The organism is Gilliamella sp. HK2, assembly GCF_001690265.1.
GTDB lineage: Bacteria > Pseudomonadota > Gammaproteobacteria > Enterobacterales > Orbaceae > Gilliamella > Gilliamella apicola_C.
This window is the reverse complement of sequence record NZ_LZGV01000018.1, coordinates 1-57,671: the sequence shown is the minus strand read 5'-3', so window position 1 is coordinate 57,671 and position 57,671 is coordinate 1. Positions and strand designations below refer to the sequence as shown.

The window sequence follows — 57,671 nt, the reverse complement described above, 5'->3', positions numbered from 1 at the left end:
TGCCCGTGTCACGTTTCACCATCGCTCGGATGTGCTGACAATGCGTTGTAACATCCGAAAACCCATCTAATGTAATAAAGGCCTCATCAATCGAATAAGGCTCTACATCTGCCGTGTAGTCTCGCACGGTATTAAATACACGTCGACTCATATCACCATACAGCTCGTAATTAGAGCTTAACAACGTCACTTGCTTACGAATAGCCGGTAGAATCTTAAAGGCTGGTATCCCCATTGGCACCAAGGGTTTTAACTCATTCGAACGGGCTATCACACAGCCATCATTATTGGATAAAATACCAATTGGTTTGCCTTCAAGCTTGGGATTAAATACCCGCTCACAAGACGCATAAAAATTATTACAATCCACTAACCCAATCACGAATGACCACGCCCACGTAATGAATGGATGGTATGAATCACTATACCCCAAATATGCAATTCTTTACCGGCTAAAGCAATAGGCGGGTACTGCTCATTCCCTGACAATAGATAATATTGTCCTTGGATCAAGCCTAAACACTTACAAGTTAACTCACCATCAATGGCCGCAATGACCACATCATCAACCTGTGGGGTTAAAGAACGATCAACAATCAGTAGATCACCACTAAAAATACCGTAATCCACCATTGAATCACCCATTGCTTTAATGTAATAGGTCGCGCTAGGGTGTTTGACTAAATGCTCAGTTAAATCGAGTTTAGCCTCTAAATAATCATCCGCCGGCGAGGGGAAACCTGCTCTAACAGGCGTATCCACCAGCGGTAAATGATTTATTGAAGAAGTATCAACACGGCCAAGCACAATACAACCGGATTTGTGCAAGAAAACGCTCCTAAAAACAAAAGTAAAGAATATCACCACTGTTATTTTAATTATCGTGGTAAAAAACGAATATGGATAAATATACAGTATAAACTGCGAATTTCAATAGATTTTAGTGTAAAAAAATAGAAATAGTACACAAAATAAGTTAAAGGAATCGAGCTTCGCTAACACATCAATGCACTACTTTTCGTTAATGAAATCAATCATCCTTTGCAGTGGGTGGACTTAATATCATCGCCAATTCTCTTTGTTTTTCACTCAAAACATAAAGCAATAACTCACTTTGAATGGGATGTTGCGTATTTAAGGCCGCGTGAGTGATATCTACACACTCCTTGATAAGTAAAACTGAACGAATAACCTCAACATTAGGCATAATGAAAGCTCATAGTTTTCTTTTTGTTATAACAAACTATGACGTGATATAAAAATCGTTTAAACAGATCAATAAAAATACGATTGATCTGTTTTATCGATCGAAATAAAAAAAGGAGCTCTAAAAGCTCCACTGCGAATGAATTATTTATTATTTATTTTATCTAGCGCTTCTTGTTCCCATTTATCAAGTAAATCAGCCCATTCTTGCATCATTTCACGGCGAGGCTCAATATATTGAGCATGATTATAAGTGGCTCTGACCTTGTTAGTGTCAGAATGGGATAACTGAGCTTCGATAAAATCTTTATCATATTTAAGATCATTTAATGCAGTTGAAATAGTGTGCCTGATTCCGTGAGTACATAATCGTCGTTTAAACCCAATGTTTTTTAATGCTTGATTGAGTGTATTCTCACTCATGGCCTCAAGAGGGTTTGTTCGATTAGCGATTAAATATCGTTGTCCTCTCATGTGATAAGACAGGAGTTCCTTCACAATTTCCAACGCTTGACGTGATAAAGGCACAATATAATCAGGAACCCGATTATCCACCTTTTCAATAACTTGTTGTAACTGTTTGACATCCGATGCCGGAATACGCCACAGCGCATTTTTTAAATCAAATTGCCAGGCTTCAGAAAAACGAAGCTCACCTGTTCTGACTCCCGTTAGTAATAATAGTCGTAATCCCAAGACAGTTAAACGACTGCCTTGATAGGTTGACAACTTAACAAGTAATTCAGGGATTTCGCTAACGTCGATAAACGGGTAGCGATTGTTACGGCGATAAGGTAAGGATGCAATATCCAAATCGGCTGCTGGATTAATTTCTAATCCTTCAGTGACAACGGCATAACGAAAAATTTCATCAAGCCAACTTCTTATTTTTTCGGCGACAGATAATGCACCTCGTTTTTCTACCTTACGAATAATGCACAATAAATCGTTTCTTGTGACTTTATGTATGGATTTATCTTTTAAGACTGGAAAAATGTCATTGGTAAACGCACGACGAATTTGAATTTCGGTGCTGCCACGTCCGTTATTCTTTTTATCTTTAGATGGTTTTGCGTTTAATTTCTTCATTTTAAACTCAAGCCAATGCTGTGCAAATTGAGCAAAAGTGCATTTTGGCTCTTCATCAAGCACTTCATCTACGGGATCAATAGTAGGATTTTCTTTTAAGCGAGGATCGATGCCGCTTAACAATTTAAAGTTGGCTTGCTCACACAAATAGCGGGCTTGCTTAATATCCACAGTAGGATAGGTGCCAAACGACATTCGGGTCTGTTTACCATTCCAAGAAAAACGAAATAGCCAATATTTAGAACCATTGGGATGAATATTTAGAAATAACTCATTGCCGTCTTTAAGAGTGTATTCCTTTGCTTTAGATTTTGATGCATTAATTTTATAGTCAGTGAGTACAGCCATGATAAATTCCTTATGTTATTGATGAACGTAAGGATAGCTAGTCAATATTTAGACGAACTGTTCAAAAAATACATTATCACAATAACATAATTTTTGGACTAGTCAAAAAAACTCATTCCGTTTTTGGACTGATTTTTGGACTAAATTCTCTTGGATGACTCTGGATTATTCTGTTCTATACTGGAAAGTAAAACCGTTAAATCACTTGCAAACTCTAAGCTTTGCGGACTTTAACGGACTGTACTGGATGTTATATTGGAGCGGGAAACGAGGTTCGAACTCGCGACCCCGACCTTGGCAAGGTCGTGCTCTACCAACTGAGCTATTCCCGCATAAGAAGTGTTTGTTTAATGGTGCCCGGGGCGAGACTTGAACTCGCACGGCCAAAAAGGCCGAGGGATTTTAAATCCCTTGTGTCTACCGATTTCACCACCCGGGCTCAAAACAGGTTACTTAAGAGTAACTGCGTTTTGAATGCTGTGCATTTTACCCATCTGAAATTTGGCGTCAACAAAAATATTAAAATTATTGTCTAACTGCTCAATGTTTGTCATGTTTTGTGGCTTTATTGTTCTATTTCACTAAAAATTAGAAAAGTATGGTTGTTTGTTTAGCGATAAAAGCTAATAGTGTAAAAAAACAAATGCAATTTAAACACTAAAATTTAAACACTAAAAGAAGAACCGCAACCACAAGTTGTTGTTGCATTAGGATTATCAACCACAAAACGAGAACCTTGTAATCCTTCAACATAATCAATGGTGCCACCAACTAAATATTGTAAACTCATGGGATCGATAACTAACGATACACCATTTTTTTCGATAGCTAGGTCATCTTCATTCACTTTTTCATCAAAGGTAAAACCGTACTGAAACCCACTACATCCACCACCAGTTATATATACGCGTAATTTTAGATTTGGGTTTTCTTCTTCTGTGACGAGTGATTTAACTTTATTAGCTGCCGCATCGGTAAAGTTAATCGGTAAAGCATCGCTCATATTCTTCTCCTAATATATTGATCTTTGTATTATATACTGTTGCCAAATAAAAATACAAAATAGAAAACTTCTATTAAATAAATTTTTAATAGCTAACTTGAATTTATTTTGATTTTATGAATAAATACAGCAAATTTTTATAGAGAGATTATTCCGGTTATGCTAAACACATTTAAATCAGAAAAGCTTTATCATCAAGCATTATCCGTTATGCCTGGCGGCGTGAATTCCCCTGTTCGTGCTTTTAATGGTGTGGGTGGCACCCCCTTATTTATTGAGCGAGCAAACGGCGCATACATTTATGATGTGGACGATAAGGCCTATATCGATTATGTAGGTTCTTGGGGGCCAATGATCCTTGGGCATAACGATCCCGATGTTGCCAATGCAGTAATTAATGCAGTGCGTAACGGTTTAAGTTATGGAGCACCGACCGAAATAGAAACCAAAGTTGCTAATTTAGTGACACAATTAATGCCTTCAATTGAAATGGTGCGGATGGTGAATTCAGGCACTGAAGCAACCATGAGTGCTATTCGTGTAGCGCGTGGTTTTACTGGCCGAGATAAGATTATTAAGTTTGAAGGTTGTTATCATGGTCATGCTGATTATTTGTTAGTTAAAGCGGGCTCTGGTGCTCTGACTTTCGGTCATCCAACCTCTCCAGGTGTGCCTAATGATTTTGTTAAACATACATTAGTTTGTGATTATAACAATTTAGAATCAGTCAAAAAACAATTTGAACAATATCCCAATGATATCGCCGCTATTATCATTGAGCCTGTTGCAGGTAACATGAACTGTATCCCAGCCAAAAAAGAATTTTTACATGGATTACGTGCACTTTGTGATGAATATGGCGCTTTATTAATTATTGATGAAGTGATGACAGGTTTTAGAGTCGCACTGGGTGGTGCTCAAGATTATTATGATGTTGTTCCTGATTTAACTTGTTTAGGAAAAATTATTGGTGGTGGTATGCCTGTTGGAGCATTTGGTGGTCGTGCTGATATTATGAGGCAATTAGCACCAACTGGGCCAATATACCAAGCAGGCACCCTTTCTGGTAATCCTGTTGCGATGGCGGCAGGATACACTACATTAACTAAATTAATGGAAGTTGGCATCTATCAAGAGTTAGCAGAAAAAACCGCACAGCTCGCTAACGGTTTATTATCAGTAGCCCAAAAGCATAACGTACCGTTAGTCGTAAATTATGCTGGTGCAATGTTTGGTTTATTTTTTACAACTGCTTCTGAAGTAAGCTGTTATCAAGATGTCATGCAATGCGATGTTGAATTATTCAAAAAATTCTATCATCATATGCTAACTGAAGGTGTTTACTTTGCACCATCAGCTTTCGAAGCGGGTTTTATGTCACTTAAGCACACAGACAAAGAGATCAATCACACCATTGATGCAGCAAGTCGTTTTTTTAGTAAATTAATTTAAAAGTATGACACTGTTTTATATACCCAAAGAGAACATTAAACGATTAAAATAGGTAATAATTATATGGTTAATCCACTTAAAGAAGGCGTAAAAGCACCTCAATTTTCGTTACCTGACCAAGATGGAGAGCAAATAAGCTTAAAAGATTTTAAAGGTCAACGAGTTTTAATTTATTTTTATCCTAAAGCGATGACGCCAGGTTGCACAGTGCAAGCTTGTAATTTGCGCGATTGTTCTGATGAGTTAAAAAACTATAATGTGGCGGTTCTGGGTATCAGTACCGATAAGCCAGAAAAGTTATCTCGATTTGTTGAAAAGGAATTGTTAAATTTTACGTTGCTATCTGATGAAAACCATGAAGTTGCCCAAGCATTTGGTACTTGGGGCGAAAAAGAGTTTATGGGTAAAACCTATGATGGAATTCATCGCATTAGCTTTTTAATAAGTAAAGATGGAATAATCGAGAAAGTATTTGATGATTTTAAGACGACTAACCACCATGAAGTGGTTTTAGATTATCTTAAAAATCACAGCAAATAACTTTGGTTAAAAGCAGATTAATAACTAATCTGCTTTTAATTCACTATTGGCATTATTCAATTCATCCAGTTTTGGCCAAGCATTGATGATTGCTTTAACCAATGTTGCCAAAGGTATTGCAAAAAATATTCCCCAAAAGCCCCACAAGCCACCAAACACAATCACCGCCAAAATAATAACGAGTGGATGTAAGTTAAGCTTTTCGGAAAATAAACAAGGAACTAATAAGTTACCATCTAATGCTTGAATCAAAATATAGAAGCATAGCAAATAGCTAAATTCAGTAGTCAATCCCCATTGGAACAGCGCAATTAATACAACAGGAATACTTGAAATAATAATACCAACATAAGGCACTAATACAGATAATCCAACAAGTACAGCTAATAATAGTCCATAATCTAAACCAAAGTACCAAAAAGGAATATAAACACACACGGTCAATATAATAATATGCAAAACATTACCAACAATATAATTGGATATTTGCATATCCATTTCCGCTGCAACTTGGTTTAAAATTGTACGATTTTTAGGTAGAATTTTTGAGCAATACCCCCAAATTTTGGCTTTGTCTTTTAATAAAAAAAACATCATTATTGGCACTAATACCGCATTAATCGTAATCGAAACTAGTCCAAATAAGGACACAATAGAAAATTGTAATAACGAATTACCAGTTTGCACAACTTTGTTAGTAACACCTTGGATAATCGAATCAAATAAACCAACATCGATTAATTCTGGATAGTGCTCTGGCAATGTAGTAATGAAATTGTTAGCAAAATTTAGCATGTTCGGAATATTAGTGATTAAGCTAATACTTTGCTGCCAAATTAATGGTAATAGAATCATAAAGCCAACTAAAACAATCATTAAAAAAAGCAACAATACCATCACAACAGCCAGCGTTCTTGGTATGTTTTTTTTATGCAAAAAGTTAATTGGTCTATCAAGTAAATATGACAGTACAATAGCAATCAAAACAGGCAGAAGAATTTTATTAAAAAAATAGATGATAATAAATAAGCCAACAATCACAGCCATTAACGACACGACATGCGGATCGCTAAAACGTTTTTTATACCAATCTATAAACATTTTTAACATCAAACTCTCCTTTTGCTAAATTTTGGGAATAATAAACTTAAGTTAATTATTTTTTAAAACCACCTAATATACCACGGGTGATCTGTTTACCGATTTGATTGACGACTTGCCTAGTTGTACTTTTGACTATTTTCTGAGCCACACCATCATGTTGCCCACCTTTTGGACCTTGCTTGCCAAAAAGAAGTGTACTAAAAAAATCAATCAACCCACCATGATTTTGTTTATTGCTTACCTCTTCTGTTTTGGTCTCGTTACTATTTGTATTTTGGCTAGACAGGCTATCTAACGAAAATCCATTTTTCAATAATTCATAAGCAGATTGACGATCCAGCATTTGCGCATATTTATTATAAAGATGAGATTGATGAACAATTAATGATAACTTATCTGGCGCCATTGCCCCCATTTTTGAACCTGGGGCAATAATATAGCCACGTTCAACTATGCTTGGACGACCTTTTTCGTCTAGAAATGAAATAAGCGCTTCACCAACACCTAATTCCATTATTGCTTTTTCCGTATCAAAACTTGGATTGGCACGCATGGTTTGAGCAGCTATTTTAACGGCTTTTTGGTCTTTCGGTGTAAATGCACGTAAAGCATGTTGTACACGATTGCCTAATTGCCCCAAGATTGTGTCAGGAATATCACTCGGGTTCTGAGAAGCAAAATAAATTCCGACTCCTTTAGATCGAATTAAGCGCACAACTTGTTCTATTTTTTCTAGTAATGCTGGTGAAATATCATTGAAAAGTAAATGTGCTTCATCAAAAAAGAAGACAAGTTTTGGTTTATCAAGATCCCCTACTTCTGGCAAATGCTCAAAAAGCGCTGACAATAACCATAATAAAAAGACAGAATATAATTTGGGTGAGCTATATAATTTTTCAGCCGATAAAATATTAATAATGCCACGACCTTGAGCGTTAACTTGTATTAAATCTTGAATATCTAGCATTGGTTCGCCAAGAAAAAACTCAGCGCCTTGTTGTTCTAGTGTTAATAAGCTACGTTGGATTGCTCCAATTGATGATAGCGAAATATTGCCATATTGCGTAGTAAATTGTTTAGCATTATCACCTACAAATTGAATTAATGCTCGAAGATCTTTAAAATCAATTAATAATAGTCCGTTATCATCAGCAATTTTAAATATCAGTTGTAACACACCTGATTGAACATTATTTAAGTCGAGTAATCGACCAAGTAGAATCGGCCCTATATCTGACACGGTACTACGAACGGGAATGCCCTTTTCAGCAAACACATCCCATAATTCAATTGGTGATGCGTCTGGTTGCCAATTATCAACCTCAATGCTGGCTAAACGAGCCTGTAGTTTTTCAGATAGTATGCCCTTTTCGCCAATCCCCGTTAAATCACCTTTAACATCAGCAAGAAAAACTGGCACACCTATTTTTGAAAAACCTTCAGCCATTTTTTGTAATGTTACTGTTTTACCCGTGCCTGTTGCACCAGTAATTAAACCATGACGATTAGCCAATGCAGCAATAACAGATAAATCTTTGCCATGGCTTTTGGCAATTACAATCGACTCACTCATGCGGTACCCCTTTAGTAACTTTATGATTAAATTTGTGATTTAATTTATAATTCAAACTGTTTTATTATAAATAACAAAACAATGTAGCCATTTGTGCAATTTTTCTATTAATCCAACCAATAATATTGTATTCTGAATTAGCAATAGCTGCTATTGTTATTATTCTATCCAACCTATTATAAGGAGGCATTATGTTTCCAGAATACCGAGAAATCATTTCTAAATTAAAAAATACTGATTTACGTTTTCAAAAATTATTCGATCAACATAATGAGTTAGATCAAAAAATTAAAAATATTGAGTCTGGCATTATTGTCAATACGGCCGAAACTATAGAGGCATTAAAAAAGCAAAAACTTAAAATTAAAGACGAAATTTATGAAATTTTAAGAAAAGCGTCTGATACTCATTTAAACTTATAATTGAGCACAGTTCATCACGAATTGAAAAAATAGACTTTTATTACATTAAAAGATTAAATAAAAACCCCAATTGTTTGGGGGTTTTTTATTATATGTAAACTTAATTCATTGCACTAATTATTTAGCTTGTAATTGCTGCTGTGTCTTTTTTTGTTTTCGGCTTTTAATTAACATTATTAAATTTTTATGTGGTGTTTTCATAGATTATTTCCTTTTAATTATAATTATAGGGCTAATAAAGTAGTTTTTAATACGATTTTATTATATGAGTTTTAAAATCGCTAAGCGATGTTAACATCGCCTAGCTGTTTCTAACAATTAGAACCACTGACCAAAACGTTTGATATAAATACGTTTCATCAATTGTGCAACACAGCAATAGCTAAACAAGGTTGCTAAAAGCCATGGAAAGTATGACCACGGTAATGGCTGTAACCCAATTAATCCACCCAATGGAGAAAACGGGATATAAATACCCACAGCCATAATTAGCAATGTCATCACAATCACAGGAAATGCAGCTGTGCTTTGCACAAATGGAATTTTTTGTGTTCTCAGCATGTGCACAACCAAAGTTTGTGACAACAACCCTTCAATAAACCAGCCTGAATGAAATAGTGATTGCGCTTCAACACTGTTAGCACTAAAAACAAACCACATTAGTGCATAGGTTGTAATATCAAAAATAGATGATGTTGGTCCAATCCAAATCATAAAACGTTTAATATTTAGCGCATCCCATTTACGCGGTTTTTGTAAAAACTCATCATCCATTTTGTCCCATGGTAATGAGAGTTGTGAAATATCATACAGCAAGTTTTGAATTAGTAAATGTATTGCTAGCATAGGTAAAAATGGTAAAAACGCACTAGCAACTAATACTGAAAAAATATTGCCAAAATTCGAGCTCGCTGTCATGTTTAAATACTTCATGATATTGCCGAAGGTTTCACGTCCACATATTACACCTTCTTCTAATACCATTAAGCTTTTTTCAAGCAGGATGATATCTGCGGATTCTTTGGCAATATCCGTTGCGGTATCAACCGAAATGCCAACATCCGCATCACGTAATGCTGGTGCATCATTAATACCATCACCTAAAAAGCCAACGGTATGTCCGTTTTCTTGCAATAATCGAATAATTCTTGATTTTTGCAATGGCGTTAATTTAGCAAAAATAGTATGTTGCTCGATTTGTATTTTCAGTTCCGCATCGTCCATTTTTTCAACTTCAGTGCCTAGCAACGGAACACCTGGCTCTAAACCGACTTCGCGACACACTTTAATGGTGATAATTTCGTTATCGCCTGTTAAAACCTTAACTCCCACACCATGTTCACTTAATGCCGAAATGGCTTCAAGTGCACTTTCTTTTGGTGGATCTAAAAAGGTTAAAAAACCACGAATTGCTAATGCGGTTTCGTCTTGTACTGTGTATTGCGCTTTTGTATCGCTAGCGGGAATATCCTTAACACCCACAGCTAAAACTCTAAACCCCTCTTTGTTATAATCATGAGCTAAGGCAATTAACGCTTGTTTGCGGTTATCATCTAATGGTAAATATTCACCATTTTCATAAACATAACTGGCTATAGATAACATTTCTTCAACTGCGCCTTTACAAATCATTAAATGGTTATCACCACCATTTTGTACAACAACTGATAAACGGCGACGCACAAAATCAAACGGTAATTCATCAATTTTTTTATATAAACCGACCCCAACCCTTTTCATATTGGTCTTTTCTTCAGTAAAACGAATGATCGCTTTGTCCATCAAGTTTTTCATACCGCTTTGATAATAGCTGTTAAGCCAAGCAAGTTCTAAAACCGATGAATCAACTTGACCATTGATATCAAGATGATGTTCTAAAATGATTTTATCTTGTGTTAAAGTGCCAGTTTTATCGGTACATAAAATATCCATTGCGCCAAAATTTTGAATGGCATTTAACCGTTTAACAACCACTTTGCGCTTTGCCATGCCAACGGCACCTTTTGCTAGATTGGCACTCACAATCATTGGTAACATTTCAGGCGTTAAGCCAACAGCTACAGCTAAAGCAAAAAGTGCAGCATCACCCCAATCATTTTTTGAAAAACCATTAATAAAAAAGACGATTGGCACCATAATTAACATAAATCGAATAAGTAACCAGCTAACACTATTAACCCCTCGATCAAACGAGGTTTCAGCACGAGATCCTACAATCGATTTTGCTAATGATCCAAAATGTGTATCAGCACCAGTCGCAACGACAATAGCCGTCGCAGTGCCACTTACGACATTAGTTCCCATAAAACAGATGTTATTTACATCAAGTAAATTATCTTTACTAATATTGGATGCTTCAATATTATCAGTTGTTTTTTGCGTAACAGCACCTAATGTATCGTACTTTTCAACAGGAATTGATTCACCCGTTAAAACAGCTTGGCTAACAAATAAATCTCGCGACTCAATCAATCGAATATCTGCTGGGATCATGTCACCAGCAGATAAATAAACAATATCACCGGGAACAATTTCACTTAATGGAATTTCAATGCGTTCTGGGCTTATATCTTTATGCGCACGGCGCAACACGGTCGCTGTTGTGCGAATCATTGACTTTAACGCTTCAGCAGCTTTGTTTGATCTAAATTCTTGCCAAAAACGTAATAATCCACTTAGTGACACCATTGTTAGAATAATAATAATCCCTGTTAAATCCGTTTCTTCGCCATTTTGCAAAGGCAACCAGAAATCAGTCACAAAACTAACAGAGGCCAACGCTAATAATACAAATATAAATGGGTTATTAAATGCCATTAATAATTGCACTAAAATTGAGGGAGCTTTTTCTCGTGCGACTTCATTTTTACCATATTTTTCAATTCTTGATTTTGCATTTTCTTGCGTTAAACCTGAAAGGCTCGATTGAAATTTAGATAAAATACTATCGAGGCTACTTTGAGCTTCATTGATAGCTTTGATATCTACACTATTTTGTGTTTTATGTTGTGATGTATTTTTTGTCATCTTACGTACCTATATTCATAATTTTGGCAAAAGCATGCCAACTCATTGTTACCAAGTAACGATAAGTAATTGAATTTTTTGATAAGCTAAAATTTAGTGCATAACAAAATTAGCCCATAAGCTATTTTTGCAGCTAACTTGCGCTGCTAATTTGTACAGCCAATGCTGAGCATTAAATTAGCCAATAGAATTAATTAAGAATTTAGATACAACTCGGTGGTTCTAAGTGTTTTTCTGAAAGGTGTAAAACACGCAGTATTAAGCCTTGCGCGCATTGATGTTTTGAATTTGTGTGATAGCGTGTAAAAAAATGCATATCGTTCACCGTTACCGTTTTATCAATTTCGGTTTGTGAACTGAAAAAATGATGATTCAGACAGGTTCATTAACCGATAATGATGTGTTTAAATTTATCGCCCCTCATTTTGGGGTGATCCGATTGAGTGTCCATATTTCTCCTGTAAATTGAACTCTACACTTTGTATTTCAACTTTTCTTTACTCTTATTTTTAACTTATGTAATAGCTAAAAAGAAAGAAAAGCTTAAAAGGCGGGGGAATTTATACGCCTTTAGCAAACAGATGTCAACCCATAAAATAGCAAAAGGACGGCATTTACTAAAAAACAACACTTATGGGCTTTTTTATTTACATTATGATATAGAATCGATACCGCTCTTATCCAATATAAGTTACAATCACACTACGATAAATTAACGAGAATATGTTAAATGAACCCTTCTGAATTACTTTATGCTAACTGGTTCAATTTGGTAATTATCTTTGTTCTGTCTTTGGTTGCATTTATCTACAAAAAACGAACTAAAAATGAAAATTTTGATAATATCATTAAGTATGCCGATATTTTAGAAAAAGTACCTCACTCAAAATATCAAATGGATTATTTAAATAACATCAAAAAGAAACTTATTTGGGAAAAAGTCTGCTTTTATAAATCAGGCAGTATCAACAAAGAAAATATTGCTATTTCATTAATTAATGCTGATGCCCATAATCTAATTAAACTCACCCAATTAGATTTATTAACGCAATATTTTAAAATCGAAAAAACACACATTACACCACTTAAACCATATTTAATTACAGAAGTGTTATTTAGTGGCATTGCCTTTGTGTTGGCATTTATTATACTGCTGGCTAACATTATTACTATGCTAAGCTCACCTTGGGTAATTGATATCATTATTGCTACTTTGACAGTCTTTATCATTGTGACCGCGCTGTTTCTTTTTGCTGTAGATCCCATAAAACGATTCAAAACCTACCTTTTTATTCTAAAAGACAACGCTTTTTTACAAAGAGCAAACGATGAGCTGGCGAAAATAATTGAAGATAAAAATTTCTAATTAAATGATTAATAACACTTTTATTATCAACTTGATAAACATTTCTATCCCTTTTTCTATTTTTATAAAATAATTAACCCAATTGCTAGCACTTTTTATATTTAAGGTAAATAATCGAAAAAAGACAAAGGCTAATAAGCAATAATACCGGTTCGACAAAAAACGATGCTTATTAACTAAAAAATGCCTGTGACATAGCGCCAAGTAAACTTGTTAAAAAACAACAAAAAGCAGTCAGAAAAGCCATTGATTTTATTGAAGTTTTTTCAAACACTCTTTTTGCTAATTATTTATAACATTTTGTTTTTTAACAATGAAAATAGGGTGAATGGATATTTTTTAGAAATATAAAAACTACGCTAACTCTCTTTTTCTTCTTGGTTCCAATAGATTTTTCGTCCAAATCCCAATAAATTACTGGTCATCTTTACACGTTGTAACTGTAATGACCAAATTGGTGCTTTTATTATTCTAGCAAACGGAAATGCTTGATAATATTGTGCATAAGCGTGCTTGGCCTGTTCTTTTTGTAATTGTATTGCTTGAGCTTGAAATTGGATGCCTTGAATTTGGGCAACCGTTTTAGGTGTCACACTAATTGTGCCTGCAACTTGTGGGCAAGTTAACATGGCTTTAGCATGTTCAGTTTTTAATTCGGAAAGGAGATACAAGCACATTACACGTTCATCAAAGACATAAAAGGCATTACATGCCCATGGTTTGTTGTCTGGCAAGATGACGTGAAGCGATAATACATGATGCTTTTTGATGAATTTAATAATTCTAGGATCCGTTTGCATATTTTCTGGACTCGATTGACGTTATTCAGGTTTAACGTTAAGGTGCAGATCTTCACCCCAACGAGGTAGCGATGGAACGTCCATGCCAAACAAATCAAGCGCCCTAGCTACACTGTGGGTGATCATGTCATCAATACTACTAATATGCTGATAAAGTGCTGGCACGGGTGGAAATATCACGCCCCCCATTAATGTGACTAATTCCATATTTTTAATATGCCCCAAATGAAGTGGTGTTTCTCTAATCATTAAGACTAACCGACGTCGCTCTTTTAATACGACATCAGCAGCACGAGTCAGTAAATTATCTGACAAGCTATTAGCAATCGCCGATAATGAACGCATTGAGCAAGGAGCAACTAGCATGCCGATTGTTTTATAAGAGCCACTAGCAATTGCAGCACCAATATTGTTAATGGAATGCACTTTATCTGCAAGTGCTTCAATTTGTTTTATATTCATGTTAGGAACTTCGTATGCACTTGTTATTTGTGCTGCTTTAGAAATAACAAGATGAGTTTCGATGTCCATTGGTTTTAATAGCTCTAACGCTTTTATTCCATAAGCAATTCCTGTTGCACCACTAATGCCAATTATTATTCGACGCGTTGTCATGTCTATTCCTGTATTAATATCCAATTGCGATAAAATCATTAATTTAAACAGTCAACTTATAACATTATACTGCTCATAACAAGCGATATTAAAGCCAGCTATCAAGGAAGTGACTATACCCTATATATGCGTAGCGAATCAAGTAGACAGCAGGTTATTCTTAGCTTTATTGATACATTGATAATAAATAAATTAAGAAGCGGAGGTTAAGTTATTAAGCGGTTATTGATGGCTACCAACATCAGATTTTGGCAGCCATTTTTAGTGATTTATTCTTTAGCCATGGGTTCATTAACAACTTTGGTTTGTTGGTTACCTTGAATAGCCTCGATTTTTTTTGCATATTTTGTTACATCATCTTTATTCGATAATAAACTATAAGTTAAGGTAAATTCTGCACTTTGTCCTGGCTCAAGTTGTCGAACACGTTTTTGTTCACGCTCAATAGTTACAGGATAAGCAAAGCTAGTACCTGGCTCTAAACCGGTGACATAACCTTGCTTCAGTGTGTCGGTGTTTTTCCACAACGAAAGGACAGGCAACTGTTTAATATTATAAGCAATACCAGCGGCTTTATCGCCAGCTTTGTTAGTTACCATTACTTGAGTTTGACCGTTGCTATCAGCGAAAGGATACACATTAAATACCATTTCATCAAAGCCTTTTGTTGGTCCTAAATAAGTTTGCCATGTGTTTAAACCATTTTTAGCATAATCGTTAAATGGTGAGATTTCTTTTACTGGCGCAACAAACTGTGCGCCTTCTTCAAGAATTGGCGTACCAAAATTGCTATGGTAGATAATTTGGTAATCGCGTGCATAATCACTTTTATTAGTCACCACATCATGCACGGTAAACTCCCTACTTCCTGGTACATAGCTAAGTGATGCCCACGTTTCTAGGTGACTTTTTTTGAACGTATTTTCTTTGATTAAACCTTTCACTGTAATAGTGTATGGTGCTTTATCAGCAATATCCACCATTAATTTAGATACCGGCGTGTTTTGTGCACGACCATGGAGTGTATACATCATACCATCAGCTTGCGTCGCATGACCTGTCCACTCAAAACCACAGCGCACCATCATTTCGTTAAAACCATCTAGCCAACCTATGCCTCCACGACTTTCTAAATTGATATATTTGGGGTGAACAATTTCATTTACTGGCGAATCCCAGCCCATACGAACACCATCACCAACAACCGACAAAATACCTAATCCTCGAGTTGGGCTTAATTTAATCGTGAAGTTATCACTAGAAATAGTTAAAACTTCAGTACCATCTTGTTTACCACCTTTAAGCACGGTATTTTCAATAGTAAACGTTTTACCTTTTACACCTAAAGCTTGACTTGAAATCGACCAATTCCCTTTAGCAAGGCCGTTTTCATTATCAGTCAATACAAATTCTTTCGCATTGGCATGATAACTAGCCAAACTAAGTAGCACTGCTAATGAAACAATTTTGATTTTCATGGTAAGACCTCATCGTTAATAAGTTAATACTGAATCGTTTCAGTCAATATGACATAAAAACCGAAGAAGCAATAAAAGAAAATGGCAAAAATGAGAGGTCATTCACACTTTTTTAGCATCAAATAAATCAACCTATAAACGTAATTTATTGACTTAAAATCAGTGTGAAATGTTTAGAATATCAGTTTTTAGGCCTAATTTGCCCAACCTTCCAGTGTTTTCGGCACACTGAATGGTATTCGCTATCACCCAGATGAATGGAATTGCCAAATTTAACAATTTGACCATCTTGCCCTTCTAATAAAATCATGGTGGCTTTTTTTCCACACCAGCATACGGTTTTAAGCTCTCTAAAATTGTCGGCAATTTCAAGTAGCGTTTTAGATCCTTCAAACAGATGCCCCATATAATCGGTTTTAATACCAAAGAACATAATTGGGACGCTATATTCATCACACACATCAGAGAGCTTCCAGATGGTGTTGCGCGATAAAAACTGACTTTCATCAATCAATATGCAGGCATATTGATTTTGTTTGATATGCTCAATGATGGCATCAACAGTTGTGTCATCAAGCAGTAATGCTTTTTTGCGTAATCCTAAGCGAGAGACAATTTCGACAGCCGAATCACGTGTATCAACCGATGACTTAAGTAGTAATGTTTGCATATTATTACTTAAGTAGTTGTGATCAATTTGTAGTAGTTCGGTAGATTTTCCGGCATTCATTACGCCATATATATAATAGATCTTAGACAAAATAACGCTCTCAAAATAAAAACAATGAATAAAAATAATGAATAAAAGCTGTGATGTAGGTAATAAAAAAGGTAAGTTAAATAACCTACCTTTTTTAACTTTAAGAAATAATTATTTTGCTTTACCTTGGTTTGCAACAGCCGCTTGTTTTGCAGCGATTTCATCAGCATTACCGAGATAATAGTGTTTAATGACTTTCATATTGTCATCAAATTCATACACTAACGGCACCCCAGTTGGGATGTTAAGCTCAATGATATCATCATCACTGATGTTGTCTAAATGTTTTACTAGTGCACGCAGTGAATTACCGTGAGCGGCAATAATAACACGCTCACCTTTAGCTACGCGTGGCGCAATTGTTGATTCCCAATAAGGAAGTACACGTTTAATAGTCAATGCTAAACTTTCCGTTAATGGTAATTCTGCTTCAGGTAAGTTGCTGTAGCGTGAATCATGTCCAGGAAAACGTTCATCTGATTTTTCAAGTGCAGGAGGGGTAATAGCAAAACCACGACGCCATAATTTTACTTGCTCATCGCCATATTTTGCTGCGGTTTCTGCTTTGTTTAAACCTTGTAATGCACCATAATGGCGTTCATTTAATTTCCAACTTTTTTCAACGGGTAACCATGCTTGATCAACTTCGTCTAGAACGTGCCATAATGTGTGAATAGCGCGTTTTAATACTGAAGTGTAAGCATAATCAAATGTGAAACCTTCTTTTTTTAGTAATTTACCCGCTTCAGCAGCTTCTTTATTGCCTTTATCAGATAAATCAACGTCAGTCCAACCACAAAAACGGTTCTCTTGGTTCCAAACACTTTCTCCATGTCGAATTAACACTAATTTTTTTACAGCCATGAGTATAACTCCTTTATTACGTATAATTAAATTTTAAGTGTATTTGGTTTATAGGCAGGTGGTATATGCAACCATGCCTGCCTATTTGTTTTGAATTAAAATGCTTAATTCAAAACATTTATTTTTTTGGTAAGTATTTTAACGGATCAACTGATTGCGCTTTATATCGAATTTCAAAGTGTAACCTAACTGACGAAGTGCCCGTAGCCCCCATTGTAGCAATTTGTTCACCTGCACGCACCGCTTGCTGTTCTTTTACTAATATAGATTGATTGTGCGCATACGCTGTTAAGTAATCATCATTATGTTTAATAATAATTAAATTACCATAACCAGGTAATGAATTGCCCGAATACACAACACGCCCATCAGCCGCTGCCATGACTTTAGCCCCAACTGAGCTTGATATATCAATACCTTTACTTATATTTGAGAATTTTTCAACAATCTTACCCCGTGCTGGCCATTGCCATGAAATATTAGCCACATTCACTTTTGAGGTACGGGTTGGTATAATGTCAGAAGAACTATCTAACGGCTCAGTGATAGTTTCCGTTTTTTCGATTGTCGTTGGTTGTTGATTTTTATCTGTTGTAGTAATCGAAGTCGTTGTTGTTTTAGTGATCGTTGGTCTGGTTTTGGCTTGCCCCATTGCGATAGTAGTATTATTGCTATTAACTTTATTCGATGTTGCTGGGTGTGTAGTGGTTTTTTGGGTTACGACAACAGTGCCACCACTAACATCTAGCACTTGCCCAACATTAACGGCAAAGGGTTCTTTGATATTATTTTTAGCCGCTAGTGAACGGTAATCGTTACCTGTTACCCACGCAATATAAAACAATGTATCCCCACGTTTTACAGTATAAGTATCGCCTTGATATCCACCTTTAGGTATTTCGTCATAATTACGGTTATAAACAATACGCTCGTTGCTAATTACCGTATCATTACTGTTAGCACTTATAGAATGAGTGTCGTTAGCGGTATTTGTATTGGACGTTGTCGTTTGTCTTGATGAAGGTGTAGAAGAGGCTCTACCACCCGTTGAAATATTCGCAGGTGGTTTGGTGTAAACAGAAGACGTTGATGATCCACCTGCTCCCGAAATATCTTCAATTTCGGCTTGCTCGGTTTGAGTACAAGCAACCGCTAACAAACTTAAGCAACTTAATGTCAGTATTTTTTTCAAAGCAACACCTTTCATTCTAGAATTTCATTTTTAGTTATTTTATGCAAAATACTATTTTCAGCACATATGGGGATATTTGCACATTTTAACGTTTTTATAGTAAAAAGCTATTATATTGATTACTTATTAAGTAAATCAATAATTTTATTTAGTTCTTTATGATTTTAGCTAATATTTAGCTTGTCAGCATATCATTTTCATAAAAATAACGATGCATACTCAAATCAATTGAACCTGATACTATTCACTTTTAATTTAGGTTAACCACTTTATCAACTAAGACTGCACACGCAAATTGTTGCCATAAGCAAATTCTAGTCATAAGCAAGTTATTTTAAGTTATATTCGCTAACTAATTTACTCAGACTAGTCGAATTTATTTTGAAAGTAATGAGTATATACAATAAAATGAGGGTTCGTACAGTATCTTTACCATCTTTCTATAAAAATTTAATGTGATTAAAAATAATGACTTTATATATTGTTGCTACCCCCATCGGAAATTTAGATGATATTACGTTTAGAGCGATCGATACACTTAAAAGCGTCGATCTGATTGCGGCTGAAGATACGCGTCATAGTGGCTTACTTTTACAACATTTGGGAATTAAAGCGAAGCTGTTTGCTTTGCATGATCATAATGAACAAGAAAAATCCAATATACTTATCGAGAAACTCAAATCAGGGTTATCCATTGCGTTGATTTCTGATGCAGGTACACCATTAATTAACGATCCAGGATATCATTTGGTTAAAGCATGTCACGAAAATGGCATTAAAGTCGTACCAATTCCTGGCGCTTGCGCTGCGATAACAGCTCTATGTGCTTCAGGATTACCGTCAGATAAGTTTATTTATGAAGGTTTTTTACCCGCTAAAACTAAAGCACGCCAAGATTACCTTACCCATTTATTAGACGAACCACGCACAATCATCTTTTATGAATCGACTCATCGCTTATTAGACACGCTTAATGATATGCAAACTATTTGGGGTGCTGATAAGCCAATTATTTTGGCTAAAGAGCTAACCAAAACGTGGGAAACTATTGTCAGTTTTAAGGTTAATGAGTTGATAAATTGGTTAAATGAAGATCCTGCCCGCCAAAAAGGTGAATTTGTGTTAATCGTGCAAGGCCATACAAAATCAGAGGAAGATATTGATCCAAAGGCGATTGGTACTCTTAAACTATTGCAAAAAGAACTGCCATTAAAAAAAGCAGCAGCTATTACCGCTGAAATATATGGACTTAAAAAGAATCAACTTTACCAAATCGGTTTGAATACAGAACAATAACTAAATGACTAAGTGGGTGGGTTATGGCCAGTATACAGCAAATATTAACTTGGTAATAAACTAAGCTTGGTAATAAACTAAGCTTGGTAATAAACAATAAATAGTAACTGTTAATTTGTTTAATTCCTCGTGGATTTATCGCTAAGAACATTGGCATAAATAGCACAATTTAGTATATAATCTCCCCTTATTTTTAAGACATTTATGATAAAAGGTAACAAACAATATGGGATTTAAATGTGGTATCGTCGGACTACCTAATGTGGGTAAGTCAACGCTTTTTAACGCACTAACTAAAGCTGGCATTGAAGCGGCTAACTTTCCGTTTTGTACTATCGAGCCAAACACTGGGGTTGTGCCGATGCCCGATCCACGTTTAGATGAACTGGCAAAAATTGTAAAACCACAACGTACATTGCCAACTACTATGGAATTTGTTGATATTGCAGGTTTAGTTAAAGGTGCGTCGAAAGGTGAAGGTTTAGGTAATCAATTTTTAGCTAATATTCGTGAAACTGAAGCCATTGGCCATGTTGTACGTTGTTTTGAAAATGATAATATCATTCACGTCGCTGGCAAGATCGATCCGGCTGAAGATATCGAGATTATTAATACTGAACTTGCCCTATCCGATCTTGAAGCTTGCGAACGTGCAATAACGCGCCTACAAAAACGTGCCAAAGGTGGCGATAAAGAGGCCAAATTTGAATTAGAAATCCTTGAAAAATGCTTACCACATTTAGAGCAAGGTAAAAAATTGTTGCAACTTGATTTAAGTAAAGAAGAGCTTGATGCAATTAAATACCTAAGCTTTTTAACCCTAAAACCAACCATGTATATCGCTAATGTGAATGAAGATGGTTTTGAAAACAATCCTTATTTAGATAAAGTCAAAGCCATTGCTGAACAAGAAAAGGCCATAGTTGTACCTGTATGTGCCGCAATTGAAGCCGAGCTTGCTGAGCTTGATGATGCTGATCGTGACGAATTTATGCAAGATTTAGGGTTAACAGAACCTGGTCTAAACCGCGTGATTCGTGCAGGATATAGTTTGCTTAATTTACAAACGTACTTTACAGCAGGTGTTAAGGAGGTTCGAGCATGGACAATTTCAGTTGGCGATACAGCGCCACAAGCAGCAGGTAAAATTCATACTGATTTTGAAAAAGGGTTTATTCGCGCTCAAACTATCGCTTTTGAAGATTTTATTAAATACGGCGGTGAACAAGGTGCAAAAGAAGCAGGCAAAATGCGCGCTGAGGGTAAAGATTATGTCGTGCAAGATGGCGATATTATGAACTTCTTATTTAATGTATAGCTAATGATTTGACGTCGCCTTTTGGCGACGTTGTTATATTAGCAATCATAAAGATCAATTCAATCTTGATAAAAAAGTGATTTTTACTAAAACAGATACATTTCCTGAAATTTCTTAGCAAGATCAAATAATAGCTTCATAAACATAAGGAAGGCACACTTTTATGTTACTCACATTTCAACAAGCCAAACAGCAAATGCTTCAACGCGCATCAGCCATAAAATCACTCAATTGCGAAAAAGTTTCTTTGTTAGATGCATTAGGACGTATCACTGCAAAGCCGGTAATGTCGCCGATTAATGTGCCAAGCTTTAATAACTCAGCGATGGATGGGTATGCCGTTAGATTATCCGATGTTAATCAATCTAAATTATTACCTATAGCGGGCATTATTTTAGCTGGCGATGATATAAGTAATCTTAATTGGCCACAAGGTACTTGTTTACGTATTATGACTGGAGCACCCGTACCTAATGATGCTGATGCCGTAGTGATGCAAGAACAGACCGAAAAATCGGAGCTAGGTATCACTTTTTTAAATGAGGTAAAAGTTGGCGATAATATCCGCCGTATGGGCGAAGATATAAAAAAAGACACTGCCGTTGTGAGTAAAGGAGAAAAATTAACCATCCCTATACTATCAACCCTTGCGACATTAGGCATTAGTGAAGTTTTGGTTTTTAAAAAACTGAAAGTAGCTATCTTATCAACAGGTAATGAATTAACGCCAATTGGTGAGCCTTTAGCTGGTAATAGTGCTATTTATGATAGTAACCGTTTCACGCTAAAATTATTATTAACTGAGCTTAACTGTGACATTGTCGATCTTGGTATCATTTCTGATGACCCTGCTCAAATCAAACAAGCGTTGATAGCCGCATCGAACCAAGCTGATTTAGTCATCACCAGCGGTGGCGTTTCTGTGGGCGATGCAGATTATACTAAAGTGGCTTTAGAAGCGCTTGGCAAAATCAGCTTTTGGAAAATTGCGATGAAACCTGGCAAGCCTTTTGCCTTTGGCAACATTGGCGAGGCGCTATTTTGTGGTTTGCCCGGCAATCCAGTTTCAACCTTAGTGACTTTTTATCAATTAGTACAACCACTAATTTTAGCGCTTTCAGGGGTTGAAGCACCAGCCATTGATTTAACCTTTAAAGTAAGCACTGCAACCAATCTTAAAAAGAGCCTTGGTAGAGTAGACTTTCAACGTGGTATGTTACAAATAAATGCACAAGGTGAGTTAGAAGTTAGCACAACAGGTCAGCAAGGATCGCATATGACACAATCATTTAAGCAAGCTAATTGTTTTATTGTGCTTGAACAGGATCGTGGTAATGTCAGCAAAGGGGAGCAGGTAACGGTTGAGCTGTTTAATCGTTTACTAAAGTAAGCGTGGTTTAAATACCCATTTGCATTATTTACCATAATAGTCATGCACATTTATTATGTGTATGATTTAGTTGTGTAAATAGGTGGTATGTAACATTATGAACATATCGTTATATTGGTTTATTACTATATAACGGTATAACCCGCTGGCAGATAATAAGTTGAGATATAATTAAAATAGTGCAACTAATATCGCGCCTACGGCAATCATAGCAACCCCTACACCAGCTAATAGCGAAACCTTTTCACCGAATAAAATAGCAGCAAATACAACAGCAAAAACTACGCTTAACTTGTCAATTGGCGCAACTTGCGATACTTTGCCCTCTTTAATCGCCATAAAATAAAATAGCCAAGATAGCGCACCGGCAATGCCACTTAGTGCAATAATAAATAACGCCTTTTTATCATTAAAAAACGTGTTGATAAGGCTTAGTTTACCTTGAACAGCAACCACCCCAACTAAAAAAATAGCCATGACAATAGCACGAATTGCAGTTGCTGTGTTTGCATCAAGGTACTGTAAACCGATTTTTCCTAAAATAGCTACGCATGCCGCAGTAATAGCGGAAAGTAGCGCATAAATAAGCCACGCACTCATATTAGTATTTATCGATTTTAAATAGGTATTGTTGATTGTTGGAATTCGTTTCACATTGTTGTGATTTACTCATCACCCCACGACAATCTTCTAAAACACCGTGAGCTTTTGACCAATGATAAGTTTTACCTTCGTCGTTTTTACCTCCACATCCAACTAATGCCAAGCTAAACATCAAACAAGACAAACCAATAACCATAGCTTTCATTTCATTCTCCTTTTTTGGGCAAACGCATTAAATATTTAACAGCATTGCTGTTTTTTTATGGGAATTATTTTAATTCAGAATGAATGTGATTAATAGCTAAAGTACCACCTATTTTTAATAGATTAAAGTGGCGGTTTGCTTTATATTCATTTAATAACTGGCACGGTTCATCTAATGGCTCGTCAGCTAATTCAAATGCTCCCCAATGAATAGCTATGGCTGAATGGCATTGTAATTCATCGTACAGTTGCACAGCTTGCTTGGGGTCAATATGCTGTGATTTCATATACCAACGTGGCGCATAAGCACCAATAGGTATTAATGCCAAATCAATTGAAGGAAAACGCCTAGCAATCTCTTTTAATTCAACACAATAGCTAGTATCCCCCATAAAATAGACTGTTTTTGTTTGATTAGCAATCTTAGATTGGATCATCCAACCACACCATAATGCTTTATTCACATCAAACAATCCTCGATTGCTCCAGTGTACAGCTGGGGTAGCAGAAAAAGTAAGCCCATCAATAGTTTTACACCCCCACCAATCTAATTCAATAGTGTTCTTAGCCCCCCACTTTAGTAATGTTTTTTTTAAACCAAGCGGAACCATAATGACAACATGAGGGAAACGAGCCAATAATTGCTGAATACTTTTATAATCAAGATGATCATAATGGTTATGTGAAATAACAATAAAATCAATCTGTGGCAATTGTTCAATATCTAAAGCTGGCGGTGTTCGCCGTTTAGGTCCTATGAATTGCGAAGGTGAAGCCCGCTTAGAAAAGATAGGATCAGTTAAAATCATCTTACCATTTAAAAGAATCAATGTTGTTGAGTGACCAATCCACCAAACTCTATCATCAGGTAAACTGAGATTGATTGGCTCAAACCATGTTTGGTTAAAAGTATGATAACCTACTTTAGGTGGTAACACTTTACGCTTAAAACGCCAACGTAAAAACTCGCCAATTTTAATTTTAAAAGATGCATCATGTTTAAACCCTTTAGCAGTATGATGTTTTTTTTGAGTCGTTAAATCTTGTTTTTGATCATCCATCCTGATAGCCTTCTTTGACAATCAATTTAGTTTAGTAATTTGCTGTACGTTCAATAATTACAGCAACATTCCGAGCATTTGCTATTGCTGTTGGTTTAGATACTTTAACTTTCAACCAATTAACAGAAAATTGTTTAATAATCATTTCAGCGACTCGCTCTGCTACACATTCAATCAGCTCAAATTTCGAAGATTGAATAAAGTGTGTTATCGTTTGGCTAACCTCAAAATAGTCTAAACAAAGCGATACATTATCGCTTTCGCCAGCAGGTTTATTATCCCATGCCATTTCAAGATCAAGAACTAGCTTCTGCTTAATGGTCTTTTCCCAATCATAGACGCCGATGGTTGTTAGAACAGTTAATCCTTCAATCAGTACCCTATCTTTGCTGTATGTATTCATACCCGATTCCAAATGCCTAATTACATTAAATAGAGATTACCGAATCTTGTTAAATTACGCTATAATTTATTTTAAATAATACTAAATATCCGTAATTATGACTCGAATTTTTCAACCTTTTATTATTGAGCAAAATAGCCTTATTACCTTGGATGATAATGCGTTTAACCACCTCATTCGTGTATTACGAATGAAGGTCGGTGAAAAAATTATCTTATTTGATGGATCTAATCATATTACCCCTGCGATTATTCATGAAGTCAATAAAAAATCGGTTACAGTCAAAACAGCTTCGTCCATTTTAGATAATCGCGAATCGCCATTAGAGATCCATTTGGGGCAAGTGATATCACGCGGCGAAAAAATGGAATTTACTATTCAGAAATCGGTTGAGTTAGGTATCAGTAGTATAACGCCACTACTTTCTGAACGTTGTGGGGTTAAGCTCGATACCGAAAGATTAGATAAAAAAACACAACAGTGGCAAAAAATTGTGATTTCCGCTTGTGAACAGTGTGGACGCAATATAATTCCTGAAATCAAACCTGTCATGAAATTAGAAAACTGGTGTGCAAGTTTAACGGAAGGATTAAGACTCAATTTACATCCTAAAGCTAAACACGGCATAAAACAATTAGCTAATGAGCATAAAAAAATTTATTTATTGATTGGGCCAGAAGGTGGATTGTCTGGCAATGAAATTAGCATGACGCATAACTATCATTTTACAGATATTTTACTCGGACCAAGAGTGTTACGAACAGAAACCGCTGCGCTCACAGCGCTTACCGCATTACAAGTGCACTTAGGCGATCTTGGATAAACACGGCAAAATGTAGCCGATAAGTAATGATTACTTTGCAACTGGCTTAGTAACGAGTATGATAACAGCAAGCATTATTTTGGGTGTTGCCATTAAGCCTTGACAAAGCGCTTTAGGTAATACCTATATTTTAATATAAAAACCCAATTAAGTAGATAAAATCAGTAAGGAGTCATTATGATAAAACTGGGCATTGTAATGGACCCAATTAGTCATATCAAAATAAAAAAAGACACCAGTTTTGCCATGTTACTTGAGGCACAAAAGCGAGGGTATCAACTTTTTTATATGGAAATGAATGATCTCTTCTTACGCAATGGTGAAGCTTATGCAACAACACGGACATTAACTGTTTGTAATGATGATCACCATTGGTTCGATATGAACAATGAACAAACCATACCCTTAAGTGATCTTGATGTCATATTAATGCGTAAAGATCCCCCATTTGATACCGAATTTATTTATGCAACCTATATTCTAGAGCGTGCTGAGGCAAAAGGCGTATTAGTAGTAAATAAGCCTAAAAGTTTACGTGATTGTAACGAAAAATTGTTTACTGCATGGTTTGCAAAATTTACGCCTGAAACATTGGTTACTCGTCAAACTCAACAGATTAAATCCTTTTATCAAGAGCATAACGATATCATTTTAAAGCCACTTGACGGTATGGGTGGAGCGTCAATTTTTAGAATTAAAGCTGGTGATCCCAATGTGTCGGTTATCATTGAAACCTTAACTGAGCACAACTCACGTTACTGTATGGCTCAAACTTACATACCAGCGATAACAGACGGGGATAAACGTGTTTTGGTTGTCGATGGTGAGCCTGTACCCTATTGTTTAGCAAGAATTCCACAAAAAGGGGAAACTCGAGGTAACCTTGCCGCAGGTGGGCACGGAGAAGTAAGAGCATTAAGTGAAAGTGATTGGCATATTGCCAAAAGTATTGCCCCAACGTTAAAAGAAAAAGGCTTACTATTTGTTGGTTTAGATATTATTGGCGATAAGCTAACTGAAATTAACGTAACAAGTCCCACTTGTGTTCGTGAAATTGAGGCAAAAAACCCAAATCTTTCCATTACAGGTATGTTAATGGATGCCATTGAACGTCGATTAAATAAGTAGAGCAAAAAAATGATCAGAGAATATAAAACAGCAGATTTAGATAAAGTCATGGCTATATGGCTAGAAGGTAATGAACAAGCACATCGTTTTATTGATCCTCAATTTTTCAAACAAAATTATGAATTAGTAAAAATGCTCATTCCTATGTCGACATTATATGTTCAAGATCTTGATGGAGTAAAAGGTTTTATTGGCATAACTGAAAACTATATTTCAGGTTTATTTGTTGATGAGGCTTTTCGCCGACAAGGGACAGGTAAAGCACTCGTTGAAAAAGCAAAACAACGCCATAATGAACTGCTAGTGCATGTTTATAAAAAAAATACCGCAGCGATTGATTTTTTTCTTTCTCAGGATTTTAATATTGTATCAGAATCAATCAACGAAGAAACCGGAGAGCCTGAGCTATTAATGCGCTGTAATGTTGAGCATAAAGTTAAAATTGGTAAATGCGCGTTATAAACTATTAAAAATGTGAACATATGAATTTAAAAAATCATTTTATCATCGCTATGCCAACGATAAGCGATTCAACATTTAGTCGCTCGGTTATCTACATTTGTGAGCATAACCGCGATGGTGCTATGGGTATCACCATTAATAAACCGATATTAGAACTTAATGTATCAACAGTACTGACACGTTTAGATATAACAGCAAGCAAAAATTGTGCTGAACTGGAACAGCCCGTTTTCGCTGGTGGTCCTATTGCTGAAGAACAAGGGTTTATTTTGCACACACCACAGCAAGGTTTTTCATCAAGCATACAAATTTCTGACGATGTGATGATTACAACATCGCTTGATTTATTAAAAACTATCGGTTCTCCTGAACAACCAAAAGATATATTGCTCGCATTAGGTTATACCAGCTGGCAATCGCTACAACTCGAAGAAGAAGTAGCACGAAACAATTGGTTAGTTGCTGATACAGATCCTAAAATTATTTTTGAGATTGCCATCAATGAACGGTGGCAAAAAGCAGCAGAATCTCTTGGTATTAATATGAATACCATTTCACACCAAATGGGAAATGCATAACCAATGGCAACGATTATCGCATTTGATTTTGGCACAGCAAGTATTGGTGCGGCTATTGGCCAAGATATCACTAAAACAGCTAGCCCTTTATGCTCATTTAAGGCACGCGATGGCATTCCTAACTGGCAAACAATCGAAAAGGTCTTAAACGAGTGGAAACCCGATTTTTTAGTAGTCGGATTGCCTTTAAATATGGATGGCACAGAGCAACCACTCACTGCCCGAGCACGCAAATTTGCTAACCGTTTACATGGTATGTTTGGTTATCAAGTCCATTTACAAGATGAACGATTATCAACCGTTGAAGCTAAATCACATATTTTTGCTTCTCGCGGTTATCGAGCACTTGAAAAAGGTCATGTAGATGCGACTTCCGCAATCATTATTTTAGAAAGTTGGTTTGAAAACAATTAATTATTTTAATTAATCAATTCTTTTACCTAATAATAGATCGCCAACCAATATCATCCTTGCTAAAATAAACAGCAATTTTTTATTGGAAGGAACTTGCCGTGTCAAATAACAACTCTCTTAGTTATAAAGATGCTGGTGTCGATATTGATGCCGGCAATGAACTTGTTAATCGCATCAAATCGGTTGTAAAAGAGACCAAGCGCCCCGAAGTTATGGGGGGATTGGGTGGTTTTGGCGCGTTATGTGCTATTCCACAAAAATACAAAGAACCAATTTTAGTATCGGGCACGGATGGTGTGGGCACCAAATTACGCCTGGCAATGGATTTAAACCGCCATGAATCAATTGGTATTGATTTAGTGGCAATGTGCGTTAATGACCTGATTGTGCAAGGTGCAGAACCTTTATTCTTTCTTGATTATTATGCCACAGGTAAACTTAATGTCGATGTTGCAGCAACAGTAGTCACAGGCATTGCCGAAGGCTGTAAACAATCAGGATGTGCTTTAGTTGGCGGCGAAACTGCCGAAATGCCAGGCATGTATCAGGGAAATGACTACGATTTAGCGGGATTTTGTGTTGGTGTAGTTGAAAAATCAGCTATGATAGACGGTAGCAAGGTGCAAGATGGCGATGCATTAATCGCATTAGCTTCAAGCGGTGCTCATTCTAATGGCTATTCGTTAGTACGTAAAATTATTGAAGTCAGTGGTGTAAACCCTGCTACTGAACAGTTAGACGGCAAACCACTTGCCGATCACTTGCTAGCACCAACTAAAATCTATGTTAAGCCCATACTTGATTTAATTGCGCAAGTTGATATCCATGCAATAGCACATATAACAGGTGGTGGTTTCTGGGAAAACATTCCTCGTGTGTTACCTGAAAATACTCAAGCGATAATTAATGAAGCAAGTTGGCAATGGCCTGCTATATTTAATTGGTTACAAAAAGCAGGCAATGTTAGCCGCCATGAAATGTACCGCACCTTTAATTGTGGTGTTGGCTTAATTATTGCCATACCAAAACCATGGGTCGATAAAACAATTACCTTACTAAATAACCATGGTGAAACAGCATGGCTATTGGGTGAAATTAAACAGACTACATCAGCAGAGCGGGTAATAATAAAATAGATTTTTCATTCACTTTATCTATCCAAATCTTAACATCCTCCCTGCCCTAAAGGACGGAAATTCCTACTGAAGTTAGTTTATGCTAACTTCAGTAGGTTTCTGCTTCTGATAGCATGATGACTACACCATTCGCATTACAGACACTTCGGCATATCCTACCCCTAGTATATATTAAGGCACTAACCATTCATCCTCGCCAAAAAATGAACCAATGCCTTCTGTACCGCCACTTATCCAGATATAGTTAACATTAAATTCAGCTTGTTTTTGATATCACTAAAGCTAATGGTGTCTGTATCAAGTTTGTTTTGTTGGTATCTTCGGCTTCTGAAAATATTCCAACTCTTTTTAGGTAGTATTGTGACAAAAGAATTTATGTTATTATTTACCATCATTTTATAAAATAAAAAATCCAATAAAATCAATGACTTTTCTGAATGATTTTTGTAGCATAATCATCTTAAGTATGGATTTTGGCAATAGAATTAACTGTTACCTTTAGCTGATAATATAACTATCTCCTAAAACAAGCAGCTTAATTTTCTAGGTGGCTTGTGTGTTAAGTTTGGGATATTTACACAAGGCTAATTTGACAATATCATTTGCTTTATAATAAAAGCAACAAATCCAATAGTAAAAAATCAATTAAAATAGAAAGGAATATTATATGCAATGGCTTATTACAGATGAATTTAGGCAAGACTTAAAAAAATTGGTAGCACTTTTAACTAACAGTCTTGATTTACAATGGATTAATGATGTGATTGATCATTATGAATGGGATGAAGACGAAGATGAGGAATTTGAAACAGATTATTTAGTGAGTGAAGACGAACTGATCACTTTTCGCCAAGTTGAGATATTAGGCGATATATTACAACCGGAATTTATGCTACAAATCGATTGGAACGAAAGCGTTGATGAGCTTAAATTAGGGATTGAAGATCTGTTACTCAATAATTTTGGTGTTAACCGTGTTTCGTTCCCGAATATGCGTCATTACGATAACCGCACAACTGTTTCAAATGATGGAGTATTAGCAGATTTTAATCGAGAACTTAAAAAACAAGGTTTTAATCTTGCTAATGTCATATCGGGGGATGATAATTTATGGATTATCGTTTACCCAACGACAGCACATAACGAAGTAGAATACCTAATTAATCAATTGGGTAGCGAATTAGAGTAGTGGGATAAATTACTTTACAAACAGGCGTAGCATTGTTCGATTATGGCGTTAAAATGCCATCTGTACCCATTAATGGTTGTTGGTTATTTTGTAATAACTTTAATGCTTTTTCAAAACCTATTTTTTGAGGCATGTGTCATTTCTTTTTGATACCTAGTTCAGCGAAATGACACGGCATATTGAACGCGCTCGCACTCTTATTATTTCAACTTGATTTATTTCCCGCTTTAATTGCGCTATTTCGCATGAAAAAACATTAATGAAAAAATTAGAGCTATCATCATCTAATTGTAGCGGTTTATGTAAACATAATTTATCCTTTTTTTTCAAGGATTGAAAGCGATTGCTTTTAGCTTTTTTCTTCTTATCAAATAGCGCAATTTTTTGCTTTAGTTTATCAAAAGAATAAAGGTAAATTTGGTCATAATCAAAGCGACGATTCGTCTTTTAAGCATATCTTGCAAAGATCCTCAAACTTAGCACACAACTGACGTAGAAAATTAAGTTACTTGTTTTAGTGTTTTACATTCAATTGACGCCATGTTCTTCAATGTTCCATGCGGTCTTTCCGTGTTATAAATCATTACCCCTTCTTCGGTTACTCTCTTCGCTTGCGCTAAGTTGTTAAAAAGAGATAAATCGAGCATTTCATTCTATTTTGATGATGATAGCGACACTAAGATCTAATATTCAATCGCGCATTTTTTAACTGATTAACAAGCTCTAGTAGTGATAAATTGAGTTGGTGCATAAATTGCTGGTATGAAAACTCTTTTTTGCTAATTTCATCTAATTGTAATTCCCAATGTGCTGTCATGTCGGGCATCGACATGATATCAGGTAATGATAAAATCAGATTTTTACCCACGTCAGTTGAACGTATTGTTTTACCTTGACGAGTCAAAAACTGGCGTTTAAATAACAATTCGATAATACCGGCTCTCGTTGCTTCGGTACCTAAGCCATCCGTTTCACGTAATATTTTTTTAATTTCAGGATCTTTAACAAATCGAGCAATACCCGTCATAGCCGATAATAATGTCGCATCGGTAAAGGCTCTTGGTGGCTGGGTTTCTTTACTCAGCAATTCAGTATCAACACATTGCACAGTTTCCCCCTTTTTAACCAATTTAGTTAATAACCCATTGGTTTCATTATCATCTGCATCAGTTTGGTAGTTTTTACTCCTAAATAGACTCTTCCAACCCTCATCAAGCATTTGGTTTGCTTTAGCAATAAATTTCCCGCCTTGAATATCAACATCAATTTGCAATTCGGCATATTTGTAAGCAGGATAAAATTGCGCTAAATATTGCGTTGCAATAACTTGATAAACCGCCTTTTCGTTATCGCTCAAATTTGTCATTTTAGTTTTGCGTAATGTAGGGATAATAGCATGATGTGCTTCGACTTTTTTATTATTCCAAGCTTTGGAACGCAAAGTAAAATTTGCCTGGTCAATGGCAGTTTGAAGCTCAGGGCAATTATTTTCAATAGCAGACTTAACGCCCATAATTTGTTTTAAATGATCTTCAGGTAGAAAGCGACAATCTGACCTTGGATAAGTAATTAATTTGTGCTTTTCATATAACGATTGACAAATGTCGAGTACATCTTGCGCACTTAATCCATTTTTCCTAGCCATTTCAATTTGCAGTGCCGATAAATTAAATGGCATGGGAGGTGCCAACTCTTTCTTTTTGTTGCTAACTTTATCAATTGTTCCTGGTTTACCTTTTATGCGTTGACAAACATTTTCAGCCAACTTTTTGACTAATACTCGCCCTTCTTCATCTTGATAAGGTGCACAGGCTTCGCTTGGTTGCCATTTTGCCTTAAATGTTTCATTGTCTTTGGTTTGCAATACAGCAAACACTTCATAAAAAGGTTTAGGTACAAATTGTGCTATCTCTAAATCACGCCTAACCACTAACCCTAAAATAGGTGTTTGTACTCGCCCAATTGATAATACACCTCGATAACCGTTTTTTTGTCCAACAATAGTGCAAAGCCGGCTCATATTAATGCCATAAAGCCAATCCGCTCGAGCTCTTGCCAATGCAGAGGTTGATAAAGGAATAAAATCTTGGTTATTACGTAATTGTTGCAATGATTTTTCAACAGCGCTCGCATTTAAATCACTAATTAAACATCGCTGTATAGCTTTGCGTTTGCTCGGCGGTAATTGGCAATAATTTAAGACTTCATCCACCAATAATTGTCCTTCTCTATCGGGGTCACCGGCATGTACAATTTGATCGGCAGAGTTAATTAGATCGACCAAAATATTAAATTGTTTTTTTGTATTGTCTTTTGGCATTAAGATCCATTTTTCAGGCACTATAGGTAAATCACTCATCACCCATTTTTTATATTTAGGATCATAAATTTCTGGTGTAGCTTGCTCTAAAAGATGACCAATACACCAGCTAACAATATCACCATTACTTGCTTTAATAAAACCATTGCCTTTTTGGTGAGGTTTAGGCAATACATCAGCAATAGCTCTAGCTAAGCTGGGTTTTTCAGCAATAAATAAACGATAAGAATGATTAGATCGCATAACAATGATTATTCATTAAATATTTCAAGCAATATACGCTTCATAAAGGAGAGTATCTAATGTATAGTCCAACAATGTAGCCACATTCATCAACAGAAAATTATACAACTCCCAGCTTGGTAAAAAAACGCAAACAAAACAAATTAAAATTAACTTTTCGCAATTAGTTTTTTGCTGGTTGTTAAATAAAGGCTTAATAATATCCTTATCACTAACTGTATAAAAGCTCATAACCTTTTATCCATTTTTTGTAAAAATGTGACCACAATTACCACCACTTTTTATATTTAAGCCAAATAGCCGAAGCAATACAAATAACAACAAGCAGTAATATTAACCCAATAAAAGACCATTCTTGTTGGCTAAAAGGAATACCCGCTAAATTGACGCCAAGTAAACTAGTTAAAAATGTAATCGGCGTAAATATAATGGTAAATAGTGACATTAAGTAAATTCGTTTATTGGTTGATTCAGCCAAGAAACTATTAATTTGCTCCATTATTGAAGCTAACCGCAATAAACAGCTATCTATGTCAGATACATAATGGTTTTGCTGATTGGAAATATCGTGTAACCGTTGACGATCGTTATCATCAATCCATGAAATTCTTTCAGTCGAAATTTTTACAAAAATATCACGTTGCGGTGATAACAACCGACGTAAAACGATCAATTGTTTACGTACACGGCCTATTTCTTTATATGAAAATATCCGTTGGTTAAGAACTAAATCTTCTAGCCTGATGATTTTATTATGAGTACTATTAAAAGATAAATTAACTTGATCGCTAATTAAATCAGATATTTGAATTAGCCAATCAGCAACATCCACAGGTCCAATGCCTTTATCTAAATTGTCTTGCAGCTGAGAAATGGCGCCAATTTTTTGATGTCGGGTTGAAATAATCATGTTATCGGTGATATAAAAACGGAAAGTCACAATAGGATCTGGAAGTTCATTTGGAATAAAATTCACCCCTTTTAAAACCACTAAAATCCCCGACTCAAAACGGATTTCTTTAGATATTTGGTTCGATTTTATCAATTCGTTTTTGATCAAATCAGGAACTAAATGGGTGGTATTAATCCAATTAATGGTTTCTTGCTTAGCAAAATCTAAATGAATCCAAAATGGCTGTGTAACTGAAGGAACACTTTGTTCATTAAGTGGCATTGCTTTGCCTTTACCATCTAGCTGGCAACTAAAAGCCGGTTTAGCATCTAAGAGATGTGAAACAGAAATAGAACTGGTACTATTTTGATTAGTCATAACCGACCCCATTTGTTATTTTTTCAAATTATATACTGAATTTAGCTTAAAATGGAGTAACCAATTAGAGTTTATTTATTTTGTTTAACGCATTAAATAAATTTGAGGTACACAAGCATTATCTGGATGAGGATAAATCCCTAATTCTACCTTATACCAACGGTTAATATTTTCTGCGGTTAAAACATCTTTAGGTATACCTTGTTTAACAAGTTTTCCTTGATTAATTAATAAGATCTTATCAGCATATAATGCAGCTAAATTCAGATCATGCAAAACACAGCATACGGCTAATTGTTGTTCGCAAGCCAGTTTCTTTAATAATCTTAAGGTTTGTTGCTGGTGATATAAATCAAGTGCCGAAGTGGGCTCATCTAAAAAGAGCAGTTTTTCAGTTGGCTGTACTTGCCACAACTGCGCTAAAACTCTAGCTAACTGCACGCGCTGTTGTTCTCCACCAGATAAGTTACGATAATCTCGATTTGCTAGTTTTAAACAATCTGTTTGCTGCATAGATTGTTCTATTGCTATATCAAAATCAGTTTTTCCATATGGCGAACGCCCCATAGCGACGACCTCTTTTACTTTAAAAGGAAACGTCAATGGGTTATGTTGTAGCATTACCGTGCGAATTTTAGATAATTGCTTTTCTGACCATTGTGACAACGGTTTATTTAATAAATAACACTCTCCTGATGATGGCGTTTGGTAACCTGTTAACAAACGCAATAGTGTTGATTTTCCTGCACCATTAGGTCCAATAATAATGGTAATTTTGCCCACTTCTATAGTTAAAGAGATATCATTAATTAAAGTGTGATTTGCATAATTAAAAGTTAAATGTTGAGCAGTTAGCATCATTAGATTCCATCTATTATTTATGTCGTAAAATTAACCATAGAAAATAAGGCCCACCAAGTAAACTAGTAAATAGCCCAACTGGAATTTCAGTAGGAGCAACTAACGTTCGGGCAAAAGTATCCGCCAATAATAATAAACAGGCTCCACCCAACGCTGAGGCCGGTAATAACCATCGATGATTAGCTCCCATTTGTAATCGAATCATGTGAGGAACAACTAAACCAACAAAAGCAATTATGCCACTAACTGCAACTGAGGTACCAATTAGTACTGCACAGAGTAATAATAGGTATCGTTTTATTCGTTGTACATTGATGCCCAAATAATGAGCATCTTCATCGCCAAGTTGAAGAAGATTCAGTGCATGCGATAACTTAAAAATACCAAGTAAAGCGGGAAAAATGAGTGATACCGCAACTAAAACCAAATCCCACGAACCTTTACCTAAATTGCCCATTGACCATAATGAGAGCTGACGCAATTGGATCTCATCACCAATATAGCTCAAGCACCCCATTATTGCACCAATAATGGCATTTATGGCCACGCCTAACAAAACCATTTTTGCTAAGTTACATTGTGAATTTAAGCTATAAATATAAATTAACAAACAAATCAGTAAGCTACCTGCAAAAGCAGCAAACATTTTACCGTAAAGCATCATAATAGATGGAAATATTGCAGGAAATAAAATAGATAGTCCCACCATTAAAGCAGCACCACTACTAATGCCCAATAGACCGGAATCGGCTAATGGATTTCTAAACAGCCCTTGCATTACCGCACCAGAACTAGCTAAAGCCATACCAACAACAACAGCTAACATAATGCGAGGCATACGGACATTAAGCCAAATATGCCATAACGGATCGTCAAATTGTAGGTTAATTAAATGGGTAATGGATAAATTTAATGCGCCAGAATTAGCCGAGAATATAATAAGCACCAATAGTAGACCAATTAACCCCCATAATAATGAACGATGACGATTGTTTTGCACCCATTAACCTCTTTTATATCTTGAATGACTCATATTATTTAGCTAATTAATAAGTTATTGTTAAACTAGGGTCAACAACACTATAAGCACAATTACCAAATTCGTGATTAGCGATTTTATCAATAATTATTCTTGCTAAATCAATGCGATAAATAAACCCATGTACTTCTTGTTGATAATAGCATTGGGCATTTTGAGTCATTTCACCATCACGCAAACCTCCAGGCCTTAAAATTAAAAAATTTAATTTACTGGTTTGTAACCAAGTTTCAGCTAACGATTTTTCTCGTACTGCATGACCAAAAGCCTGTTTTGCTCTCGCTGATAAAGTTGCCCATGAGTCACCACACCCTAATGAAGTGACTAAAACCATCTGTTTTATGCCTGTTTGCTCAGCACAATCAATAATAATACGCTGCGCCTGATAATTCCCAGTTTCCCCGCCTAAGGTTGAAACAATTGTCGAATCAGCACCAGCTAAATCACAAAGTTGTTTAACTAGCACGCAATCAGTTGCATCACCGACATAGGTTTCAATGCCTTGTTTGACTAATTGCTTAGCAAAAGTATTATTACGAACTAATGTAATACAACGCCAATCTGGATGGTTTTGTTTAGCTAGTTGTAAAACTTGATAACCAGTTCCTTGTTTAGGGCTGACGCCAAAGATTAATAGTGTTTTCATTGTATTAACATCTTAAAGTTAATTAATCCGATTAGCTAATGCTCTGAATTTGTCTAGCTGTTCTGCTTTAAGTTGATGTTTTTCGTCACGACCAACAAAGATTTTAAACATCGCTTGTCCCATATGATTAAGAAATATCATCGACGCAGTAGACATTTTCATAAATTTACGTTCAATAAAAGCAATGTATTGGCAATGCTCCGCCTTGATATGGCCACTTAAACCTTTTTGGTGTCGTAAATTAAAATATTTGTGGCTATGCGTCCCTAAGGGTAACTCACCAGAAATTTCAGCAATAACATCCCCAGTATGGATTAAAAACAATACTTCTCCCCAAGTTGCTACTTCTTCCCAAATGGTATCAAAATGGCTGCCATCGACAATTTTTGCTCTGGGTAAAGCCTGAATGACTTGTGTCAATGTAACATGATGATCTTGAGCAATCTTTTCTAATACTTCCTCGGGATTGGTTTGCATATATGCAGCTAAATTAGCTAAATGGTTTTGTTTATCTGTCATAATAATATCCTTTAATTACGAAGTGTTAATGTGGATCTTTTGCTTGCTTAATAGCGGAATGAGGCATCATTTGTTGGCTACCAGTCGTTCGTTTTTCTTGCGCCATTTTTTGTTGTAATTCAATATATTCTGGATTATTGAGTTGTAATAATAACTGCTGTAAAGCTTGCAAGATATTGCTCGACCAAAATCGCCCAGATAATGTCAAAAGCAGGCAATAATCTGTATTTTGTAGAAGCCCTACTTTATGCCATTGATTGATTAATGGTTCAAACAATTGATAGTGCTGTGTTAATTGCGTCAAATCAATTCGCCCTTTTTCAATACCTGCTTGTAATTGATATAACCATTCACCTATTAATGGTTTACCTGTTAACATCATAATTGGCTTTTTACCTTGATCTAGTTGGGCGTAATACTGATTTAAATCTCGATGGATCATAAAAGATTGACCACCTAACCTCCCACCAGCACAAGAGCCGAAAGCAAAGAAATTCGAACCTTGTTTAATTAAAAAATTATATAAATTTCGTTCACGGCTGGTTTTAGCCCAATGTGCATTAGTTAAATGAACCCAACCTTGTTTAGCAAAAAATTCAGCACCTTGATGATAAAAACGACACTTATCAGTGACAGACGGTATTTCAATACGTTTATTTTCAACACCTTTAGCAAGTGGTGTTGTAGGCAATAAATTAAGGGAATAAAGATCAATGCCATCTAATGGCAAATTATTAGCAATATCTAAATCTCGTTGCCATGTTTGAGGGGTTTGATCGGGTAAACCAAACATTAAATCACACACTAAAGCAACACTATCTCGTGCAGCTATGCGTTCAAAGTTTTTAATGATTTGTTCTTCAGTTGATGCTCGCCCTAACCTTTGTCTAATTTGAGTATTAAAGGTTTGTACACCTATAGAAAAACGATTAGCACCAGCTTGAATATAGCTATCAACACGTTCATCATCAAAATCAGAAATGCGCCCTTCAATCGTAATTTCACAATCAGGTGCCAAAGGAGCGTGCTTTTTAAAATAACGAATTACTTTGGCTATTTGCCCACTAGCCAAAGCCGAAGGTGTACCTCCACCAAAATAAATAGCATGGATAGGAGCAGATTGCATCGCTTTATTATCTATTTCAAGCGATATTTCTTTTAATAAATAATCGATATAGGTTTCAGTATTAAACTTCCGTAATGGGTTTTGATAAAAACCACAAAACTGACAATGAATATCGCAAAAAGGAATGTGAATATAAATTAAACGTTTTTTACCTCTAAGTGATGTCGCTTGAATAATTTCCCATTGCTGCTCAATTTCTAATGAAGATAATGGCAAACTAGCTTGTAAAGGCATTACTGCCCAGCGATTTTTAAATGGCAACGTCGTATTTTCAGCATAAAAAGTGCTAACATCTAATGTTTTCATACCAACTATTCTTGTACAAATAAAACACACAGATTAAATAATAATTATTATCATTTAGCAACGTTTTTTATTTAAATTTTTATATCCAATTGATATTTAAAATAAATTTTCACATTGATTAATTAAATACTAATTTTTTAATAAATAATAAATTTATTTTAATAATTAATAAGTTAAATTTAAAACAGCTCAAATATTGCTATATTATATTGATAATGGTTATCATTTTCATTATAGTAAGTAACTTCTGTCCAATGCCGAATGATAGGAACTACACAATGAAAAAATTTATAAAGAAATTAAGCGTAATTCTGTTTCTTTTTTCTTTAATCAACCTTATGAATTTAAGTTTTGCAAATGAAAGAATTGTTATTGCTGGCGGCTCTTTAACCGAAATTGTATTTGCGCTGGGGGCTGGTGATCAAGTTGTAGGGGTAGATAAAACGAGTAGTTATCCAAAATCGGTAAAACAACTTCCACAAATTGGTTATTGGAAATTGTTAAATATTGAAGGCATCTTATCGCTAAAACCCTCGTTATTTATTACATTAAGTGATGCCGAGCCTAAAAACGTAATAAGTCAGGTTAATCAAGCTAAAGTCGATGTGCTTTCATTGCAACGTGTTCCTGGAACTATTGATTTACTTTATTTAAATATTACAAAAATTGCGAATAAATTAAATAAACAAAGTGAAGGGCAACAGTTAATCAATAGAATAAAAAACCATCTAATCCAAATCCAAGACAAAATTGCCAATCAACCTAATAAAGCAAAAGTGCTATTTTTGATGAGCATGGGAGGAACAAATTCAGTAGCAGGGAAAAATACTACTGCTGATGCCCTTATAACTATTGCTGGAGGTGAAAACCTTGCTACACATACCAGTTACAAAACGTATACCCCCGAATCGTTAATAGCAATGAACCCTGAAGTTATCGTATTAAATAATCATTCTATCGAACAGTTGGGTGGTATGGAAAAACTAAACACTATTGCAGGAATTACTCAAACAGCAGCTTTCAAAAATCATCGTATTATTACCATAGACGATAGTTACCTGTTTGGTATCGGTCCAAGAGTTGATGAAGCTGTCAAAATACTTTATCAACAATTTTACCCATAATGATTTTCCCCCAAAAATAACATAATGATTACTATAAATTGATACTAAATTAAAGTGAAGCAAGTGCAGTACATTATTTAGATTATTATATTTGAAAGGTTTAAAATGCTTAACGTTACTCATTTAAAAATATCTAGTACACTAGCTTTAGGCTTAACATTAGGAATACCTGCCATTGCAGCAGACAATAACACCAACCAAACGCATGATGATGTAATGACAGTCACAGCGCATGAAACAACTAAAAAACCAGGCACCAATAAAGAAATATCGGAGCAAGACATTAGGCGCAACGGCAGAACCAATTTTGGTACAATAATGCGTTATCAACCACTGATTTCTGCGTCTGGTAATATTTCTGGCTCAGGAAGTGGTAAAAGTAGTTGGGATCGTGGTGGCTTTACTGGCTATAATATCCGCGGCTTAGATGCCAACCGCGTTTCAATCGACATTGATGGTATGCCTTTACCTATAGCCCAAGGTAGGGTCAATTCTGTAGGTCGTGCTGGCTTTGGTTCTTATGGTATTGGCCGTGATTACATTGATACCTATATGTACAATAAAGTCGATATTCAATCAGGCGCAACATCAGTTAGTAATCCCAATAATGCCCTTGGTGGTTCGGTTTCATTTCAAACTAAAACTGCCAGTTACTATTTATATTCAGGAAAAACAAGCTACGTTGGTTTCCAAAATAATTATGATAGTACTGACAAAAGTTATCATCAAGGTTTAACCATAGCTGGAGGTGATGATGGGCTAAATGGTATTTTAGTATTAAGCCGCCGTGATGGCAAACAAACGCGGAATCATGGTGATTCCATCAACAGTTACCCTGAAAACTGGCATTCAAATTCAATCCTATCAGGATTTGGCTGGCAAATAACCGAAGAGCATTTACTCAATACGACCGTTGATTATAACAGCAAAACTAAAAATTCTCATTATGATACATGGGACAAATATGGTAAAAAAATAGAATCATTTGATCACCAAAAAAGCAAAAATAACCGTTTTAACTTAGCAATAAAAGAATTATGGAAACCAACCAATATTAGTTGGATCGACTCATTAACTACCCAATTAAATTATCAACATACCCACGTTTATGATAATACGGATTTACAACACACAACTCGAGGTAAATTTAACACTCAAACGCACTATAATACTAAAGCCTATAACTTTATTACAACATTGTTAAAAAGTTATGAAAATCAAAAAATAAGTGCAGGTTTAAATGCTAATTGGAGTCGAGATGAGTCACCATTTTATACTTCAGCTAAATCACAGTATGGCAGAATTTTCCCCGATGGAGATTACACAAAACCTCAAGCAGATAGCCATAGTTATCAATTAGGGGGATTTCTTGAAGATCGTATAAGTTTTACTGTCAATAACAGCAATAATTTCTATTTAATCCCTGGTGCTAGAGCTATATATCAAAACACCAAACCTCGTAATTTGCAAAACATGACAGTTACTAATATCAATGCTAACCAATTAGGTAAACAATATAATCGTAATAGTGACTTTAAGGTATTGCCATCTATAGCATTTATGTATGATATTAATCCTGATTTAATAACTTACCTCCAATATAAACGTGGCGCACAAATGCCTAATCAAAATCAATTATATGGATCTTATTTAGCTCATAGCCAAATGTATGTACTGGTTGGCGATTCCAACCTGAAAACCGAAACTAGTGACAACTTTGAATTAGGCTTAAAAGGACAACCAACATCAGGAGTGACATTATCAACTGCCGCTTTTTATAATAAATATAAAAACTTCATTGCCTATTCTCGTTATAAAAAGAATTTTGTCGGAGTTGGTAATCGTATTGTTTATCAATCAGAAAATAGAGATAAAGCCTATATTTATGGCGCAGAACTAAGCAGCGAATTTAATATCGGCACATGGATTGAATCAGCCAATGGGCTAAGTGCCAGATTGGCAATTGGCTACAATCAAGGTAAATCAAAATCAAGCTATTTAGGCGATAAATATATTGAAATGGATAGCATTGCTCCACTAAAGAGCACCATTGGTTTAGCATGGGACAATCCAAATCAAGACTATGGTTTAGCATTAATTGCCACCTTCCAAAAAGGCAAAAAAGCTGAAAATACAGCTCGTGAAACCTACAATAATAACGGCAAACCAATCAAAGCCGCTACAGATGATTATTTTAGAGTTGCAGGACACGGTATTGTGGATCTGACTGGTTATGTCAATATCACTAAGAATGTAAAATTAAGCGGTGGCATCTATAATCTTACCGACCAAAAATATTGGGATTATCTAAGTAACAATAAATTATACAAAACATCAAACTATAAATATCTAGCAATGTTCACCGCACCCGGTAGGACATTCCAGTTAGGTATGGATATTGATTTTTAACTAACAATATAAATAATGAAAATATCCTTTTTTAAAGAGAGGATATTTTCATCTAATATGTACATTTGGCGCATCTAACTTTTACTAATTAACAAATATCTCACGCAGGTAAACTTCCTCAATATAGCTAAATTTAATAATAAAAATATAATTGTTAAGTTATAGAAAATAAATATCACATGTAATTATTACATGTGATATTTACATGTAATATTTTTATGTTAATATAAACCCTATTGATAATTAAAATAAACATAAAATCAACATATGAAAAAAACAAAAGAGACCAAAAGCTCTGCATTTTACCAACAACAATATAGAAAACGCTTGCGTGAGCAAGGTCTAATAAAAAAAGAAGTTTGGATTTTACCTGAAAATGCAACTCAATTACTCGAAATTGAAAAACAGTTTCGTCTACCTATAGACAATAGTACATGCTTTAACAATATACAGGAAAACAATAAAATGAAAAAAAATGAAGTTTGGTCAATTACAGATCTTTATCAAGCTTTGCGTGACTCAGAATTATCTAAGCAAGGTTTTGCCAGTATTGAAGTCATCGATGGCGTTGATGCTTGTTTGCATATAACCATGCATGAGTATGGTGATCTACCTCTATTTTTAAGTGCTTCTAATCAACAAATTATTATTGAGGCTCTACTTTGGCCTGTTGATATTGTCAAACACACAAATCAATTTAATGAAGAAATATTATGTACTAGAAAACTATTCCCACTATCAACTATTGCAATTGAAAAAACAGGAGATGGGGCATTAAATTATATTATGTACGGAGCTTTAAGTGCGTCTTCATTATTAAGCGACATCATTTATGAATTAGAAACTTTATCAGATAATGTCATTAAAGCTACCGAAGCTTATGAACATTATATTAACATTAACAATATTGAATCAAAATAGTTAACAAGGAGATTAACAATGGCTATCTTCAAAAAGCTTATTACAGCGCTTCGTGGTAGTGTTAATGAAGCCGGCGAAGCGATTATTGATGCGCAAGCTCTACGTATATTAGACCAAGAAATTCGCGATGCTGACGTTGAATTAAAACAAGCTAAAGAATCGTTAGCAAGCATACTTGCGCAACAAAAATTAGCCGATAAAGAAGTTGAAAAAATTCAAGCAGAAATAACTGAGTATGAAAATTACGCCATCAAAGCATTAGAAAGCAATAATGAAAAATTGGCCTTAGAAGTCGCTGAAAAACTTTCGGTTCTTGAAAAGAAGTACACAGTTAATAAAGAGCAAGCAACTTATTTTGCCGATAACGTAAAAAATCTACGACAAACAATATTACAAACAGAAATTAATATCCGTAATCTTAAACAACAAGTAGATATTGTAAAAGCAACAGAAAGTGTGCAAAAGGCACAATCTGCTATTGCTCAACGTTATGGAAATTCAACAACAAAACTACAAACAGCCTTAGACTCTCTTGAGCGAATAAAAAAACGACAAGAAAAAACATCTGCCACTATTGAAGCAAAAAAAGAATTATTGGGATCTGAAACTCAAGATTCGCTTGATCGTAAACTTGAAGAGGCAGGAATAAAATCGAGCAATCAAAGTGCCGAAGCAATCTTAACTAGATTAAAAGAAAAACAAATTAATTAAGTTTTTTAAGTTTTACTTTTTTTAGTTACAATAACCGTTAAAAATATAATAATTAGAAAATTGTAATAACTATTTAAAATATAAAGGAAATATAATGGAGCTTTTTTGGGGGATATTTTTTTCTTTTCCCGTTGTTATTTTTAGCGCCTTATTAACACTTTGCGTTATGTATTGGTTAACTGCCGCAATTGGCATTTTAAGTGTTGATTGTTTAGATATAGCGATTAACGTAGAGGATACAGCTACCGATATACCATCATCTGGATTTGGTGGCTTATTATTGAAATTTGGTTTTAATGAAGTACCGCTCACATTAGTTATTACCTTAATTTCATTATTCGGATGGGCAATTAGCTATTTTAGTTTCCGATTCTTTATATTACCGCTATATAATGATATTTTGCTTTATTTTATTATAGGAGCAGTTTTTTTTGTAATTTCACTAATCACCGCTATTTACCTCACTGCATTTGTCATAAAACCTATTCGCCCTATTTTCACAAAACTAAATTTAACTCATGATCATAAATCATTATTAGGACAAATTGTTCTAATACGATCCAGTATTGTCAATAACATTAAAGGAGAAGCTATTTATGAAGATGGTGGAGCGGGATTAATTTTACAAGTTAGAAGTGACGAAGCTTATCAATTTAAGCGTGGAGATAAAGCAGTACTACTACGATATGATATGGCCAATAATTTCTATGAAATCATTAGCATTGAAGAATTTAACGGATAGTCAGAGTTCAATTTTTGGAGAAAAATAAATTATGCATATAAATACTGATACAATAATATTTTTTTTTATAACAATAGGAATTATCTTTTTAGTTATAATGGGGTTTTTCTTATTATTTAAAGCTTTTTATATTAAAGTTCCTCAGGGTACAGCACTTATCGTTAATGATATGACCTCAAAACCCAAAGTACACTTTACAGGGGCCCTAGTTTACCCTGTTATCTATAAAAAAGAATTTATGAAAATTTCATTGATTACTTTTGATGTAGAGCGGCGGGGTAAAGATGGTTTAATTTGTAAAGATAATTTACGCGCAGATATCTGTGTTGCTTTTTATTTACGCGTTAACGAAACGACTGAAGATGTGTTAAAAGTAGCTAAATCTATTGGTGTAGATAGAGCTTCAGATCAAAAAGCAGTAAGTTCACTCTTTAGTGCAAAATTTTCAGAAGCACTAAAAACCGTCGGGAAACAATTCGAGTTATCAAAACTGTTTGAAGATCGCATGAACTTTCGTGAACGCATTATTGATGTTATCGGAAAAGATCTAAATGGTTATGCTTTAGAAGATGTTGCTATCGATTATTTAGAACAAACGCCAATAAAATCTCTTGATCCTGATAATATTTTTGATGCTGAAGGGATTAATAAAATTACATCCATTACAGCTGTTCATAAAGATGAAACCAACAAACGAGAAAGAGATCTTGAACTCGCATTAAAAAAGAAAGATACCGAAACAATTGAAGCAAAACTTGAACTTGAACGACAACAAGCAGATGCTGAAGCAAGACAAAAAAGAGAAATCGAAACAATTCGAGCACGTGAAGCAGCTGAAACGTTAAAAGTACAAGAAGAAGAGCGTTTGAAAGCAGAACAAGCTAGAATTCAATCACAACAAGAAATTGAAGTACGAGAAGAAAATCGTTTACGTGAAGTCGAAGTTGCACAACAAAACCGCTTAAGAGCTATTGCAATAGAAGAAGAGCGAGTTGAAAGAGCTCGTTCACTTGAAATTGTTGCTCGTGAACGAGAGGTTGAATTGCAACGCATTGAAAAAGATAAAGTGCTTGAAGAAGAAAAAAAACTTATTGCCAATGTAATAAGAGAACGCGTTGCTGTTGAAAAAACAGTGGCAGTCGAAGAAGAAAACATTAAAGAAGTACGTGAAGTTTCAAAAGCAGATCGTGAAAAACAAACAACAATTATTGAAGCAGAAGCAAGAGCTGAACAAGAGTTAGTTAAGCAAGTTAAGCAAGCAGAAGCTGACGAACAATCATCAAAACACCGCGCTATTGAAATTAGCACAATGGCACAAGCTGAACTTGAAGCAGCAGCTAAACAAGCAGAAGCCAAAAAACAATTGGCACAAGGTATTGAAGCTGAAGAAGCGGCAATCGGTCTTGCAGAAGCAAAAGTACGTAAAGCACGCGCAGAAGCTGAAGAAAAAGAAGGATTAGTCAAAGCAAATATCACAGCAGAAACTTTATTAGCAGAAGCAAAAGGTAACCAAGAAAAAGGATTATCAGAAGCTAAAGTTATTGAAGCTAAAGCTATTGCAATCGAGAAACAAGGCTTAACAGAAGCTAAAGTACTTGAAGAAAAACTTTCAGCACAAGCTCGTGGTGATGAACGAATCGGTTTAGCCAAAGCATCGTCAACAAAAGAGCAAGGCCTTGCTGAAGCACTAGTAATACGTGAACGTTTAACAGCCGAAGCTAGTGGTTTAGTTGAGAAATTCCAAGCTATGGGCACAATGAGCGAACAATCTCAACACCATGAGGAGTTCCGTTTGGCACTTGAAAAAGGATTTGAACAAGCTATGGCTGCTATTGCTGCCAATAAAGAAATTGCAAGAGAGCAAGCAGATGTTCTTGCAGCAGCATTTAGTAAAGCCAATATCGAAATTGTGGGCGGCAACGATAACTTCTTTAACAGCTTCTCTAAAGCAATTAGTGTAGGTAAAGCTATTGAAGGAACAGTTAATCAAAGCCCTGTTCTTCAATCGGCGTTGCAATCAGTGTTATCACGCTTATCAGGCGATAAGCATGTTGATCTAAAAGAAACATTGCAAAATACTGATTTAAAAGCACTAGCAAAACAATTTCTATCTACAGAAAATGACAATAAATAATGAACATGTTCTTCGATAGTTATTAATTTGGCTTATCGCTATCATCTGTTTTCGGTAGATAATACGTTTCTACCGAAAACAATAAGCTTTTCTGTATAATCATAATGAGTTAAAAATGTCAGAAATACAACAAGATATTGAAAAACAAACAACATTAGATAAAGCAGTTGCCGAAGGCGGTGCTTATGAAATTCTTCGTAAACGTCTAACATCATTAGGGCAAGAGCTTAACCAAAAAACAGAAACATTAAATCAACAACGGCTTTCTGAATTCGGTAAAAGCGATATGTCAATTACCGCGCGAATTCGTATAAGAACTGAAAATAATTGTATAGCAAGAGATATTGTTCGTTTTGGTGATTGGTTATTATTTGGCTATAACGTTTTTTTAGGATTAAAAAAAGAAACCAAAATTGAAGATGTCTTTTCTCTTTATCAGCTTATCGAACGTGATGGTAATTACGAAGCAGATCCTGTTGATCTTTCTGGTACCTTCTTAAACATTGATCGATTTGTTCAAGATTTTAATGAACTTTATACTTATTATAAAAATGCTCAGTTATTACAACTTGTTGAACGAGATGGTAAGTTACTAGCTAGCTTCCAAATTGGTGAACGGGTAAGTGATATTCGCGTTTTTCGGTGGTCTATATCAACCGATAAAAAAAATATTAATTATATAGATAACCGTGGTGAACGAGATATAGCCCTTCCACCTGCTTATGATTTTGAATGGCAAGAGACCACGCGTGAAAATATTATTAATGGACGATTTCCACATGTTAATGTGTTAGATACTGTTTTTGTTGAAACAATTGGTGGTGATTTAACAATAAAATGTGAAAATAACACTAACGATGGGCTTGGAATTTACCGCGAAGATGTCATCGATAAAAATCAATCCATTAATGACGCTAAAATAGAATATGCTAAAGTAGGATCATTGATTCTACTAAAAGTATTACCTTATCGCGAAGATAATTGGCGGTACTTAGTCTATAATACGCTAACACAACAAGTCCAACGAATTGATTTTATTGGTCAAGCTTGTATCCAACTCCCAGAAGATCATGGAATTATTTTCCCTGGTGGTTACTATTTACAAAATGGCGAATACAAAACATTTGATCAATCAATGTCAGGAATGCGTTTTAGACGTATCAGACGTTCACCTAATGGCGAAGATGTTTTATATATATTTTATGATCCAACATCTGGTCGATTAGCATTATTTAACTATAATATGATTGAACGTAAACTCAATAGCCCTATTTTAGGTCATGGTTATGCTGTTTTTGAAGATGGTAGAATGGTTGTGTTCGAGGGAGAAAGTAACGAACCAACTCGGGTCCATCCAATGCAAATATGGCAAACACCATTTTATAGTGATGAATTTGCTGCAAAACAACCAACAAATAATAGCTTTTTAGGTAGAATTGGCAATGCTGAACTAGTTCGAGGCATCTCAGATCTTTATTTTATTGCTCGTGAAATTGACAACCAATCAGTATCATCCCAACTATACAGCAAATTAAGTGAAGACACTAAAAAACTCTTTGATACCTACTTTTGGCTAAATGACGAGAAAAATTTACCTTTTACACCAATTCTTCGTAATATTTCGCAAACAAGCGAATTAGTACTTGATGAATATGAAAAAGTTGAAAGTATACGCCGCCAATCAAATAGCGCTATGCGCGAAGCGATTTCAAATCAACAAGATCTATTAGCAAAATTATATCCTGATAGTTGGAAAGAAACTCAAGAATATGTCGATGCCCTGAATGCAATCAAAATGCAATTGGGTAGTCTTGTCACTTTAAGAACTTACCGTTATATCGATTTAGATCAAATCGATATAATGGAAGATGAACTTAAAAAACGCCAATCTATCGTTTATTTAGCCACAGCAGAATTTCTAGGTAGTGAACAAGCCTTAGAGCCATTCATATCAAAAATTGATGACATAGAAAATGACATTGCGAAAGCAGATTCTGTCGCAAAACTCAATAAGCCAGCAAAAATGGCTGATGATATGTCTAATGATTTAGATATGCTATCGCAATTAATGGCATCATTAAAGTTTGATGATGTCACATTGCAAACAAAAATCATTGAATCAATTGCAGAAGTTTATTCAAAACTTAATCAAACCAAAGCAAGAATAAACCAAAACCGAAAAAATTTTTCGAGCACTGAAATGGTCGCCCAATTTGGCGCTCAATTCAAACTATTTAGTCAAAGTATAGCCAATGCACTAGGGCTTGCTACGACACCTGAAAAATGTGAAGATGAGCTTTCTAGGCTGTTAGTTCAATTAGAAGAACTGGAAAATCAATTTAGCGAAAGTGAAGAGTTTTTAAATGATATCTTAGCAAAGCGTGAAGAAATATTAGAATCGTTTGAAACACATAAGCAAGCTCTTCTAGAAGACAGAGCTAGACGCAGTGAAGCACTACAAACCGCAGCGCAACGAATTTTAGATAGCATACCAAGAAGAACCGCAAAGTTTTCAGACCAAACAGAACTCAATGCTTTTTTTGTTGCTGATCCTTTAGCCCAAAAAATTCGTGAAATCGTCGAAAAACTAAGAGCACTATTTGATAATGTTAAAGCAGACGATATTGAATCCCGATTCAAAAGCGCACAAGATCAAGCAATCCGCGCTTTACGTGATAAATCAGAAATTTTTGAATCAGGCGGTAATGTCATAAAACTTGGGCCAAGACATAAGTTTAGTGTCAATACACAGGAACTTGATCTAACAGTCGTACCTAAAGCAGACCATCTATATTTACAATTAACGGGTACCGATTATCAAGAAAAAATAGAACATCCTAAACTAGAAAGCTACAAACCATTTTGGACAATTTCATTAGAATCAGAATCACCTACAGTCTATCGTGCAGAATATCTTGCTTATTCAATTATTAATTCTGCATTAAAAAAAGATGATGAATTAACTTATGAAAAACTCACTACGCAATTAAATCAACCTGAACTATTGAGTAAAACTGTTCGTGATTATGCAGCAATACGATATCGAGAAGGCTATGAAAAAGGCATTCACGATCATGATGCAGTAAAAATATTATTAAAAATTATTCCACTAGGTGAGATTGCAGGCTTACTACGTTATAATCCTTTAGCACGCAGTTTAGCTATGCTTTATTGGCATTATAATCAAAAAAATGACATCGCTAAGTTATGGCCTGAACGCGCTAAAACCTGTATGGATATTTACTCACTATTTGGACATGAAGAAGGTTTAAAAAATCTTCGTACAGAAATATTTGAAGAACTCAGTTTATTTCTACAAAAATATCCAATACAACATGATAATTATCATGTTAAACAGGCATCCGAATATTTAAGCTACATATTAGCCGAAACACCGCAACAATTTACATTAAGTAAATATAGCCAAATATTGTTTGAAGGATTAAAAACGCAATTAGAGCAATCTCACATGTGGGTGGACTTTAATCAATCACAAATAAACCTGATGACACGATTAGCAGATCGTTGGAATCTAATCGAAAGTTGGTTTAAAGGTCTATGCACCCTACCCCAGTATCAAAAATTTGTAGCTTATATTGCTGAAGCAACGATGCTATGTATATTAGATAAAGAAAACGGTATAACCTCAACAGTTAGCGAAGTTGACCTTGATATTACCGTTAATGATCTATTAGGCGAACATCCAAGCATTAAGCAAGGGCAATTAAATATAAATCTAGATGACTTCTTTAGTCGTATGCGTAAACAATCGCGTGTAGTAATTCCAGAATTTAAGCATTACCAAATGCTTCGCCAAGAAGTTTTAGAAGAACAACGTCATTTTTTACATCTTGAGGAATTTAAAGCAAAACCATTAAGTTCATTTGTACGTAATAAACTCATTAATCAAGTTTACCTACCAATTATTGGTGATAACCTAGCAAAACAAATGGGAACTGTAGGAGAAAGCCGTCGTACCGATTTAATGGGATTATTATTACTCATATCCCCTCCAGGTTATGGTAAAACAACCTTAATGGAATATATTGCCAACCGACTTGGTTTAATTTTTATGAAAATTAATGGACCTGCGTTAGGGCATAGTGTGTTATCTTTTGATCCTGAGCAAGCACCAAATGCAACCGCCCGTCAAGAACTTGAAAAGCTTAACTTAGCACTTGAAATGGGTAACAACGTTATGCTTTATCTTGATGATATCCAACACACCAACCCTGAGTTTTTACAAAAATTTATTTCACTATGTGATGGCTCTAGGCGTATTGAAGGGGTTTGGAAAGGAAAAACCAAAACGTATGATCTTCGTGGCAAAAAATTCTGCGTAATTATGGCTGGTAACCCCTATACCGAATCTGGCGAAGTTTTTAAAATTCCTGACATGTTGGCTAACCGTGCAGATATTTATAATTTAGGGGAAGTGCTTGGCGGAATGGATGAAGTATTTGCATCAAGCTATATTGAAAACAGCTTAACCTCAAATCCTATCCTTTCTCCTCTTGCCTTACGTGACCTTAATGATCTTTATCTATTAATCGATCACGCGCAAGGAAAGCCTCTTAACACTAACGAGCTTAGTTATGCTTATAGCCAAGCCGAAATTAATGAAATTGTTGCCGTACTTCGTCATCTATTAAAAGTTCGTGAAGTAGTATTTAAAGTTAATCAACAATACATTATTAGTGCGGCACAATCTGATAAATATCGAACCGAACCTCCATTTAAGTTGCAAGGTAGTTACCGTAATATGAATAAACTTGCGGAAAAAATATCCTCAGTGATGAATGATGAAGAGCTTAATCAGATTATTGAAGATCACTACCTTGGAGAAGCACAATTGCTTACTAATGGAGCAGAAGAAAATTTATTAAAATTGGCAGAAATCCGTAATGTACTTACCGAAGAACAGACAAAACGCTGGCAGCAAATTAAAACCGACTTTGTGCGCAATAAAGCACTTGGTGGCGATGAAGCTAATACAGGAGCTCAAATTGTTACACAACTTGCTGATCTAGTACAAAGCGTTCAAGCATTAAAGTTATAAAATAAAAAGCTTAAAAATAAGCATACCAATAGATCGATCTTTGGTATGCTTATCTGTATAAGCAACACCTTGCCAAGCAACCAAATAAACCTAAAATCACGAAAAAAACACTCCAGCTATAGCATTCGTGGCAACAAAACTAAGAGTTAGTGACGAAATTCCATTGACGATAAAATAAAATTTTAATAGACCTATTCGATTTTAATGTTTATCATGATCATATTCTTAAAATCCCGTCCATAATTTGTATAAAAATTAGTATTCACGAGATTAGTACGAGATTAATTTATAGCACATCATGCATATACCCCCTCCGAATGTAAGTACAATCATTTCCAATTGAGGAACAGTAAGAAATACCGCTGACGATACCATCTCCAATACATTCCCATTTTTAAAAGGGTTATCTGAATTGTTGTTTTGCTGATTATTTTTAAATGTTACATTTTTATTTTTGTTTGTAGGAATACAAAAAATGACAAGAGACCATCATTTTAAGAAAAAATATAATCTAGCTTATTATGCCATTCAATATAATTGTGAATTGTTAATTCGTGAAACTCAAACAATAATAAATAACGAAGGTTCCGCGTTTGATCGATTAACGCAGCTTCTTACCAAGAAACGCGATATTAAGCGTGGTTGTTTAGTAGGACAATTAGCTCATGATAAACAAATAATGAATCAACCAGAGCTAGCATCAAAAGTAACCTACACTTTCAAATTGTAACTATCCCCTAAAATAGTACAGCAAAAAAGTAGAAAATTCTCTGTGATAAAAGTAAAAGAGGATTTAATGATGAAAAAAATGACTGAACATCAAATCGTCGCTATTTTAAAAGAAGCAGAGGCAGGTGTACCCGTTAAAGAGTTGTGCCGTACATATGGCATGGGTAATTCAACTTTCTATAAATGGCGGGAAAAATACGGTGGTATGGAAACGTCGGATATTAAACGCTTAAAGGAGCTGGAGGCTGAAAACCGCAAGCTTAAGCAGATGTTTGCCGAACTGAGCTTAAAATCCCAGCTTCAGGAAGAAATCATAAAAAAGCTTTAGTGCCCACAAAGGCACGTAAAACGTGGGCACAGCAACTACAACAAAATCATTTAGTTACTATTGCTATGAGCTGTGCCATTGTTGGCTTAAGCCGCTGTGCTTACTATTATCAAGCTAAGTTACAGGATGATTCGGTGATTGTTTCGGTGTTGAATGCTATCACAGACCGGCATTTACGTTGGGGCTTTCCTAAGTGTTTTAATCGAATCAGAAAACTGGGATATCGTTGGAATCATAAACGTGTTTATCGGGTGTATTGTGAGTTAAAACTGAATCTTAAAACAAAACGAAAACAACGAATTCCACCTCGGGAGCCAGAAAAGTTATTGCCTCCCAATAAACAAGGTGAATGTTGGTCAATGGATTTTATGAGTGACAGTAGTCGTAATCAACGTCGCTTTAGGACATTCAATGTCATCGATGACTTTAATCGTGAGGCGTTAGGTATTGATATTGCAGTAAGCTTACCTGCAGGAAGGATTACCCGTTACTTAGATAAACTGGCCGAATATCATGGATATCCATTAAAAATACGGGTCGATAATGGGCCAGAATTTACAGGAAAAACCTTTACCAACTGGGCTAAATCACATGATATAACCATTGATTATATCCAGCCCGGTAGCCCTTATCAAAATGGCTATATTGAACGATTTAACCGTACCTATCGCACTGAGGTACTTGATTTATATCTATTTAATAATCTAGAACAAGCAAGAAAGGTAACCGAAGAATGGCTAACCATTTATAACACCGAAAGACCGCATGAGGCATTAAATAACATGACACCGATTGAGTATAAAACACTAAAACAAGCAGCGTGATTTTCTACGTGAGTTGTGTACTAAGTTTGGGGTATTTACAAAATGGATACAGAATGAAATTGAACAACTATTAACAATAGGTATTAGAGAGGGTAGTATTTCTAATATATTTTCTCCATTTGAAGGGAGAATTCTTATAATGTCCTTATTGCAAGGTTAGTATGTTGTATCAAAGGGATTGCAAGTTCAAAATTACTTCGACTTGAGTATTAATCAATTTTAAAAAACACTTTCTCCAAGTGAAAAATTCATTTGGAAAACTTGAATTAAATATTAGCGCAAGCAAGGAAAATAACCGAAGAAGGGTTAACGATTTATAACACCGAAATACCTCATAGGTATTAAATAACATGACACCAATTGAATATAAAACATTAAAACAGTTAACTTAATTTTCTACGTGAGTTTGTATTAAGTTTGGAGGTATACATATATAGCCTATACTTAATTTTAATTATTTATTTCTTTTTGGAACAAATTTAAATGCTAATTTTAGGAAATTGACGACGATATAAAGCATTTTTCAGTGTGTTACAAACTAAATATCTATCAATATGTGAACTGGTTTGCTATCCAATCACTTTTCGACCAAATAAATCATTACTTAGAGGTATCACCAGCTATTTAATGTATTGGGCTGTAAACCATGAAATAAGCTTGTAACAAAAGGGTTAATGTTATTATCCCTATCATTTTACAACAATAAAAATCAAATAAAATCAATAGCTTTTCTGACTGTTTTTTATCATGCTCGGCTAATCTTTCTTTCTAATATATCATAGCCCTTTACTCTGATATCATTTACTAAGCTTAATGTGCTTAAACGGGTTTTATGTTGCCATTTTTCTTAGGCTTTTTTCATTCATTTTGTATCTACCTATTTATTCGCTTAGTTCAAAAATAGGCAAATACATAAATTTATTTACAACGCCATCAATGAACTGTAAAAGTTATTCATTAAATCTACTCAGGTAAATCAACAAAGCCATCCATCCAACCATCACGATTAACAACATCTTCAATAATCTGAAAATCATCGGGAAAATCAATAAATCCTGGTTTATTTTTGTGTCTTTCTATAGCCAATTCAGCTTGCTTATAACTACTATAAATGCCGACTATTTTTACGTCCTCATCATCGGTATCTTCATAAAGAATATGATATAAAAAATAAACTTTTTGCCTCTCCTTACTCCTATATTTTATTTGGTTCACAAATTTATTTATAAGTTCAATACAACCTAGTCATTAAACCCATCTGCCCAATAATTTTTATCAATAACATATTCATCAATATAAAAGCCATTCGGGTAATCAATAAAACCTGGTTGGTCTTTAACTCTATTTTTTGCTTCTTCAGCTAATTTATAGCTGGTATAAGTGCCAATGTTTTTATCATCTTCATCAGCATTACCTTCATCGCTAATATGATGTAAAAGATAGACTTTTTGCATATATTCTCCTGTAATTTATAAAAGCATTTTTAATGCTTGGCATATTTTATTTAACAAAACCATACACCCAACTATCTTGATTCAGAAAACTTCTACTAATCTGAAAATCATCAGGAAAATCAATAAATCCAGGTTTATTTTTAAGCTGTTCTATAACTAATTTAGCTTGTTTATAACTACTGTAAATACCAATTAATTTAACATCTTCATCATCCGTATCTTCATAAAGAATATGATATAAAAAATAAACTTTTTGCCTCTCCTTAAACCCATTAGCCCAATAATCTTTATCAATAACATATTCATTAATATAAAAATCATCTGGGTAATCAATAAAACCAGGCCGGTCTTTAACTCTATTTTCTGCTTCTTTAGCTAATTTATAACTACTGTAAGTGCCAATTATCTTTTCATTTTCATCAGCAATAGTGATATCTCGAATATGATATAAAACATAGACTTTTTGCATAGCCTTAAACCCATCAGCCCAATAATCTTTATCAATAACATATTCACTAATATAAAAGCTATCCGGGTAATCAATAAAACCAGGCAGGTCTTTAACTCTATTTTTTGCTTCTTTAGCTAATTTATAACTACTGTAAGTGCCAATTCTCTTTTTATTTTCAGCAGCAATAGTGATATCTCGAATATGATATAAAACATAGACTTTTTGCATATATTCTCCTGTAATTTATAAAAGCATTTTTAGTGCTTAGTATATTTTATTTAACAAAACCTTCACACCAACCATCACGATTTAAAACACTAGCAAAAATCTGAAAATCATCAGGATAATCAATAAATCCTGGTTTATTTTTGACTCTTTCTAGAGCGAATTTAGCTTGTTTATAACTACTATAAATGCCGACCAGATAGGCTATACTAATTAGTCCCAGTTTTATAAGGTCATTGTTATGATAAACTAAAAATAAAAGAAGGTAACAACAATGGCAATTGATTCAGCGCAAAGAGAAAAACGCCGTTTTACTTACCAATAAAAAACAAATGGTGATTCTATATCAACATGCTAAAAAATAAACAAATATTATTACTGAGTATGACATCACTAAATCCGCATTAGATAAGTGGGTAAAGCAATATCAAACCACTGCCTATTGTTTAAACTCTGCGCTAAATTTTTTGACACATAATATGTTCTCCTATGATTTGTACTATTTTAGGGGGATATTTAAACCTACTTCACTACCATTTTTCTTAGGCTTTTTCATTCATTTTGTATCTACCTATTTTTTACTCATTCGCTTAGTTCAAAAATAGGCAAATACATAAATTTATTTACAGCGTCATTTTTCTCGTTGCTTAGCAAGGTCAATAAGTTTGTCTAGGCTAATTAAAGAATTCATTACATTATTTTGACAAACACTTTCATCATTTTGATAGATATCTTCATCATCTTGATATGTATCTTCTCTTGTAATCCATATTAGCCAAGCTTTAACTGCTAAATATTCTTCAATGGTTAATGTTGCCCAGCGTTTAAATAGATATCTGTCAGACAGTATTTTTTCAAAATCCATAATCCAAAATACAACTATATTTATAAAACCTTTAATCCTTGCTTTTTTATCCCCTATCGCTCTTGCTTTAGCTAAAGCCTCAGCTCTGGCCATAGCTCTTGCTTTAGCTCTTACTTTAGCTCTGGTTCTACCTAAAGCTATATCTATAGCTTTAGCTTTAGCCTCAGCTTCAGCCTCAGCTCTAACTATAGCTTCATCTTCAGCTATAGCTATATCCATAGCTTTCGCTGAAGTAATAAGTAACCCAGGTAAATAATAAGCATAGGCTGATGGAGTAAATACATATAAAGCATCATCATAGTTTACGTATATATCAAGAGTGATATCTTGCCAATTCTTACCCAAAAATTGTTTTAGCGCTATTTCATCATCAGGCATTATTATTGTTGCAGTTTCAAAACTTAATTCCCACATATCTTTCGGACGCTCTCGCCAAGAAAATGCCTCCGTTATTTTATTGAATAATATTTTTTCATATATAACTTCATATTTTTCCTGTTCAGGTGCTATTACCTTTTTCA

General features: G+C 34.9%; 50 protein-coding genes, 2 tRNA genes and 2 pseudogenes (1 of these 54 running past the window's edge). 23 read left to right on the top strand and 31 right to left on the bottom strand.

Annotated features, from left to right (window positions below):
• The 6 genes from A9G45_RS01880 to erpA form a co-directional block, all read right to left on the bottom strand.
• Positions 1-382, bottom strand: the 5' end (the start) of a protein-coding gene (locus A9G45_RS01880) for a Y-family DNA polymerase (protein ID WP_065567091.1). Its footprint begins 884 nt before the window's first position; 382 of the gene's 1,266 nt are visible here — the first part of the coding sequence; the start codon lies at positions 380-382; the stop codon falls past the left edge of the window.
• Entirely contained in the window at positions 379-828 is a 450-nt protein-coding gene (locus A9G45_RS01875) for a LexA family protein (RefSeq protein ID WP_218056993.1), read from the bottom strand. Before A9G45_RS01875 ends, A9G45_RS01880 begins: the two co-directional genes overlap by 4 nt.
• A gap of 522 nt (positions 829-1,350) precedes the next feature.
• Complete coding sequence (locus A9G45_RS01870) at positions 1,351-2,643, bottom strand: tyrosine-type recombinase/integrase (protein WP_065567092.1); 1,293 nt, start codon at positions 2,641-2,643, stop codon at positions 1,351-1,353.
• A gap of 256 nt (positions 2,644-2,899) precedes the next feature.
• Positions 2,900-2,975 (bottom strand) — tRNA-Gly (locus tag A9G45_RS01865).
• A gap of 19 nt (positions 2,976-2,994) precedes the next feature.
• Positions 2,995-3,082 (bottom strand) — tRNA-Leu (locus tag A9G45_RS01860).
• A 225-nt stretch (positions 3,083-3,307) separates the two neighbouring features.
• Positions 3,308-3,646, bottom strand: coding sequence for an iron-sulfur cluster insertion protein ErpA (gene erpA / locus A9G45_RS01855; RefSeq protein WP_034914816.1), 339 nt, complete (start codon positions 3,644-3,646; stop codon positions 3,308-3,310).
• Positions 3,647-3,805: 159 nt separating this feature from the next.
• On the opposite strand from erpA, the gene hemL reads away from it, so the two are divergent.
• Both hemL and bcp read left to right on the top strand, forming a co-directional pair.
• On the top strand, positions 3,806-5,098 hold the full coding sequence (hemL, locus tag A9G45_RS01850) for a glutamate-1-semialdehyde 2,1-aminomutase (protein WP_065567093.1): 1,293 nt from the start codon (positions 3,806-3,808) through the stop codon (positions 5,096-5,098).
• 63 nt (positions 5,099-5,161) lie between these two features.
• Positions 5,162-5,638 carry a thioredoxin-dependent thiol peroxidase gene (gene bcp, locus A9G45_RS01845; protein WP_065567094.1) on the top strand — a complete coding sequence of 159 codons (477 nt, stop codon included), beginning with the start codon at positions 5,162-5,164 and terminating at the stop codon, positions 5,636-5,638.
• Positions 5,639-5,662: 24 nt separating this feature from the next.
• Here bcp and A9G45_RS01840 read toward each other — a convergent pair whose 3' ends face one another.
• On the bottom strand, positions 5,663-6,748 hold the full coding sequence (locus A9G45_RS01840; RefSeq protein ID WP_065567095.1) for an AI-2E family transporter: 1,086 nt from the start codon (positions 6,746-6,748) through the stop codon (positions 5,663-5,665).
• Between the two features lie 46 nt (positions 6,749-6,794).
• Complete coding sequence (locus A9G45_RS01835; protein ID WP_065567096.1) at positions 6,795-8,315, bottom strand: helicase HerA-like domain-containing protein; 1,521 nt, start codon at positions 8,313-8,315, stop codon at positions 6,795-6,797.
• A 191-nt stretch (positions 8,316-8,506) separates the two neighbouring features.
• Between A9G45_RS01835 and A9G45_RS01830 the strand changes: the two genes are divergently transcribed.
• The gene (locus A9G45_RS01830) at positions 8,507-8,737 is read left to right on the top strand and encodes a YdcH family protein (protein ID WP_065567097.1); all 231 of its coding nucleotides are present in this window, start codon (positions 8,507-8,509) and stop codon (positions 8,735-8,737) included.
• Positions 8,738-9,055: 318 nt separating this feature from the next.
• Here A9G45_RS01830 and mgtA read toward each other — a convergent pair whose 3' ends face one another.
• Entirely contained in the window at positions 9,056-11,764 is a 2,709-nt protein-coding gene (mgtA, locus tag A9G45_RS01825; RefSeq protein WP_065567098.1) for a magnesium-translocating P-type ATPase, read from the bottom strand.
• 730 nt (positions 11,765-12,494) lie between these two features.
• On the opposite strand from mgtA, the gene A9G45_RS01820 reads away from it, so the two are divergent.
• Entirely contained in the window at positions 12,495-13,130 is a 636-nt protein-coding gene (locus A9G45_RS01820) for a hypothetical protein (RefSeq protein ID WP_065567099.1), read from the top strand.
• Positions 13,131-13,489: 359 nt separating this feature from the next.
• Here A9G45_RS01820 and A9G45_RS01815 read toward each other — a convergent pair whose 3' ends face one another.
• The 6 genes from A9G45_RS01815 to nlpD form a co-directional block, all read right to left on the bottom strand.
• Positions 13,490-13,930 carry a hypothetical protein gene (locus A9G45_RS01815; protein ID WP_065567100.1) on the bottom strand — a complete coding sequence of 147 codons (441 nt, stop codon included), beginning with the start codon at positions 13,928-13,930 and terminating at the stop codon, positions 13,490-13,492.
• A 21-nt stretch (positions 13,931-13,951) separates the two neighbouring features.
• Positions 13,952-14,545: a UbiX family flavin prenyltransferase gene (locus A9G45_RS01810; protein WP_065567101.1), complete on the bottom strand. Its 594-nt coding sequence runs from the start codon at positions 14,543-14,545 to the stop codon at positions 13,952-13,954.
• A 269-nt stretch (positions 14,546-14,814) separates the two neighbouring features.
• On the bottom strand, positions 14,815-16,023 hold the full coding sequence (locus A9G45_RS01805) for an aldose 1-epimerase family protein (RefSeq protein ID WP_065567102.1): 1,209 nt from the start codon (positions 16,021-16,023) through the stop codon (positions 14,815-14,817).
• 181 nt (positions 16,024-16,204) lie between these two features.
• Positions 16,205-16,783, bottom strand: coding sequence for a thymidine kinase (locus A9G45_RS01800; protein ID WP_065567103.1), 579 nt, complete (start codon positions 16,781-16,783; stop codon positions 16,205-16,207).
• 111 nt (positions 16,784-16,894) lie between these two features.
• Entirely contained in the window at positions 16,895-17,647 is a 753-nt protein-coding gene (gene gpmA / locus A9G45_RS01795) for a 2,3-diphosphoglycerate-dependent phosphoglycerate mutase (protein WP_065567104.1), read from the bottom strand.
• A gap of 118 nt (positions 17,648-17,765) precedes the next feature.
• The gene (gene nlpD / locus A9G45_RS01790) at positions 17,766-18,839 is read right to left on the bottom strand and encodes a murein hydrolase activator NlpD (protein ID WP_176700676.1); all 1,074 of its coding nucleotides are present in this window, start codon (positions 18,837-18,839) and stop codon (positions 17,766-17,768) included.
• 468 nt (positions 18,840-19,307) lie between these two features.
• Here nlpD and rsmI point away from each other — a divergent pair, with 468 nt between their 5' ends.
• The 3 genes from rsmI (at position 19,308) to moeA (ending at position 22,843) form a co-directional block, all read left to right on the top strand.
• Entirely contained in the window at positions 19,308-20,135 is an 828-nt protein-coding gene (gene rsmI, locus A9G45_RS01785) for a 16S rRNA (cytidine(1402)-2'-O)-methyltransferase (protein ID WP_065567106.1), read from the top strand.
• 226 nt (positions 20,136-20,361) lie between these two features.
• Positions 20,362-21,453 (top strand): redox-regulated ATPase YchF, encoded by a 1,092-nt coding sequence (gene ychF, locus A9G45_RS01780; protein ID WP_065567107.1) that lies wholly within the window; start codon positions 20,362-20,364, stop codon positions 21,451-21,453.
• 163 nt (positions 21,454-21,616) lie between these two features.
• Positions 21,617-22,843: a molybdopterin molybdotransferase MoeA gene (gene moeA / locus A9G45_RS01775; protein ID WP_065567108.1), complete on the top strand. Its 1,227-nt coding sequence runs from the start codon at positions 21,617-21,619 to the stop codon at positions 22,841-22,843.
• A gap of 171 nt (positions 22,844-23,014) precedes the next feature.
• Here moeA and A9G45_RS01770 read toward each other — a convergent pair whose 3' ends face one another.
• The 4 genes from A9G45_RS01770 to folB form a co-directional block, all read right to left on the bottom strand.
• Complete coding sequence (locus A9G45_RS01770) at positions 23,015-23,443, bottom strand: EamA family transporter (RefSeq protein ID WP_065567109.1); 429 nt, start codon at positions 23,441-23,443, stop codon at positions 23,015-23,017.
• Position 23,444: 1 nt separating this feature from the next.
• A complete protein-coding gene (locus A9G45_RS01765) occupies positions 23,445-23,651 on the bottom strand; it encodes a hypothetical protein (protein ID WP_065567110.1) in 207 nt (68 codons plus the stop codon).
• Positions 23,652-23,715: 64 nt separating this feature from the next.
• A complete protein-coding gene (locus A9G45_RS01760; protein WP_065567111.1) occupies positions 23,716-24,711 on the bottom strand; it encodes an MBL fold metallo-hydrolase in 996 nt (331 codons plus the stop codon).
• 31 nt (positions 24,712-24,742) lie between these two features.
• Entirely contained in the window at positions 24,743-25,114 is a 372-nt protein-coding gene (gene folB / locus A9G45_RS01755) for a dihydroneopterin aldolase (protein WP_065567112.1), read from the bottom strand.
• A 97-nt stretch (positions 25,115-25,211) separates the two neighbouring features.
• On the opposite strand from folB, the gene rsmE reads away from it, so the two are divergent.
• From rsmE to A9G45_RS01720, 7 genes are all read left to right on the top strand, one after another.
• Complete coding sequence (gene rsmE, locus A9G45_RS01750) at positions 25,212-25,937, top strand: 16S rRNA (uracil(1498)-N(3))-methyltransferase (RefSeq protein ID WP_065567113.1); 726 nt, start codon at positions 25,212-25,214, stop codon at positions 25,935-25,937.
• 177 nt (positions 25,938-26,114) lie between these two features.
• A complete protein-coding gene (gene gshB, locus A9G45_RS01745) occupies positions 26,115-27,065 on the top strand; it encodes a glutathione synthase (RefSeq protein WP_065567114.1) in 951 nt (316 codons plus the stop codon).
• A gap of 9 nt (positions 27,066-27,074) precedes the next feature.
• Entirely contained in the window at positions 27,075-27,527 is a 453-nt protein-coding gene (locus tag A9G45_RS01740; RefSeq protein ID WP_065567115.1) for a GNAT family N-acetyltransferase, read from the top strand.
• A gap of 20 nt (positions 27,528-27,547) precedes the next feature.
• Entirely contained in the window at positions 27,548-28,105 is a 558-nt protein-coding gene (locus A9G45_RS01735) for a YqgE/AlgH family protein (protein WP_065567116.1), read from the top strand.
• Between the two features lie 3 nt (positions 28,106-28,108).
• On the top strand, positions 28,109-28,519 hold the full coding sequence (gene ruvX / locus A9G45_RS01730) for a Holliday junction resolvase RuvX (protein WP_065567117.1): 411 nt from the start codon (positions 28,109-28,111) through the stop codon (positions 28,517-28,519).
• A 98-nt stretch (positions 28,520-28,617) separates the two neighbouring features.
• On the top strand, positions 28,618-29,655 hold the full coding sequence (gene purM / locus A9G45_RS01725) for a phosphoribosylformylglycinamidine cyclo-ligase (protein WP_065567118.1): 1,038 nt from the start codon (positions 28,618-28,620) through the stop codon (positions 29,653-29,655).
• Positions 29,656-30,322: 667 nt separating this feature from the next.
• A complete protein-coding gene (locus A9G45_RS01720) occupies positions 30,323-30,844 on the top strand; it encodes a DUF6630 family protein (RefSeq protein WP_065567119.1) in 522 nt (173 codons plus the stop codon).
• Positions 30,845-31,344: 500 nt separating this feature from the next.
• Here A9G45_RS01720 and A9G45_RS13650 read toward each other — a convergent pair whose 3' ends face one another.
• From A9G45_RS13650 to hutW, 8 genes and pseudogenes are all read right to left on the bottom strand, one after another.
• Positions 31,345-31,491 (bottom strand): integrase core domain-containing protein, encoded by a 147-nt coding sequence (locus A9G45_RS13650; protein WP_081297778.1) that lies wholly within the window; start codon positions 31,489-31,491, stop codon positions 31,345-31,347.
• Between the two features lie 29 nt (positions 31,492-31,520).
• Positions 31,521-33,407 (bottom strand): DNA topoisomerase III, encoded by a 1,887-nt coding sequence (locus A9G45_RS01715; protein WP_065567120.1) that lies wholly within the window; start codon positions 33,405-33,407, stop codon positions 31,521-31,523.
• Positions 33,408-33,675: 268 nt separating this feature from the next.
• Positions 33,676-34,677 carry a zinc transporter ZntB gene (gene zntB, locus A9G45_RS01705; RefSeq protein ID WP_176700651.1) on the bottom strand — a complete coding sequence of 334 codons (1,002 nt, stop codon included), beginning with the start codon at positions 34,675-34,677 and terminating at the stop codon, positions 33,676-33,678.
• A gap of 84 nt (positions 34,678-34,761) precedes the next feature.
• Positions 34,762-35,538: a heme ABC transporter ATP-binding protein gene (locus A9G45_RS01700; protein WP_065567122.1), complete on the bottom strand. Its 777-nt coding sequence runs from the start codon at positions 35,536-35,538 to the stop codon at positions 34,762-34,764.
• Between the two features lie 13 nt (positions 35,539-35,551).
• Complete coding sequence (locus A9G45_RS01695; RefSeq protein ID WP_065567123.1) at positions 35,552-36,538, bottom strand: FecCD family ABC transporter permease; 987 nt, start codon at positions 36,536-36,538, stop codon at positions 35,552-35,554.
• Positions 36,539-36,584: 46 nt separating this feature from the next.
• Positions 36,585-37,223, bottom strand: coding sequence for an NAD(P)H-binding protein (locus A9G45_RS01690; protein ID WP_065567124.1), 639 nt, complete (start codon positions 37,221-37,223; stop codon positions 36,585-36,587).
• Between the two features lie 18 nt (positions 37,224-37,241).
• Positions 37,242-37,742: a heme utilization cystosolic carrier protein HutX gene (gene hutX, locus A9G45_RS01685; RefSeq protein WP_065567125.1), complete on the bottom strand. Its 501-nt coding sequence runs from the start codon at positions 37,740-37,742 to the stop codon at positions 37,242-37,244.
• A 127-nt stretch (positions 37,743-37,869) separates the two neighbouring features.
• Positions 37,870-39,174, bottom strand: a pseudogene (gene hutW / locus A9G45_RS01680) (heme anaerobic degradation radical SAM methyltransferase ChuW/HutW); the annotation flags it as partial.
• A 278-nt stretch (positions 39,175-39,452) separates the two neighbouring features.
• On the opposite strand from hutW, the gene A9G45_RS01675 reads away from it, so the two are divergent.
• The 9 genes from A9G45_RS01675 to A9G45_RS01630 all read left to right on the top strand — a co-directional run bounded on the left by A9G45_RS01675 (position 39,453) and on the right by A9G45_RS01630 (position 54,155).
• Entirely contained in the window at positions 39,453-40,298 is an 846-nt protein-coding gene (locus tag A9G45_RS01675; protein ID WP_065567127.1) for a heme/hemin ABC transporter substrate-binding protein, read from the top strand.
• Positions 40,299-40,403: 105 nt separating this feature from the next.
• A complete protein-coding gene (locus A9G45_RS01670; protein WP_065567128.1) occupies positions 40,404-42,707 on the top strand; it encodes a TonB-dependent receptor domain-containing protein in 2,304 nt (767 codons plus the stop codon).
• A gap of 267 nt (positions 42,708-42,974) precedes the next feature.
• A complete protein-coding gene (locus tag A9G45_RS01665) occupies positions 42,975-43,628 on the top strand; it encodes a YjfI family protein (RefSeq protein ID WP_065567463.1) in 654 nt (217 codons plus the stop codon).
• 18 nt (positions 43,629-43,646) lie between these two features.
• A complete protein-coding gene (locus A9G45_RS01660) occupies positions 43,647-44,339 on the top strand; it encodes a PspA/IM30 family protein (RefSeq protein ID WP_065567462.1) in 693 nt (230 codons plus the stop codon).
• A gap of 94 nt (positions 44,340-44,433) precedes the next feature.
• Positions 44,434-45,081, top strand: coding sequence for a hypothetical protein (locus A9G45_RS01655; RefSeq protein ID WP_065567461.1), 648 nt, complete (start codon positions 44,434-44,436; stop codon positions 45,079-45,081).
• A gap of 97 nt (positions 45,082-45,178) precedes the next feature.
• Positions 45,179-47,215, top strand: a complete 2,037-nt coding sequence (locus tag A9G45_RS01650; RefSeq protein WP_442903099.1) for a hypothetical protein — start codon at positions 45,179-45,181, stop codon at positions 47,213-47,215.
• 115 nt (positions 47,216-47,330) lie between these two features.
• Complete coding sequence (locus A9G45_RS01645) at positions 47,331-52,274, top strand: DNA repair ATPase (protein ID WP_065567499.1); 4,944 nt, start codon at positions 47,331-47,333, stop codon at positions 52,272-52,274.
• Between the two features lie 475 nt (positions 52,275-52,749).
• A complete protein-coding gene (locus A9G45_RS01640; RefSeq protein WP_065567498.1) occupies positions 52,750-53,004 on the top strand; it encodes a hypothetical protein in 255 nt (84 codons plus the stop codon).
• Positions 53,005-53,073: 69 nt separating this feature from the next.
• A protein-coding gene (locus A9G45_RS01630) for an IS3 family transposase (RefSeq protein WP_442903098.1) occupies positions 53,074-54,155 on the top strand; the annotation gives its coding sequence in 2 pieces (ribosomal slippage) (positions 53,074-53,317 and positions 53,317-54,155; 1,083 coding nt in all).
• Between the two features lie 963 nt (positions 54,156-55,118).
• On the opposite strand, the gene A9G45_RS01625 is transcribed toward A9G45_RS01630, so the two are convergent.
• The 4 genes and pseudogenes from A9G45_RS01625 to A9G45_RS14260 form a co-directional block, all read right to left on the bottom strand.
• Positions 55,119-55,370 (bottom strand): DUF7336 domain-containing protein, encoded by a 252-nt coding sequence (locus A9G45_RS01625; RefSeq protein WP_081297775.1) that lies wholly within the window; start codon positions 55,368-55,370, stop codon positions 55,119-55,121.
• Between the two features lie 26 nt (positions 55,371-55,396).
• Entirely contained in the window at positions 55,397-55,609 is a 213-nt protein-coding gene (locus tag A9G45_RS01620) for a hypothetical protein (protein ID WP_065567495.1), read from the bottom strand.
• A gap of 46 nt (positions 55,610-55,655) precedes the next feature.
• A complete protein-coding gene (locus tag A9G45_RS01615; protein WP_065572350.1) occupies positions 55,656-56,288 on the bottom strand; it encodes a DUF7336 domain-containing protein in 633 nt (210 codons plus the stop codon).
• A gap of 628 nt (positions 56,289-56,916) precedes the next feature.
• Positions 56,917-57,671, bottom strand: a pseudogene (locus tag A9G45_RS14260) (hypothetical protein); the annotation flags it as partial.

Bases quoted from the DNA above. Each gene is read 5' to 3' on its own strand.
- A9G45_RS01675 (WP_065567127.1), top strand. From the start codon at position 39,453: ATGAAAAAATTTATAAAGAAATTAAGCGTAATTCTGTTTCTTTTTTCT.
- rsmE (WP_065567113.1), top strand. From the start codon at position 25,212: ATGACTCGAATTTTTCAACCTTTTATTATTGAGCAAAATAGCCTTATT.
- A9G45_RS01690 (WP_065567124.1), bottom strand. From the start codon at position 37,223: ATGAAAACACTATTAATCTTTGGCGTCAGCCCTAAACAAGGAACTGGT.
- A9G45_RS01645 (WP_065567499.1), top strand. From the start codon at position 47,331: ATGTCAGAAATACAACAAGATATTGAAAAACAAACAACATTAGATAAA.
- A9G45_RS01810 (WP_065567101.1), bottom strand. From the start codon at position 14,545: ATGACAACGCGTCGAATAATAATTGGCATTAGTGGTGCAACAGGAATT.
- ychF (WP_065567107.1), top strand. From the start codon at position 20,362: ATGGGATTTAAATGTGGTATCGTCGGACTACCTAATGTGGGTAAGTCA.
- A9G45_RS01760 (WP_065567111.1), bottom strand. From the start codon at position 24,711: ATGGATGATCAAAAACAAGATTTAACGACTCAAAAAAAACATCATACT.
- erpA (WP_034914816.1), bottom strand. From the start codon at position 3,646: ATGAGCGATGCTTTACCGATTAACTTTACCGATGCGGCAGCTAATAAA.
- A9G45_RS01615 (WP_065572350.1), bottom strand. From the start codon at position 56,288: ATGCAAAAAGTCTATGTTTTATATCATATTCGAGATATCACTATTGCT.
- A9G45_RS01660 (WP_065567462.1), top strand. From the start codon at position 43,647: ATGGCTATCTTCAAAAAGCTTATTACAGCGCTTCGTGGTAGTGTTAAT.
- hemL (WP_065567093.1), top strand. From the start codon at position 3,806: ATGCTAAACACATTTAAATCAGAAAAGCTTTATCATCAAGCATTATCC.
- A9G45_RS01770 (WP_065567109.1), bottom strand. From the start codon at position 23,443: ATGAGTGCGTGGCTTATTTATGCGCTACTTTCCGCTATTACTGCGGCA.
- mgtA (WP_065567098.1), bottom strand. From the start codon at position 11,764: ATGACAAAAAATACATCACAACATAAAACACAAAATAGTGTAGATATC.
- A9G45_RS01665 (WP_065567463.1), top strand. From the start codon at position 42,975: ATGAAAAAAACAAAAGAGACCAAAAGCTCTGCATTTTACCAACAACAA.
- folB (WP_065567112.1), bottom strand. From the start codon at position 25,114: ATGAATACATACAGCAAAGATAGGGTACTGATTGAAGGATTAACTGTT.
- A9G45_RS01735 (WP_065567116.1), top strand. From the start codon at position 27,548: ATGAATTTAAAAAATCATTTTATCATCGCTATGCCAACGATAAGCGAT.
- A9G45_RS13650 (WP_081297778.1), bottom strand. From the start codon at position 31,491: ATGCTCGATTTATCTCTTTTTAACAACTTAGCGCAAGCGAAGAGAGTA.
- A9G45_RS01830 (WP_065567097.1), top strand. From the start codon at position 8,507: ATGTTTCCAGAATACCGAGAAATCATTTCTAAATTAAAAAATACTGAT.
- ruvX (WP_065567117.1), top strand. From the start codon at position 28,109: ATGGCAACGATTATCGCATTTGATTTTGGCACAGCAAGTATTGGTGCG.
- hutX (WP_065567125.1), bottom strand. From the start codon at position 37,742: ATGACAGATAAACAAAACCATTTAGCTAATTTAGCTGCATATATGCAA.
- A9G45_RS01740 (WP_065567115.1), top strand. From the start codon at position 27,075: ATGATCAGAGAATATAAAACAGCAGATTTAGATAAAGTCATGGCTATA.
- A9G45_RS01670 (WP_065567128.1), top strand. From the start codon at position 40,404: ATGCTTAACGTTACTCATTTAAAAATATCTAGTACACTAGCTTTAGGC.
- A9G45_RS01765 (WP_065567110.1), bottom strand. From the start codon at position 23,651: ATGAAAGCTATGGTTATTGGTTTGTCTTGTTTGATGTTTAGCTTGGCA.
- A9G45_RS01835 (WP_065567096.1), bottom strand. From the start codon at position 8,315: ATGAGTGAGTCGATTGTAATTGCCAAAAGCCATGGCAAAGATTTATCT.
- A9G45_RS01650 (WP_442903099.1), top strand. From the start codon at position 45,179: ATGGGGTTTTTCTTATTATTTAAAGCTTTTTATATTAAAGTTCCTCAG.
- A9G45_RS01620 (WP_065567495.1), bottom strand. From the start codon at position 55,609: ATGCAAAAAGTCTATCTTTTACATCATATTAGCGATGAAGGTAATGCT.
- A9G45_RS01640 (WP_065567498.1), top strand. From the start codon at position 52,750: ATGACAAGAGACCATCATTTTAAGAAAAAATATAATCTAGCTTATTAT.
- A9G45_RS01805 (WP_065567102.1), bottom strand. From the start codon at position 16,023: ATGAAAATCAAAATTGTTTCATTAGCAGTGCTACTTAGTTTGGCTAGT.
- bcp (WP_065567094.1), top strand. From the start codon at position 5,162: ATGGTTAATCCACTTAAAGAAGGCGTAAAAGCACCTCAATTTTCGTTA.
- A9G45_RS01700 (WP_065567122.1), bottom strand. From the start codon at position 35,538: ATGATGCTAACTGCTCAACATTTAACTTTTAATTATGCAAATCACACT.
- gshB (WP_065567114.1), top strand. From the start codon at position 26,115: ATGATAAAACTGGGCATTGTAATGGACCCAATTAGTCATATCAAAATA.
- moeA (WP_065567108.1), top strand. From the start codon at position 21,617: ATGTTACTCACATTTCAACAAGCCAAACAGCAAATGCTTCAACGCGCA.
- A9G45_RS01840 (WP_065567095.1), bottom strand. From the start codon at position 6,748: ATGTTAAAAATGTTTATAGATTGGTATAAAAAACGTTTTAGCGATCCG.
- gpmA (WP_065567104.1), bottom strand. From the start codon at position 17,647: ATGGCTGTAAAAAAATTAGTGTTAATTCGACATGGAGAAAGTGTTTGG.
- A9G45_RS01815 (WP_065567100.1), bottom strand. From the start codon at position 13,930: ATGCAAACGGATCCTAGAATTATTAAATTCATCAAAAAGCATCATGTA.
- A9G45_RS01655 (WP_065567461.1), top strand. From the start codon at position 44,434: ATGGAGCTTTTTTGGGGGATATTTTTTTCTTTTCCCGTTGTTATTTTT.
- A9G45_RS01820 (WP_065567099.1), top strand. From the start codon at position 12,495: ATGAACCCTTCTGAATTACTTTATGCTAACTGGTTCAATTTGGTAATT.
- A9G45_RS01715 (WP_065567120.1), bottom strand. From the start codon at position 33,407: ATGCGATCTAATCATTCTTATCGTTTATTTATTGCTGAAAAACCCAGC.
- A9G45_RS01720 (WP_065567119.1), top strand. From the start codon at position 30,323: ATGCAATGGCTTATTACAGATGAATTTAGGCAAGACTTAAAAAAATTG.
- zntB (WP_176700651.1), bottom strand. From the start codon at position 34,677: ATGACTAATCAAAATAGTACCAGTTCTATTTCTGTTTCACATCTCTTA.
- A9G45_RS01870 (WP_065567092.1), bottom strand. From the start codon at position 2,643: ATGGCTGTACTCACTGACTATAAAATTAATGCATCAAAATCTAAAGCA.
- rsmI (WP_065567106.1), top strand. From the start codon at position 19,308: ATGACTTTATATATTGTTGCTACCCCCATCGGAAATTTAGATGATATT.